The sequence below is a fragment of the Paenibacillus sp. Root52 genome, assembly GCF_001426865.1.
In the GTDB taxonomy this organism is placed as follows: Bacteria; Bacillota; Bacilli; order Paenibacillales; family Paenibacillaceae; genus Paenibacillus.
On the sequence record NZ_LMFO01000033.1, the window covers coordinates 57,672 to 115,342 of the forward strand.

53 protein-coding genes and 1 pseudogene (2 of these 54 cut by a window edge) are annotated in these 57,671 nt (G+C 45.3%); 36 read left to right on the plus strand and 18 right to left on the minus strand.

Features of this window, described 5'->3' with window-relative positions; translation table 11 throughout:
• The 3 genes from ASD24_RS27700 to ASD24_RS27710 all read left to right on the plus strand — a co-directional run.
• Positions 1 to 679 carry the 3' portion of an ABC transporter ATP-binding protein gene (locus ASD24_RS27700; RefSeq protein ID WP_056703038.1) on the plus strand. It extends 122 nt beyond the left edge of the window, so the window shows 679 of its 801 coding nt (coding positions 123-801); the start codon falls outside the window, past its left edge; the stop codon is at positions 677 to 679.
• The gene (locus tag ASD24_RS27705) at positions 676 to 1,449 is read left to right on the plus strand and encodes an ABC transporter ATP-binding protein (RefSeq protein ID WP_056703040.1); all 774 of its coding nucleotides are present in this window, start codon (positions 676 to 678) and stop codon (positions 1,447 to 1,449) included. Before ASD24_RS27700 ends, ASD24_RS27705 begins: the two co-directional genes overlap by 4 nt.
• Before the next feature lie 380 nt (positions 1,450 to 1,829).
• Positions 1,830 to 3,335 (plus strand): malate:quinone oxidoreductase, encoded by a 1,506-nt coding sequence (locus tag ASD24_RS27710; RefSeq protein WP_056703043.1) that lies wholly within the window; start codon positions 1,830 to 1,832, stop codon positions 3,333 to 3,335.
• Positions 3,336 to 3,520: 185 nt separating this feature from the next.
• Here the strand turns inward: ASD24_RS27710 and ASD24_RS27715 are convergent, their stop codons facing one another.
• Both ASD24_RS27715 and ASD24_RS27720 read right to left on the minus strand, forming a co-directional pair.
• Positions 3,521 to 6,643, minus strand: coding sequence for an ATP-binding protein (locus ASD24_RS27715; RefSeq protein WP_056703541.1), 3,123 nt, complete (start codon positions 6,641 to 6,643; stop codon positions 3,521 to 3,523).
• 115 nt (positions 6,644 to 6,758) lie between these two features.
• A complete protein-coding gene (locus ASD24_RS27720; protein WP_056703046.1) occupies positions 6,759 to 7,847 on the minus strand; it encodes a hypothetical protein in 1,089 nt (362 codons plus the stop codon).
• Positions 7,848 to 8,277: 430 nt separating this feature from the next.
• Between ASD24_RS27720 and ASD24_RS27725 the strand changes: the two genes are divergently transcribed.
• Positions 8,278 to 10,392, plus strand: a complete 2,115-nt coding sequence (locus tag ASD24_RS27725) for a TerD family protein (RefSeq protein WP_056703050.1) — start codon at positions 8,278 to 8,280, stop codon at positions 10,390 to 10,392.
• A 170-nt stretch (positions 10,393 to 10,562) separates the two neighbouring features.
• Here ASD24_RS27725 and ASD24_RS27730 read toward each other — a convergent pair whose 3' ends face one another.
• Entirely contained in the window at positions 10,563 to 11,180 is a 618-nt protein-coding gene (locus tag ASD24_RS27730; protein WP_056703054.1) for a hypothetical protein, read from the minus strand.
• A gap of 199 nt (positions 11,181 to 11,379) precedes the next feature.
• Here ASD24_RS27730 and ASD24_RS27735 point away from each other — a divergent pair.
• The 6 genes and pseudogenes from ASD24_RS27735 (at position 11,380) to ASD24_RS27760 (ending at position 15,443) form a co-directional block, all read left to right on the plus strand.
• Positions 11,380 to 12,254: pseudogene (locus ASD24_RS27735) on the plus strand (AraC family transcriptional regulator).
• 130 nt (positions 12,255 to 12,384) lie between these two features.
• Positions 12,385 to 13,050, plus strand: a complete 666-nt coding sequence (locus ASD24_RS27740; protein WP_235540931.1) for a hypothetical protein — start codon at positions 12,385 to 12,387, stop codon at positions 13,048 to 13,050.
• Between the two features lie 43 nt (positions 13,051 to 13,093).
• Entirely contained in the window at positions 13,094 to 13,399 is a 306-nt protein-coding gene (locus tag ASD24_RS27745) for a hypothetical protein (RefSeq protein ID WP_056703060.1), read from the plus strand.
• A 149-nt stretch (positions 13,400 to 13,548) separates the two neighbouring features.
• Complete coding sequence (locus tag ASD24_RS27750; RefSeq protein WP_156395575.1) at positions 13,549 to 13,809, plus strand: hypothetical protein; 261 nt, start codon at positions 13,549 to 13,551, stop codon at positions 13,807 to 13,809.
• A 15-nt stretch (positions 13,810 to 13,824) separates the two neighbouring features.
• Complete coding sequence (locus ASD24_RS27755) at positions 13,825 to 14,343, plus strand: SUKH-4 family immunity protein (protein WP_235540933.1); 519 nt, start codon at positions 13,825 to 13,827, stop codon at positions 14,341 to 14,343.
• A gap of 119 nt (positions 14,344 to 14,462) precedes the next feature.
• The gene (locus ASD24_RS27760; RefSeq protein ID WP_056703066.1) at positions 14,463 to 15,443 is read left to right on the plus strand and encodes an SMI1/KNR4 family protein; all 981 of its coding nucleotides are present in this window, start codon (positions 14,463 to 14,465) and stop codon (positions 15,441 to 15,443) included.
• Between the two features lie 231 nt (positions 15,444 to 15,674).
• On the opposite strand, the gene ASD24_RS27765 is transcribed toward ASD24_RS27760, so the two are convergent.
• The gene (locus ASD24_RS27765; protein ID WP_056703067.1) at positions 15,675 to 16,172 is read right to left on the minus strand and encodes a DinB family protein; all 498 of its coding nucleotides are present in this window, start codon (positions 16,170 to 16,172) and stop codon (positions 15,675 to 15,677) included.
• Between the two features lie 236 nt (positions 16,173 to 16,408).
• On the opposite strand from ASD24_RS27765, the gene ASD24_RS27770 reads away from it, so the two are divergent.
• The 7 genes from ASD24_RS27770 to ASD24_RS27800 all read left to right on the plus strand — a co-directional run bounded on the left by ASD24_RS27770 (position 16,409) and on the right by ASD24_RS27800 (position 23,629).
• The gene (locus tag ASD24_RS27770; RefSeq protein WP_056703547.1) at positions 16,409 to 17,110 is read left to right on the plus strand and encodes a dihydroorotate dehydrogenase electron transfer subunit; all 702 of its coding nucleotides are present in this window, start codon (positions 16,409 to 16,411) and stop codon (positions 17,108 to 17,110) included.
• On the plus strand, positions 17,091 to 18,023 hold the full coding sequence (locus ASD24_RS27775) for a dihydroorotate dehydrogenase (RefSeq protein ID WP_056703070.1): 933 nt from the start codon (positions 17,091 to 17,093) through the stop codon (positions 18,021 to 18,023). The genes ASD24_RS27770 and ASD24_RS27775 overlap by 20 nt, the downstream gene beginning before the upstream one ends.
• Positions 18,024 to 18,301: 278 nt before the next feature.
• The gene (locus tag ASD24_RS27780) at positions 18,302 to 19,456 is read left to right on the plus strand and encodes a response regulator (RefSeq protein ID WP_056703073.1); all 1,155 of its coding nucleotides are present in this window, start codon (positions 18,302 to 18,304) and stop codon (positions 19,454 to 19,456) included.
• Positions 19,457 to 19,694: 238 nt separating this feature from the next.
• A complete protein-coding gene (locus ASD24_RS27785; protein ID WP_056703076.1) occupies positions 19,695 to 21,008 on the plus strand; it encodes a sensor histidine kinase in 1,314 nt (437 codons plus the stop codon).
• Positions 20,983 to 21,879: a response regulator gene (locus tag ASD24_RS27790; RefSeq protein ID WP_056703079.1), complete on the plus strand. Its 897-nt coding sequence runs from the start codon at positions 20,983 to 20,985 to the stop codon at positions 21,877 to 21,879. Before ASD24_RS27785 ends, ASD24_RS27790 begins: the two co-directional genes overlap by 26 nt.
• Before the next feature lie 123 nt (positions 21,880 to 22,002).
• Positions 22,003 to 22,407, plus strand: a complete 405-nt coding sequence (locus ASD24_RS27795) for a hypothetical protein (protein ID WP_056703082.1) — start codon at positions 22,003 to 22,005, stop codon at positions 22,405 to 22,407.
• A 91-nt stretch (positions 22,408 to 22,498) separates the two neighbouring features.
• On the plus strand, positions 22,499 to 23,629 hold the full coding sequence (locus ASD24_RS27800; RefSeq protein WP_056703085.1) for an SGNH/GDSL hydrolase family protein: 1,131 nt from the start codon (positions 22,499 to 22,501) through the stop codon (positions 23,627 to 23,629).
• Positions 23,630 to 23,837: 208 nt separating this feature from the next.
• Here the strand turns inward: ASD24_RS27800 and ASD24_RS27805 are convergent, their stop codons facing one another.
• Complete coding sequence (locus ASD24_RS27805) at positions 23,838 to 24,377, minus strand: dihydrofolate reductase family protein (protein WP_056703088.1); 540 nt, start codon at positions 24,375 to 24,377, stop codon at positions 23,838 to 23,840.
• Between the two features lie 78 nt (positions 24,378 to 24,455).
• Between ASD24_RS27805 and ASD24_RS27810 the strand changes: the two genes are divergently transcribed.
• Positions 24,456 to 25,361 (plus strand): helix-turn-helix transcriptional regulator, encoded by a 906-nt coding sequence (locus ASD24_RS27810; RefSeq protein ID WP_056703090.1) that lies wholly within the window; start codon positions 24,456 to 24,458, stop codon positions 25,359 to 25,361.
• 28 nt (positions 25,362 to 25,389) lie between these two features.
• Here the strand turns inward: ASD24_RS27810 and ASD24_RS27815 are convergent, their stop codons facing one another.
• Together ASD24_RS27815 and ASD24_RS27820 are read right to left on the minus strand one after the other, a co-directional pair.
• Positions 25,390 to 25,779, minus strand: a complete 390-nt coding sequence (locus tag ASD24_RS27815; RefSeq protein WP_056703093.1) for a winged helix-turn-helix transcriptional regulator — start codon at positions 25,777 to 25,779, stop codon at positions 25,390 to 25,392.
• 200 nt (positions 25,780 to 25,979) lie between these two features.
• Entirely contained in the window at positions 25,980 to 28,037 is a 2,058-nt protein-coding gene (locus ASD24_RS27820; protein WP_056703095.1) for a CAP domain-containing protein, read from the minus strand.
• Positions 28,038 to 28,299: 262 nt separating this feature from the next.
• On the opposite strand from ASD24_RS27820, the gene ASD24_RS27825 reads away from it, so the two are divergent.
• Complete coding sequence (locus tag ASD24_RS27825) at positions 28,300 to 28,524, plus strand: hypothetical protein (RefSeq protein WP_056703098.1); 225 nt, start codon at positions 28,300 to 28,302, stop codon at positions 28,522 to 28,524.
• Positions 28,525 to 28,569: 45 nt separating this feature from the next.
• Here ASD24_RS27825 and ASD24_RS27830 read toward each other — a convergent pair whose 3' ends face one another.
• Positions 28,570 to 29,433: a GNAT family N-acetyltransferase gene (locus tag ASD24_RS27830; protein WP_056703101.1), complete on the minus strand. Its 864-nt coding sequence runs from the start codon at positions 29,431 to 29,433 to the stop codon at positions 28,570 to 28,572.
• Positions 29,434 to 29,692: 259 nt separating this feature from the next.
• Here ASD24_RS27830 and ASD24_RS27835 point away from each other — a divergent pair, with 259 nt between their 5' ends.
• On the plus strand, positions 29,693 to 30,301 hold the full coding sequence (locus tag ASD24_RS27835; protein WP_235540935.1) for a flavin reductase family protein: 609 nt from the start codon (positions 29,693 to 29,695) through the stop codon (positions 30,299 to 30,301).
• Positions 30,302 to 30,490: 189 nt separating this feature from the next.
• Here ASD24_RS27835 and ASD24_RS27840 read toward each other — a convergent pair whose 3' ends face one another.
• Both ASD24_RS27840 and ASD24_RS27845 read right to left on the minus strand, forming a co-directional pair.
• On the minus strand, positions 30,491 to 32,359 hold the full coding sequence (locus ASD24_RS27840; RefSeq protein ID WP_056703103.1) for an AbfB domain-containing protein: 1,869 nt from the start codon (positions 32,357 to 32,359) through the stop codon (positions 30,491 to 30,493).
• A 357-nt stretch (positions 32,360 to 32,716) separates the two neighbouring features.
• The gene (locus ASD24_RS27845) at positions 32,717 to 34,162 is read right to left on the minus strand and encodes a DEAD/DEAH box helicase (protein ID WP_056703106.1); all 1,446 of its coding nucleotides are present in this window, start codon (positions 34,160 to 34,162) and stop codon (positions 32,717 to 32,719) included.
• Positions 34,163 to 34,476: 314 nt separating this feature from the next.
• Between ASD24_RS27845 and ASD24_RS27850 the strand changes: the two genes are divergently transcribed.
• Positions 34,477 to 34,692, plus strand: a complete 216-nt coding sequence (locus ASD24_RS27850; protein ID WP_056703109.1) for a hypothetical protein — start codon at positions 34,477 to 34,479, stop codon at positions 34,690 to 34,692.
• Positions 34,693 to 35,122: 430 nt separating this feature from the next.
• Here the strand turns inward: ASD24_RS27850 and ASD24_RS27860 are convergent, their stop codons facing one another.
• Positions 35,123 to 37,423, minus strand: coding sequence for a 5'-nucleotidase C-terminal domain-containing protein (locus tag ASD24_RS27860; RefSeq protein WP_056703116.1), 2,301 nt, complete (start codon positions 37,421 to 37,423; stop codon positions 35,123 to 35,125).
• Between the two features lie 248 nt (positions 37,424 to 37,671).
• Between ASD24_RS27860 and ASD24_RS27865 the strand changes: the two genes are divergently transcribed.
• Complete coding sequence (locus tag ASD24_RS27865; protein ID WP_056703119.1) at positions 37,672 to 38,634, plus strand: endo-1,4-beta-xylanase; 963 nt, start codon at positions 37,672 to 37,674, stop codon at positions 38,632 to 38,634.
• A 167-nt stretch (positions 38,635 to 38,801) separates the two neighbouring features.
• Here the strand turns inward: ASD24_RS27865 and ASD24_RS27870 are convergent, their stop codons facing one another.
• Positions 38,802 to 40,133 (minus strand): glycoside hydrolase family 30 protein, encoded by a 1,332-nt coding sequence (locus ASD24_RS27870; protein ID WP_056703122.1) that lies wholly within the window; start codon positions 40,131 to 40,133, stop codon positions 38,802 to 38,804.
• Positions 40,134 to 40,257: 124 nt separating this feature from the next.
• Between ASD24_RS27870 and ASD24_RS27875 the strand changes: the two genes are divergently transcribed.
• Together ASD24_RS27875 and ASD24_RS31235 are read left to right on the plus strand one after the other, a co-directional pair.
• Positions 40,258 to 40,872 carry an AraC family ligand binding domain-containing protein gene (locus ASD24_RS27875; RefSeq protein WP_235540937.1) on the plus strand — a complete coding sequence of 205 codons (615 nt, stop codon included), beginning with the start codon at positions 40,258 to 40,260 and terminating at the stop codon, positions 40,870 to 40,872.
• Entirely contained in the window at positions 40,845 to 41,165 is a 321-nt protein-coding gene (locus ASD24_RS31235; RefSeq protein ID WP_235540939.1) for a helix-turn-helix transcriptional regulator, read from the plus strand. The genes ASD24_RS27875 and ASD24_RS31235 overlap by 28 nt, the downstream gene beginning before the upstream one ends.
• Positions 41,166 to 41,266: 101 nt before the next feature.
• Here ASD24_RS31235 and ASD24_RS27880 read toward each other — a convergent pair whose 3' ends face one another.
• Positions 41,267 to 42,787, minus strand: a complete 1,521-nt coding sequence (locus ASD24_RS27880) for a leucine-rich repeat domain-containing protein (protein ID WP_056703126.1) — start codon at positions 42,785 to 42,787, stop codon at positions 41,267 to 41,269.
• A 322-nt stretch (positions 42,788 to 43,109) separates the two neighbouring features.
• Here ASD24_RS27880 and ASD24_RS27885 point away from each other — a divergent pair, with 322 nt between their 5' ends.
• The 7 genes from ASD24_RS27885 to ASD24_RS27915 all read left to right on the plus strand — a co-directional run bounded on the left by ASD24_RS27885 (position 43,110) and on the right by ASD24_RS27915 (position 49,402).
• The gene (locus ASD24_RS27885) at positions 43,110 to 44,015 is read left to right on the plus strand and encodes a diacylglycerol/lipid kinase family protein (RefSeq protein WP_056703129.1); all 906 of its coding nucleotides are present in this window, start codon (positions 43,110 to 43,112) and stop codon (positions 44,013 to 44,015) included.
• 181 nt (positions 44,016 to 44,196) lie between these two features.
• Complete coding sequence (locus ASD24_RS27890; protein ID WP_056703130.1) at positions 44,197 to 45,114, plus strand: aldo/keto reductase; 918 nt, start codon at positions 44,197 to 44,199, stop codon at positions 45,112 to 45,114.
• 302 nt (positions 45,115 to 45,416) lie between these two features.
• Positions 45,417 to 46,799: a hypothetical protein gene (locus ASD24_RS27895; RefSeq protein ID WP_056703133.1), complete on the plus strand. Its 1,383-nt coding sequence runs from the start codon at positions 45,417 to 45,419 to the stop codon at positions 46,797 to 46,799.
• Between the two features lie 237 nt (positions 46,800 to 47,036).
• Positions 47,037 to 47,216: an aspartyl-phosphate phosphatase Spo0E family protein gene (locus tag ASD24_RS27900; RefSeq protein WP_056703135.1), complete on the plus strand. Its 180-nt coding sequence runs from the start codon at positions 47,037 to 47,039 to the stop codon at positions 47,214 to 47,216.
• 238 nt (positions 47,217 to 47,454) lie between these two features.
• Positions 47,455 to 47,835: a GntR family transcriptional regulator gene (locus ASD24_RS27905; protein ID WP_056703139.1), complete on the plus strand. Its 381-nt coding sequence runs from the start codon at positions 47,455 to 47,457 to the stop codon at positions 47,833 to 47,835.
• A complete protein-coding gene (locus ASD24_RS27910; protein WP_056703142.1) occupies positions 47,832 to 48,707 on the plus strand; it encodes an ATP-binding cassette domain-containing protein in 876 nt (291 codons plus the stop codon). Before ASD24_RS27905 ends, ASD24_RS27910 begins: the two co-directional genes overlap by 4 nt.
• Positions 48,704 to 49,402 carry a hypothetical protein gene (locus tag ASD24_RS27915; protein WP_056703145.1) on the plus strand — a complete coding sequence of 233 codons (699 nt, stop codon included), beginning with the start codon at positions 48,704 to 48,706 and terminating at the stop codon, positions 49,400 to 49,402. The genes ASD24_RS27910 and ASD24_RS27915 overlap by 4 nt, the downstream gene beginning before the upstream one ends.
• Positions 49,403 to 49,564: 162 nt before the next feature.
• Here ASD24_RS27915 and ASD24_RS27920 read toward each other — a convergent pair whose 3' ends face one another.
• From ASD24_RS27920 to ASD24_RS27930, 3 genes are all read right to left on the minus strand, one after another.
• On the minus strand, positions 49,565 to 50,080 hold the full coding sequence (locus ASD24_RS27920) for a hypothetical protein (RefSeq protein ID WP_056703149.1): 516 nt from the start codon (positions 50,078 to 50,080) through the stop codon (positions 49,565 to 49,567).
• A gap of 114 nt (positions 50,081 to 50,194) precedes the next feature.
• A complete protein-coding gene (locus ASD24_RS27925; protein WP_200956212.1) occupies positions 50,195 to 50,980 on the minus strand; it encodes an isocitrate lyase/PEP mutase family protein in 786 nt (261 codons plus the stop codon).
• 40 nt (positions 50,981 to 51,020) lie between these two features.
• The gene (locus tag ASD24_RS27930; protein WP_056703152.1) at positions 51,021 to 52,073 is read right to left on the minus strand and encodes a bifunctional transcriptional activator/DNA repair enzyme AdaA; all 1,053 of its coding nucleotides are present in this window, start codon (positions 52,071 to 52,073) and stop codon (positions 51,021 to 51,023) included.
• A gap of 452 nt (positions 52,074 to 52,525) precedes the next feature.
• Here ASD24_RS27930 and ASD24_RS27935 point away from each other — a divergent pair, with 452 nt between their 5' ends.
• On the plus strand, positions 52,526 to 52,906 hold the full coding sequence (locus ASD24_RS27935; protein ID WP_056703155.1) for a LysM peptidoglycan-binding domain-containing protein: 381 nt from the start codon (positions 52,526 to 52,528) through the stop codon (positions 52,904 to 52,906).
• A gap of 243 nt (positions 52,907 to 53,149) precedes the next feature.
• On the plus strand, positions 53,150 to 53,728 hold the full coding sequence (locus ASD24_RS27940) for a hypothetical protein (protein WP_056703158.1): 579 nt from the start codon (positions 53,150 to 53,152) through the stop codon (positions 53,726 to 53,728).
• A gap of 169 nt (positions 53,729 to 53,897) precedes the next feature.
• Here the strand turns inward: ASD24_RS27940 and ASD24_RS27945 are convergent, their stop codons facing one another.
• The gene (locus tag ASD24_RS27945) at positions 53,898 to 54,815 is read right to left on the minus strand and encodes a phosphatidate cytidylyltransferase (RefSeq protein WP_056703162.1); all 918 of its coding nucleotides are present in this window, start codon (positions 54,813 to 54,815) and stop codon (positions 53,898 to 53,900) included.
• Between the two features lie 96 nt (positions 54,816 to 54,911).
• On the opposite strand from ASD24_RS27945, the gene ASD24_RS27950 reads away from it, so the two are divergent.
• The gene (locus tag ASD24_RS27950; RefSeq protein ID WP_056703164.1) at positions 54,912 to 55,475 is read left to right on the plus strand and encodes a hypothetical protein; all 564 of its coding nucleotides are present in this window, start codon (positions 54,912 to 54,914) and stop codon (positions 55,473 to 55,475) included.
• A gap of 58 nt (positions 55,476 to 55,533) precedes the next feature.
• On the opposite strand, the gene ASD24_RS27955 is transcribed toward ASD24_RS27950, so the two are convergent.
• A complete protein-coding gene (locus ASD24_RS27955; RefSeq protein ID WP_056703167.1) occupies positions 55,534 to 55,995 on the minus strand; it encodes a VOC family protein in 462 nt (153 codons plus the stop codon).
• Between the two features lie 164 nt (positions 55,996 to 56,159).
• Between ASD24_RS27955 and ASD24_RS27960 the strand changes: the two genes are divergently transcribed.
• Positions 56,160 to 56,594, plus strand: coding sequence for an Lrp/AsnC family transcriptional regulator (locus ASD24_RS27960; RefSeq protein WP_056703172.1), 435 nt, complete (start codon positions 56,160 to 56,162; stop codon positions 56,592 to 56,594).
• Positions 56,595 to 56,759: 165 nt separating this feature from the next.
• Positions 56,760 to 57,671 carry the 5' portion of a GntP family permease gene (locus ASD24_RS27965; RefSeq protein WP_056703175.1) on the plus strand. The gene runs 384 nt beyond the window's last position, so the window shows 912 of its 1,296 coding nt (coding positions 1-912); the start codon lies at positions 56,760 to 56,762; the stop codon falls past the right edge of the window.

The window sequence follows — 57,671 nt, forward strand, 5'->3', positions numbered from 1 at the left end:
AAGCCTGCTCTCGCAGGCCATTGGTCAGCTCCTGCCGCCCAACCTTCACGCATCAGGGCGTATTCTGTTCGAAGGCAGCAATCTGCTTGAACAGAAGCCGAAGCAGATGCGCGCCCTGCGGGGAAGCCGCATCTCTTACATTTTCCAGGATTATCAGGGGGCATTTACGCCCTTTCGCAGCATTGGTGGGCACTTCGATGAATACCAGAAGGTGCATGGGGAGAAGTCTTCTGCTGTCCGCAAGAAACGTGCGGAAGAGGCACTGCAATCGGTGGGTCTGGATGCAAAGTTGCTTCGCCGTTACCCATTCCAACTGAGCGGTGGTCAGCTTCAGCGAGCATCCATAGCAACATCGCTGATGTTATCCCCTCGGCTGCTGATCGCAGACGAAGCAACAACAGCGCTGGACAGCGTGTCTGGACATCGCGTGCTGGAGTTGCTTGCACGCAAACAGGAAGAGACAGGCTGTGCCATTCTGTTCATCACGCATGATTGGCGTCACGTTCGCCGTTATGCGAATCGCTTGGCGGTCATGAAGGAAGGACAGATCGTTGAGTCAGGTGGTAAGCATCGTATTCTTGATCATCCCCAGCATGAATATACACGTAAGCTGATTGAGGCGGCTCCCGTCCTGAGTCGCTCGTTGAAGTCAGGCTTGAAGGAGGCTGGAGTGGAATGAGTAACGATCCCGTACTTCGTGTGGAAGACCTCAGCCGCACATATGCTGGCGCAGAACGTCCAGCAATCCAGAACGTTTCCTTTTCAATACAAGCGGGTGAATGCCTGGGTCTTGTTGGTGAGAGTGGATGTGGTAAAAGCACACTTGCCCGCTGTCTACTCCGGATAGAAGACGCAGATCATGGCAAGATTCTGCTTGGTGGGCAGGACATTGCTCGGCTAGCTGGACGCCGCTTGCGCCCCTATCGTCGCAATATTCAGATCGTATTCCAGAATCCATCTGCAGCTCTAAATCCGAAGCTCAGAATTGCAGATTCATTAATAGATCCTTATGAGCAGCTGGGTCATAATACCAAGCTGTCCCATTTCACTTATACATCCAAAGAAGCTTATATCCGCCGCTTGCTTGAGGCTGTTGAGCTTCCGGGAGAGCTGGCAGAACGCTATCCGCATGAACTGAGTGGAGGTCAGCGTCAGCGTGTAACGATTGCACGATCCATCAGCATTGAGCCTGACGTCGTTGTACTGGATGAGCCGACAGCGAGTCTAGATGTCATCTCGCAAGGTGCCATTCTCCAATTGCTGACCGATCTGCGCACCTCACTGGGGTTATCTTATCTGTTCATCTCACATGATCTGGCTGCTGTACACCGAATGAGTCAGCAGGTGATGGTCATGCAGGATGGTCAGATCGTGGATCGGTTCGACGCAGATGCGTTGTTCGCCGAGGAACGCCATCCGTATACGAAAGAACTAATTTCGATCTTCTGAATAGAATAGATAGTCTAATGGGAATGAGCTGTATGGTTGGATGAGCCGCTTTATGAAGTTTATAAAGTGGCTTTTTACGCATTCTTTTTCAATCAATGGGTCTGCGAACATCCCTGATTAGGGATAATGAATAGCGATGAACAAATAAATCTTTCAGCCCTATAACCGGGCTAACCATTGCACGCAAACTAGCGTATACTGAGGGAATAGCAAATATCTTGAAATTGCATATTTAAATTGCTCTATATTATTGATACACTAGATCAAGGTTATATTCATACAACAGAAGGTGCGATCCCGTTCAAAAATGGGCTTGCTGCAATGCCAAATCGATAACGCTTACATCCTTTTGGCAAATATAGGATATAAGGACGGTAAACATGAGCCAGGGACAAACGAGTACAGATGTTATCTTGATTGGTGCCGGAATTATGAGTGCAACTTTGGGAACTTTGCTGAAAGAATTGGCACCAGACTGGAATATCAAAGTTTTTGAGAAGCTTGCCAGTGCAGGGGAAGAGAGCTCTAACGAATGGAATAATGCCGGAACTGGGCATTCTGCGCTCTGCGAACTTAACTATACCGTAGAACGACCAGACAAATCCGTGGATATAAGCAAAGCTATCAAGGTGAATGAACAATTTCAAATCTCAAGGCAATTTTGGTCCTATCTCGTCAACAGCAATCTGATTCGTAATCCGCGGGACTTCATTATGCCGCTGCCTCATCTAAGTTACGTACATGGGGAGAACAATGTCCAATTTTTGAAACGACGCTTTGATGCGTTATCGAACCACCCTTTATTTGAAGGCATGGAGTTTTCGGATAATAAAGAAACATTGGCGGAATGGATTCCGCTGATGATGAAGAATCGAACTAGCAATGATCCGATTGCAGCGACCAAGATTGACTCTGGCACGGATGTTAACTTTGGTGCTTTAACGCGTATGCTGATCGATCATTTGAAAAATCAAAATGTAGATATCCGCTATCAACACAGCGTGAAAAATATGAAACGTACAAGTAACGGAGCATGGGAAGTTACTGTGAAAAATGTAAGAAGTGGTGCAACCGAGCGTCATACCGCCAAATTCGTATTTATTGGTGCCGGTGGCGGTAGCTTGCATTTGTTACAAAAAACCGGTATTCCAGAAGGTAAACACATCGGTGGGTTCCCGGTGAGTGGTCTCTTCATGGTCTGCAAAAATCCGGAGATCGTGAATCAGCATCATGCCAAAGTGTATGGCAAGGCTTCGGTCGGAGCTCCGCCTATGTCGGTTCCGCATCTGGATACCCGATATATCGACAACGAGAAGTCGCTGTTATTTGGGCCATTTGCCGGGTTCTCGCCGAAGTTCCTGAAGACCGGTTCGAATGCTGACTTGATCACATCCGTGAAGACGCATAACCTCTTAACGATGCTCGCAGCAGGTGTCAAAGAAATCTCATTAACCAAGTACTTAATCCAACAGCTCATGTTATCTAAGGAGCAGCGCATGGAGGAATTACGAGATTTTGTCCCAGGTGCCAAAAGCGAGGATTGGGATATGGTCTGGGCTGGACAGCGTGTGCAAGTTATTAAAGACACCGTTCAAGGTGGCAAAGGAACACTTCAATTCGGTACAGAGGTGGTTACAGCTGCGGACGGCTCGATTGCGGCATTGCTTGGTGCTTCGCCGGGAGCCTCTACCGCTGTTCACGTTATGTTAGAGATTCTTGCCAAATGCTTCCCGCAACATATAACGGATTGGGAGCCGAAGATCAAAGAGATGATTCCTTCTTATGGTGTGTCACTCGTGGAGAACATAGATCTGCTACAGGAGATCCATTCGGCCACTTCGAAGGCATTGGGTCTATCCGATGAGAAGTTAGCTCTTCTCGTATAGAAATGAAGCACGAACGATTATATTTAGGCTGACAGACATCCTCAAAACGTAATACAGTGTTCTGTCGCCCAAGCCAAATAGCTAAGCCGGTATATAAACCGTGCTTAGCTATTTGGCGTTGAGATCGTTATGTTAACAAATGCTATCTCCGCTATTGCACTCTGCTCTTAATGACGCTCTGTAATTTAACTCAGACGATCATCAAGACGCTTAGGAATGGAGAAGGAAACGGTTGTCCCCTGCCCAGGTGAGCTGACGATGCTCAGACCTTGTCCATACATCTGAGTTAACCGACGATGTGTATTGGTCAAGCCAATACCCCCAGTTCGCCCTGAGCCCTGCTTAGGCCATGCCAACGCTCGCTCGATCTGCTCAGGCTGCATTCCCACGCCATCATCCAAAATCTCAATGAGCGTAGCAGTAGCTTCGTGACTGATCCGGATGTGAACTGTTCCGCCAACGACTTTACTTAACACACCATGTCGAACTGCATTCTCAATAAGTGGCTGAATGGTTAATGGCGGCAGGAATAGGTTCAAGTCATCGGGAATATCCCAGACCACGCTCAGCCGCTCTTCGAAGCGTTCCTTCTCAATATAGAGATAGGCACGGGAAAGGTCTAACTCGTGTGAGATCTCAACCATTTTCTCTGAATTTACGAAATGGAAGCTCGTCTGCAAATATTCAATAAAGGCATCCCCTAACTTCTGCATTCGCTCTGTATCAATCTCACTCAGAACCATAATGGAATTCAGCGTATTGAATAGAAAATGAGGCTGAATCTGCGCTTGTAAGTAAGCAGCCTCCATACGGAGCCTTTCATCAATCGATTGCTTGAGTACAATTAATGATCTAATCCGGTGCTTCATCTCAACCGCATCTACAGGCTTGGCAATATAGTCGGTAGCTCCTGCCAGAAATCCAGTGTAGATATCCGCAGGCTCGTTACGTGCCGTAAGAAGTAGAATAGGTAACTCCGACACGGATAGACGCTCTCGCACTTTCTGCGTTAGTTCGTACCCAGACATCTGAGGCATCATCACATCCGTAATGAGAAGATCCCATGTTTTCGTATCCAGTAGTTGCAGCGCTTCATTCGCTGACGCTACTAATTGGATGTGGTAAGGTTCATCGGCAAGCATTGCACGGAGAACACGCAGATTGACGGGATCGTCATCAACCGCAAGAATGCTAGCCATAGGTTGGTCAGAATACGGCGAGCTTCGATGAGTGTTTTCTGGCACAGGTGGAGCCACGAGTATCGGCTCTACCATCAATGCATTTTCGCTCGTGATCGGTTCCTCGATGTGATCTGGCTGAGCTGGTTGTGAGGAATGATCCTCTGGTGGGAACAAAATAAAGAATGTGGTTCCTTGCCCCAGAATGGATTGCACACTTAACTCGCCACCATGCAGCTCAACGAGCTGTTTGCATATGCTCAGACCTAGACCAATTCCACCGCTCACCCGAGCTTCAGGCGTACCTTGTTCATAGGCATCGAATATTCGCTTTTGCGTCTCAGGACTCATGCCAATCCCCGAATCGGTGACCTGAATAAGTACCTGTCCCCTAACTTCACTAGCTGAGACGGTTATTGTACCTTCTTCCGTAAATTTCAGGGCATTGTGAATCAGGTTGTATAGAATCTGAATCAGTCTTCGTTCATCTGCCATCAACCGTGGCAAGGTATCTGGCACGTCCATAACCAATTGAATGGGCCTGCCCTCAGCCATAAATTTGAACATATCGACGACACCCGTCACGACAGATGCAAGCCCAAGGGGCTTTTTATGCAGCGTAATCCGGTTTTCCTTCAGTCGAATGACATCCAGCAGATCATCCACCAGCTGCGACATCCGGCGACCAATCGTAATGACCAGATTTAGATTTTCGACATGGTCACTAGAGGGTGAACGTTGATCAGTAACGGCGATGCTCTCTGCAATGTTAATAATCCCGTGTAGTGGTGTTCGCAGCTCATGTGCAGTATTAGCAAGAAATTGATCCTTCTGCCGATCTTCTTCTTTCAGTTGTTCATAGAGACTTTCGATCTTGGAAGAGTTGCGGAAGTATTTCTTGAACCAATACGCAGAGAACCCAAATATCGCTGCCAGCACATCTATAGGATAATATACATTTGTAACCTCGCTTATCGAGTTTACGAGCCCCCACAGCACGCTAGATAGGCTACATGTGGCGGCGAAGAGCAGAAAGGTCGCGTCACTGCGCTTTTGAGCGGCCATTTTGACAAATAGATAGACAGACCAAGCGATTGGAAATAGATACAGCGCATTGGAGAAGCCTAGCTCAACCGGATAATAGATGAGGTGAACCGGAGCTACGAAGATGAATGCACAATAGCTCCCAAGCAAGCCAGCATATATACGGAACATGGTTTCAGCCCGGGAGCTGTTCGAGAAGCTACGAGCCATCATTAACAAGAAAAATGCAAATAAAGGATAGGAAAGAGCCTTCGCTTTGACCATCCAGGTGAAATTGAGCGGTAGCCAGCTTAACAATAGTCCATCATGATCAGAGACCACCGTCATTGCGGCAGATAGAGTCAGCAGGGAGAAAATAAGCAGCCCTCGCTGTTTACGATTGAAGAAAAACATTAAACCTGCATACAGGCTATGCAATAACAGAGCGGCAAAGGTGATTTTTTGCAAATCAATGGAGAGCCCATGCTCACTTGTTATAGCATCTTGTGTGCCAAAATAGACCGAGCGTATAATGCCCCCGTTAAACGGATCATCATAGTTGGCCGTGCGCACAATAATTTCAAGCTCCTCAGCACCATCGAGGTTATAAGTAACGGTGAAGGTTGTCCTTTCTGGTTGATAGTCTTGGGCTTGGGCGGCAGGATGTCCGTATTCAGCGACCACCGTGCCGTTAAACTCGACGATGGAGGAGGCCTGAATTTTCTGCGCCCAGAGAGCGACTTCCTTAATCGAAGGGTCGAGAAGAATACGTAGCCGATAGGTTCCATACCCATAGGATTCTGAATGAGACATCGCACTACGCCAATCACTCGGAACGTTAATCATCGGAGCAGATTGGTCTAATGGTGGCAACGTATGCTGTGCAAAGAATGCACTAGGATGAAACTCCCATTCGCCGTCCAACGACAGAATGGGAGCTTCGGCAAAGTTCCAACCGCGAAGATCCAACACCCCACGCTCAGGATGCGGTTGTTCTGGCATGGCGAAGGACTCGGCCCATAACCAGCGGAATCCGAGCAGAACGGACAGGAATAGAATCGACATGACGACATATCGAGGGATGAGTTTACGAATGAACGGTTTCATAGCTGAGATAAGTTCGACATGATCCTGCAAAATCCTGCATGGGATACATAGGTCGCCTTATTTTGAGACACAGATTGTAGAGACACAGATTATGAAGATATAACTTCTAAGCGAGCTATGATAAATAGATACTTCTCGCTTCCTCACCAAAGTGTGCAATAACATCCGGGTAGGCGCTAATGTCAATCTGCTTCAATCGCATGATTCTCTGGATGAAGATGGTATCCGTAAACATTTTATTAATGATGATTCCGCACCAGGTCGGTGTGCTGCTGAAGTAATCTACCAGTGTGTGAATCTCATCAAACTTGAAGTACAGAATGTAACATACATAGTTCTGGAGCAGTGTGGTGAAGCAATGATCGCGGTATAGCGTAGAATGATCTTCAACCAGGAAATCTCTCATGATCTCAAATAGCGCCGATGGATTGTCTTCGTATAACTGCAGCATCAAATCCACGTTGTTAATCAGCTCTACCACCGCTTCCAATCCTTCCTCCGAAGGCATGAGCAGTGGGGATGACTTGCCCTCAAGTATGCGTAACAGCTCCAGTGTGAGGTGTTTGCTCGCTTGGATGTCGTCAGGATTGATGATGAGGTCATCTCTATATTGATCGCAATGTTCACTGTAGTGATCATGAAATGCTGAGAAATAATGCTCTAATGAGATATTCGATTTGGTATGGACTAAGCGCTGCTCACGGAATGAACAGGCATAGAGTGTGTCTTCATTCACGGGATGGGCGTACAGATAGAAAAAGAAGAAAAAGTCGCGTAACTGGTGTTGCTGTTCTTCACTAATTCGAGACGCCGCACTACAGTGGGACATTTGAAAGAAGCTATAACTTTTCATCCTATCATTCATGGCGTTGTAGGCATTCGTCGGGCGGATCGTCAGCGTGCTATTGATCGTGAATAGTAAATAATACAGGATTAGTTCATCATAGACATCCATCTGGTGGAACCTCTCGGCGAGCGCAGGCTGCCAGTCTGGACTTGCAACATAGTGGGCGTCTCGCGGCTGTAGATCGTACATCCAATTCGTAAAAGATTCCTCCGGTTCACCGACAAATGATAATTCAGCGCAATTATCCTCATCGAAACGGTATTGGAAGGCTCCCCACGGAGCAGGCTGTATTTCCTGTTTGAATTTGATCTTAAAATATTCATAAATGAATGACTGAATTCGTGGCTGTATCTCCATTGATCATATCCTCGGTTCCTGTATGGATTTTACTGTCTTCCTAACAACATCTTCTGGTAAACTCTGTGCATTCTGTTCGCTATTAGGAACGATAGCATTCTGATTGATATTGTTCAAGCAGTGCCGCCTTGCCATTCCAAGATTATCTCAAGTTCATCGCGTCTGATATCAAGTCGTAATACTTTTGCCCTGTTGGGATTTCATGGAATCTGAGATGATGGGTTCACCAAAGGTTCGGGTTACGAACTTCCGACCTTCGGCCTTCAGGCTATTGCGATCCTTCCTTCTACCATCATATTGAGATAATAGGGTCGCAGCTCTCCTGAAGGATTTTATGTCAGAGAGGAGGCGTCCAGGCTATCACATTCCTTCCTTCTACCCCTAACCTTTCATGTTATTTAGGGATGTGGCTTTCCTGGACTCTTTAATCATGAACAATACAATCTATTTGCGCAGAGCAAACAAACTTATCATTGAGCCGAGCGAATGCGAAGGGCAGAGACAGCTATCCAAAACGATTCTGGCGACAGCCCTCAAAAATGTGGAAGCCCTTGGATATACCTTCTCCAATGAGTTGATTCAAGCGGTGAAGCAGTTGTCCAAGGAGCAATTTGAAGCATTATATACAAAGCTTATCCGTGATTTAAAAGTCATGGTGGGTGCCCATGTGGCGTACAAACCAATGTATCCAGGGTTCCCCCTTCAAGTGATGGAGGAGAATGAGGCAGATTTATATCTGAACGCCATCATCCACTATCTGACTCATGTAACCGCAGAGCATCTGGATCAACCATCGGTGGAGAGATCACCCTTCATGGAGCAAACGAAGCTGAACGTGATTGGTCTTGGCACCAAGCAAGCGTTCCAGACGCTAATCTGCCAGATGATCGAAGCCAAGGGTTCCATTTCGCAGACAGACAAGGAAGATATCGATGCAGTACTAGAACATGCAGATGCATGTGAGGTGGATGCCATCCTGCCTGCTGAGATCCCGTTCAAAGAAAATGTAGGCTTCGTGGTTGCTTCATTATTGCAGCATGAACAGGCAAGTATGGAGCGAATCGGTCTGTACTTCAAAACGGCAAGTGATGTCCTCCGTCTGGCGGTTGCCTGGTCGGATGGGGATGTCAGCCTGGCGCTGGCTTCGCCATTCCGTAAATTCAAGCGGCGTGAGAGACGTCTACTGCTCAGCCTGCTAGAGCAATGTGGCTCGATAACAGAGGATATGCTGCGGTACAAGGATCGCTGGATTCGCCTTGGTGAAATTCTACATCCTTCGGAATATAAGCATCGGTATCCGCGATGCCAAGAGGCTTTTGATATTTTGCGTAATAATAAACCGTATTCAACCTTTAACGGCAGCGTAGAGCTTGCTTTTCAATACCGGAATGTGTGGAGTCTCATCGACTTGTTGTCACAACGTCCGGGTGAATTCGCGAGAAGATTGGATCACTTGCTGCGGATAACCGAGGATGAGGTGTATGTCGTGCTGGCATTCAGCGAGGTTGTAGGGCAAGTGTCCACGCCGGTGCTGTTGCAGGTGAAGCAACACTTCGCACAGCGTAATGAACCGCAGGATCTGCGTGTCTTCTTCCCTAAAGGCAATGTGCCGAAAGCAGTCGCGATCCCGGATGAACTGCCTTATATCGATGAAGCGATCTGCCGTGATGTTGTGCAAGTATGCGAACAGGAACTGGTAACGCGGTTTGCTACCCTTCCTCCACTGGGGAAGACGTATGTTGATCCAAGATTGCACCATTATCTGGTGCCCTTCTCCCAGAGATCGGCAAGTAAGGCGTTGCATACGATTGTACGTGGGAGCCGTGTGCCGATGGACGAGGGAGATACGATTCGTTTCTTCAACTGGTGGAAAGAAGGAGTCGTAAATGGTCAATCGACAGGTCGTGTGGATATTGATCTATCCGCCGTCATGTATGACGAGAACTGGAACTATGTGGAACATATTTCCTACACGAACCTTCGGTCATCCAAGTATAAAGCCGTCCATAGCGGGGATATTGTGGCAGCACCACAAGGTGCATGTGAGTTTATTGATCTGCACATCCCGTCGATTGTGAACTATGGTGGACGATATGTGGTCGCTACGATGCTATCCTTTACCAGTCATCCCTACTGCGATCTGCCGGAATGTTTTGTTGGTTGGATGATGCGGAAGAAGCCTGGCTCAGGTGAAGTCTTTGAACCGACTACCGTATCTAACAAAATTGATGTCACCGCAGATACGCAAATTGCGATTCCTGTCATTCTAGATCTGGTAGAGCGTACCGTGATCTGGACAGATCTGGCCCTGACCCGACATCCAGAGCTGAATAACAACGTGGAAGGCAACCGGAAAGGCATGGTGCTGATGGGCAAAGCCCTTACGACGCTGCGCAAACCAGCTCTGCACGACCTGTTCCTGCTCCATGCGAAAGCCCGCGGTGAGCTGGTGGATACGATGGATCAGGCAGATACGATCTACTCGGTTGAGCAGGGGGTTACCCCTTATGATATTGAGCAGATTATGGCGGAGTATCTGGCCTGATGTCTGAATATGTACTTCAATGCATAGAGAAATGAATAGGAGCTAGGGAAGAGCAGCCCAGGGCTGCTCTTTTTTGTGGATCAGATATAGATTGAACGGGTACATTTTACGGCTATATTGCAGAGTGGAAGATAAGTTGATGAACTAACCCGTGAAGTATGTTTAGCGAATCAACGAATTAGTTCAATGATATTAGCTATATTTTCGTTTAAGGATGACATGGTCGTCTTATAGTCTTCTTTAATAATGAAATTCTCAGGATAACTAGTGATATTGTATAAGGTTGTACTTTCGGAAGAGCCAGAAGCGATCTGATTGGTGATCTCTTCTAGTAGTGTATGAACCTCATTCCAATGGTCAGGGAAATCTGCATTGTTCTCTTTAACATCAAAATAGTCCCTTAACTCGTAGATCATCAGGTACAGATTCTGATTTGTCTCGATAATGCGCTGTACTTCGTTCGTATTCTCACCATGGTCCATTTTCTGTATGATCGACTCTAGATACGTATAATGGTCTGCGCTCATGCCAGATATAAATCCATCGGATAAGAATTTAGCTTCATTTCGTGTATGTGCATTGTTTAGGTTCACCAAAAACCTATATATATTCTGAACACCACTGGAGTAATCCGTGTATAAGTTCGCTTTACTTTCATAGATCGGTGGGAGGGTGTCATCCTTTGGCTCCATGTTGTTTTGATTAAATACATAGAATTGAATTACGTTAGAAATAAGTACTGCAGCAACAATGATGAAGATGTACTTTATTGCATTATTTTTTCTCAATGGTCGTTCTCCTTACATAAATATTTACATGCTTAAAAATACAACGCATCCAACGATTAAAAGTTATGATGTTTCTACAGAATGTATCGTACTCCATTTACCAACCACATCAGATCGAGCCTACAGAACGGTGCAAGTAAAGTCGGATGTGAACAGAGGGGTTTTGCTATGCTTCCAATAACGAGGGAGGGATGATGATATGGATTCGCTAACGCGCTTAAATGAAGCTCTGAATTACGTTGAAGAGAACCTGCTGTACACTGTCGATATGAAAGAGGTTGCCCGGATCGCCTGTTGCTCGGAATATCATTTTACACGGATGTTCTCGTTTCTTAGCGGTGTCACATTCTCAGAATACATTCGACGTCGGCGACTGACGTTAGCGGCGATGGAGCTAGGTCGAAACGATAGCAAGATTATTGATCTTGCACTAAAGTACGGTTACACTTCGCCAGATTCATTCACTCGAGCTTTTCAAAGCATGCATGGTGTTACGCCTTCCGAAGTGCGTGATCACAGTCCATCACTCAAAGCCTTCCCGCGGATGACATTTCAGTTAAGCATTCAAGGAGGAAGCGAAATGAACTACCGTATTGAGGAAAAAGAAGCGTTTCGAATTGTGGGCATTAGTGAACGGGTGCCAATCATATTCCATGGTGTGAATCCGCACATTGCTGCGATGGTTCAGCGTCTTACGCCGGAGCTCATTGATACCATTAAAGGGTTATCGAACGTCCAGCCCCATGGATTAATTAGCGCTTCGATTCATTTCAGTGAGGATCGGATGCAGGAGCAAGGAGAACTGGATCACTATATCGGTGCAGCGACAACACAAGAAGCACCAGAGAAGGTCTGGCACAACTGGAGGTAGCTGCTTCGACTTGGGCAATATTTACCGCTATTGGTCCATTTCCAAGCACACTTCAGGAGGTTTGGGGACGGATCTATGCAGAGTGGTTCCCATCATCCAATTATGAGCTGAGTGAAGGGCCAGAAATACTCTGGAATGAGCATAAGGATGTCACTGATCCGCAGTATAAGAGTGAGATTTGGATACCTGTGCAGAAGAGATGAGATCGCTTGTTGCCCACGTGTATATGAGCAGGAGAAGAGGTTCCATGTGTAGAATGGGTGTGAGATTCGTTTATATGTTGGCTGACTGACGTTGATCGTGCAAAATCATTCTAGGGCGTGTCTGAAAACTGTGAAAGACGCAGATGTTGAGACACGTCCTACACAGGGGGCACCTGAATCGATGAAGAATAGTGGTCTCTATAAACTGAAGTTTCTAGTGACACCAGAAGAAATGAGAAGTACATTGGAACTCTTTCAACAGAAGGAATGTCAATTTACTCTTTCGAATTATGCTGCGACCTCGCATGATCTAGATCAAGTGTGCGAAGCTTATGCAACCTATTTTCAGTATTTCACAGCACAAGAGAAGCCTAACCAACACCCTCATTGGGTGTATTCTGTTGTCTGTAATTTAGATGAACGAACCTCTGGGTTTTTTATGAAAAACGAAGGATATAGCTTCCCAGTTCAAGAACAGTGGGCAGAGGACGAATTCCCGTATATTTTGCTCTCGTTGCCAAAAGGCTTCCAAATTAATCTCCAGGACGAACAGGGAAATTATTATATCTATGAAGATATTCGGGAGCACCTGCCGTTTACATATGCGTTATTTGCAGAGACTTCACAATCGGTCAAAAAAATGACCAAGCCACTTCGATTTAAGGTATACGCGGGGGCATCGTTAGATGCGTTACAGGAGCAGAAGCCACCAGTACGGATAAGCCCAAGTGCAGCCCAAGAGATGAGCACCTCCTGGTTATGTGAGAAATATGGAATATCCTTGAGCGTGAAGTGAGATAACGTGATGTGGAGCATATCGAAGGAAGGATGAGATTCTAATGAAGCGGGTAAGGCTTCTTGTAATGCTGTTATTGTCCGCTGTTATGATGAGCTCCTGCGGCAAAACTACGATGACGACCAGTGCAATCATCTCAGTGGTTGCTAAAGACTCATCTGACTCTGACTATTGGATTGACGTTCAGAATATAGACGACCCCGACCAAGAAACGACCAAAGTGCATATAAGCGACGAGAATACATGGAATCTCATCGAGATCAATCAATACTACACGGTTACTTACACGCGGGACAAGGGCTCGGCTGAGGGGGATTTGTCAACTATTAAGAAGTCGGAGTCGGAATAATTCAATGACATAGGTTCATGTGCCAAGATCAGAAATGGGGGTATTAAATGGAAGCCCTGAATCTTCAACTAGATGAAGCATGCATCTCATCGTTACATATATCGCAAGAACAACTAGAAATAGTAATTCAACGATGGGATCAGACCAGAATGAGCATAATGATTGCTCACTACACCAGGTTATACGAATATAACTCATTGGGCAGAGAGATCAATACCGTTAATGTACTTCGTGAATCAGAGCTGCTTGAGATTGAAAAAAAAGAATTGAAGGAAATGGATCATGATCCAGAAGAATACGTGAATCTAGTCCACCTCCAGTTCATCGGTTTTAGCGATCTTCCTCTATTAGATGTTATTGTCGACCCAACAAGAGTTAAGGTAGATCAGATAATGCAGACGAGAATTTAAAATGGGGGTCATAGGATGTTCAATATGGATTTCGACATTCGACAGATCCGAGATTACTATGACACACAGCTACAAGAATATGATTACAAGCAATTATTGAGTTTAGGTGTGAGCCGTCATAATGCCGATTTTATGATCGAGGTGGGTATACCCGCAAAATTCGATATTTTTGTATTCTATGATTTAGTCCATTTTCAGAAATGCACCATTGATGGTGAGTCTTTTATCCAGATAGGCCATTATAGTTTTAGTGAGTATGGGCTATACCTTAAAGAAGGTAGTAATGGACTGTACGCAAGCTCTTCCTTCCACGAGCCTCATGTATATAAGCTGAACCAAGATATGAAGACATTCTTCTTATTTCATCTCGTTAGGAACGAAGTAGCGATGCAAATGAGGCAGGAAGGCAAATATACTACATATAACTATGCTGATGAGTTACATGAGATATTTAAAGAACTTGATCCAATCGCAATGAACGATGTTGAAGGGTATTGGTCGCATCTAATCGAGGATTACAAAACTGGACTATGAGTCCTTTTGTGCTCCTATGAACATCTAACTCTACAATCAGGCTTAACTGGAGACGAGCATCTGGAAAGTGGTATAATTTTCAACAAGTTGTTTAACGTGAATGAACGGGGAGGATAACCATGAGAGACGATCTGTTGGTTCAGCTAGAAGAGTGGCATGAAGAGGATAAATATCAGAGCATCGTAGATGCAGTTCAAGCAATTCCTGCGGAAGAAAGAAATTACGAGTTGGTTAACCATTTGGGGAGAGCGCTGAATAATCTGGAGCGTTATGAAGAGGCAGTTGAACAATTCCTGACGGTTGCCGAAGAGGGCAAAGATGATGCACTGTGGCATTATCGGATTGGTCTAGCCTACTACTATCTAGAGCAATATGATCGTGCAGAGGAAGCTTTTGAGAGATCGGATGAGCTGGAACCTGGGGATGAGGATACCCTAGAATTTCTGGAGTGGATTCGAAACAATGACAGTGATGAATCCGATGAGGAGACAGAAGTTGAAGAAGATTCTGAACCTGACCATGAGTCTGAACTTGATTCGGAGTCTGTAGAAGAGATTACAACCTCTGCGCCTACAGTGATAACAGTTCAGCTTAATGAAAACTTCGATCCGACCCACTTCTGGAATGATAGTGAGCAGGCTTTGGAGCAATATGTATCTAATCCGCCAAGTGAGGGTCTCATCGCTTCCGTTGAAGAGGAACTGGTCTTCAGACTACCAGATTCTTATGTTCAGATGATGAAGAACCATAATGGAGGCGTGCCGAACAATCGGTATTTCCCTATTGGTGCAACAGATTCAGGTGTGGAAGAGTACATCGAGTTGAAGGGGATCTTGGGAATTGGCCGTGAGAAATCGAATTCACTGTGCGGATCTGCGGGAAGCTGGGCTTTGATCGAGCAAGGTGGTTATCCGGAATTTGGAGTGGTGCTTAGTGAGTGTGCCTCTCAGTCTGGAGTGGTCATGCTGGATTATCGTTCAGCTGGAAATGACGCGGAACCGGAGGTCGTTCACGTGGACAAGGACAACCAGTACAGGGTGACGACGCTTGCGCCAAACTTCGAGACATTTGTTCAGGGGCTTGTGCATCGAGAGGGGTAGAAAGAACCTGAGGGGAAGATCGGATGGTAGCGCAAGGGTTGGTTTCCTTATTATTGGGACAAGTTCTGTCTGAATGATGAATTAAGTAGCATTGTGGAAAAGATTATCGGGGAAAGCCCCTATAGATTCATGGGCACAGCGCAGTATAAATAAAGAGCTTAAACAAGCCGTAGTAGGAGCGAGTGCTCCCTCTACGGCTTATTGTTGTCTATCTAGGCTCGACTCTGCGGTTTAAGCTGGGTAACCGCCTCCAGGTGGCGGCCATGCCCCGTAGAAACGACGTAACAGTACAATCTCTCCTAGATGATAGGAGTTGTGAGATGCAATGTTGCGCAGCAGTCCAGCGATCGTCTCACCTGGGAAATACGGCAATGTGTTATCCAGTTGAGCTGTCTTCGCAATAGTTACCGCCTGATCAATACCAGCTAGAAAAGCCTGAATATCTGCTGTCCACGTCGCTTCATCCTGCGGTTCTGTCTCTTCAGGCCAGCTCTCCATAACATTGGCAGGAAGTTGTGGCTTCTTTCCCTCGATATGTGTCAACATGAATTGTTGCCAGTAGTGCATGTGTTTAACGAGCTGATAGATTGTGTACGGCATATGTTCATGAACGCGCCCGGCGAGCTCCACGCTGATGTCGGGTAGAGCGCGAGCAATGGGTAGATGCCCACGTTCCCCAACGAGTGATTTTACCAAAGCTTGTCCAAACGATTGATTTGCATCCGACATGCGGAGTCATCTCCTCTAATTCTCTAATTAAGTTTGTGATCTTAAGAATAGTATACAATTAAATTTTGCAAAACAAAAATAGTGCATCACAGCTCCGCCCCCAGTGGTTCAGAGTGATCGACGTTATGATGATCCAGGTGCAGAACTTAATCTATGATTCACAATGTGAAATCTGTCACGTACTGTTTGAACCTTTTGCGATATAGTGAGTGGTTAATGGAGGGGTTATATTGGCTATGGCTATGATCATTTCGAATGAAGCACTTGCTCCGCAGATCTATGTGATGAAAGTACAGGGAACTTACAAGGGGAAGATGGGACAGTTCTACATGCTCCGCAGCGGAATGAGTTACCCACTGTTACCTAGGCCGATAAGCATTTATGACATCGGGGAACATGACATTTCCTTTTTGTACCGTGTTGTTGGAGAAGGGACACGGCAGTTATCGAAGCTATTGCCTGGTCAGGAGATTAAGCTGGAGGGGCCGTTCGGGAATGGTTTCCCACAGGTCGAGGGGAGCTTGGCTCTCATTGGAGGTGGCATGGGTACCGCTCCATTACTGCTGGCTGCGAAGCATTACCCTCATGCACATGTGTATCTAGGATTTGCGGAGCAATCCTTCGGCGTTGAAGCCTTTCAGGCTGTGGCAGCTTCTGTGCAAGTGAAGGTTGGCGGGAGTATTGTGGAGCTGGTTAATCCAGCGCATTACAAGTATATGTTCTCCTGTGGCCCGACTCCCATGCTTCAGGCTCTTGCGCTGCAAACAGTAGGGACATCTTCTCGTTTATACATTTCCACGGAACGGCATATGGCTTGTGGCATTGGTGCGTGCTTAGGTTGTACAATTCGCACCCGTACAGGTAATCGTAGGGTCTGTAAGGAAGGACCTGTATTCCCCGTTGAGGAGGTGGAGTTCGATGATCTCCATGGCATGTAATATTGCAGGTGTGTCTATGAAAAATCCGATCATTATGGCTTCAGGCACGTATGGATTTGGACGTGAATATCAGGAATATGTTGCGCCTGCCCTATTGGGTGGCATCGTTGGTAAGGGGTTAACCTTGCATCCGAAGGACGGTAATCAGGGTGTGCGAATCAATGAAACGGCGTCTGGCTTGCTCAATAGTGTAGGTCTGGAGAATCCGGGGGTTGTTGCCTTTCTAAAAGATGAACTGGATGAGATGACTCGCTGGGATACGGCAGTAATTGCCAATATAGGCGGTGCCAATCTGGAGGAATATGTGCAGGCTGTGGCCTTGATTACGGAAAATGCACAGAAACGGCGTACGATGAATCGCAGGGGAGTGGATATGCTGGAGCTGAACATCTCTTGTCCCAATGTGAAGCAGGGAGGGATGCAATTCGGCGTTCAGACGGAAATGGCGCGGGAAGTGGTGCGACAGGTGCGTAACGTAACAACACTCCCGCTGGTCGTTAAGCTATCTCCTAATGCAGAGAATATTACAGAGATGGCGATCATGTGTGAGAAGGAGGGGGCAGACGGCGTATCCCTAATTAACACCTTTTCAGCGATGAAAATTGATATCCGTCGTCGCCGTAGTGTATTTGAGAATACGTACGCAGGTCTCTCTGGGCCTGCGATCAAGCCGATTGCGCTACGAATGGTGCATCAAGTGGCTCAGGCGGTATCTATCCCAGTGATCGGCATCGGCGGAATTAGCTCTGTCGAGGATATTATTGAGTTCACGATGGCAGGTGCGGCAGCCATTCAGATTGGAACCTATAATTTCGTTCAGTTGCGGGCAGGAGCGGAATTGGTAGAAGGTCTTGAACAGTGGATGCAGCGGGAAAAGGTGAATTCGTTGGATGAGATCCGAGGAATCATATAAAGGACGAAGGGCTTCTATCCTCATTTATATAGTGTAAACTTAAAGCTGTTGTTGGTAGGCATACCGAGGACAGCTTGTTTGGCGTGACTTCATAAGGATTCCATAGTCAGATCATTTGATTGATATTGTTGCAGATTTACAGACCCTGACCTATAGTAATTAGTAACAATTGTAATCGTTAAAAAATAAAATAGCGGATTGAATATGAGGAAGAGAACTGTAAATTTCTGTGTTATAATAATGTATCTCAAGACTTCGGAATCAAGGAGGAAGCTCCTGTGAAGGTCATATTAGTTGACGATGAACGTTTAGCATTGATCGGCCTTAAGAAAATACTAGAGAAAGAAGTCAGTGGGGTTGAAGTTCTGGCTACCTACTCTGATCCAACAGAGGTAATGACGGGAGTCATGATACAACGCCCTGATGTGGTGTTTCTGGATATTCACATGCCGGAGATTAATGGTCTAGAGCTGGGCAGGAAGATCCAACAGGCAGCACCTGATATCGAGATTATTTTTGTGACCAGTCATGATCAATATGCTGTGCATGCATTCGATTTACAGGCCTTAGACTATGTGATGAAGCCGATCAAGAAGGATCGTTTCCAGCAGACGTTAAGCCGGGTAAGGGAAAGATTGAATTTGAAACGGGAGCAAAAGGGCAGGGATACGAATACACCTCTCATTTGTTGTTTTAATCAGATACAATTCAAGTTGCCTGGTCAGGAGGCGCAAACGGCCAAGTGGCGTACAAGTAAAGCCCAAGAGCTCTTCGCCTATCTGCTTCATCACCGCAATCAGATTATCCATCGCAGTACCTTGCTTGAGCTGTTATGGCCAGAGCTGGAAGAGGACAAGACCGTGCATCAGCTCTACACCGCGATGTACCATGTACGCCAAACCCTCAAAGCCTATCATATGGATATGGTCACGATCCAGAGTGGACATCTGGAAGCAGGCTACCGTCTGGAATTAGGTGAAGTTCAGTTAGATAGTGAGCGGTGGGAACAGGAAGTGAAGCAGTGGAAGAGTGTGGATTCAAGTACAGTGGATGCTTATGAGCATGTGCTAGGGTTATACAAAGGCACGTATCTTGGGAACTATGAGTACATGTGGGCAGAGCCCGAACGGGAAAGACTACGGTATCTGTGGTTATTCCATATGAGACAACTCATCCATTATTATCAGCAACAAGAGCTGCATGAGAAGGTCATTGAGAATACACGCCGGATTCAGCAGTTGCTGCCTGATGAGGAAGAGAGTTATTTTATCCTTATGAAGTTATATGATGAGTTAGATAATGATTATGGTGTAGAAGAGCAATATCGCCTGCTAACGACTAGAATGGAACAGGATTTAGAGATTCCGGTCAGTCAGAACATCAGGGAATGGTACCAAGATTGGAAGCAGGGTTTAACGAAAATTAGAAAATAATACATGGGCTCCTTGCTTGCGCATCTGCCAATATTGAATATCGTACCAGCACAGATCGCTGTGTTGTTATATAACCAAGACCGAATACATTGTTTTCGGTCTTTTTTTGATGGTTGGAAGGTGGGTTCCCTTATTTTAATTATTTCTAATGAACGTCCCATATGTTAGTATATTTAACATTAGAAGCGCGGAGTGTAACAATAAGCGCTAATCGTTGTAATAGTAGGTGGAGAGATTGATGCGTAACTGGGTCAGAAATGAAAACGTGCAAATGACGGCCATCGCCTTGGCTACAGCTATTGGTGCACAGTTCAAGATTAATCCTTTTCGGGAAGACTATTTTCGCATCGGTCTAGGTGTCAGCATTTTTTTGTTTTTGCTGATGATAATGCCCCACTTATCTTATGTGAAGACAGGAATCCTGACAGGTTTTGCTAATCTGATCTTTCAATCTGTAGATCTGCTGAGCCATGTCAGTACGATGCCGATCTTAGAAAGTATGCGTGATAATGTAGGTGCAGGCATGTACTACGTTGTATTCGCTTATGGCTTAAGTAAGATTAAACATAGATTTCATGAGTTCCAGCCACTGGTTCTAGGTGGAATGATTACGATCATGGACTTCTCTTCCAATCTGACGGAGCTTCTGCTGCGCGGGATATTTAACGGTACGAACATTCTTTATATGAAGGAATGGTTGTATTTGTTGATTGTTGGAGCTCTGCGAAGCTACTTCGTTATTGGGTTATATAACAGCTTCGCGGTAAGGCAGATGCGGCTTCTTCATGCTGAACAGGAGAAGCGGATGGAACAGATGATGAGTGTGAACTCAGGGTTATACGGTGAAGTCTTTTATCTAAAGAAGTCGATGAATACTATCGAAGGCATTACGGCGGATAGTTATGAGCTGTATCGGGATCTGCGAGAAAATGAGATGAATGAATATAGTCAACGGACGCTGGGCATCGCACAGCAGATCCATGAGGTGAAGAAGGATTCTCAGCGTATTTTGGCAGGTCTGCTCAAGGTGTATGATAGTGAAAAGGCAGTTCATCTTCAATTATCCGAAATGCTGCACTTCGCTGCCAAGGGCAATCGGAAATATGCGGAGATGTTGAATAAACAGATTACGATTGAGATGCAACAGCAATTCGATTGTGAATCTCCATATTGTATTCCTCTACTCACCGTGATGAACAACCTGGTTGCGAATGCAGTAGAGGCGATTGAGACGCAAGGAACCATTCAGATTCATGTGTACGAACAGGAGATGGATGTGGTTTTTGAGGTTACGGACTCAGGCAAAGGAATTCCAGAATCGAAGCGGCAGATTATTTTTGAACCGGGGTATACGACCAAATACAATGAGGTAGGGATTGCTGCAACAGGCATCGGTCTATCTCATGTGCGTGATATTGTTCAATCCTTGGAAGGTACGATTACAGTAGATGTGCCTGAAGGTGCTAAGGGCTCTAGATTTGTCGTGTGCATTCCAAAAGTGAGTTTGGTAAAGGAGGCCGGGGTCGATGACGCTTTCTATTCTGATCGTTGATGATGATATCGTAAGTAGAAGTATGTTACAGGATATTATTGAAGAATGTGGAGCAGGTGAACTGGTAGGTACGGCAGAGGGGGGTATCGAAGGGGAGCAGATGATCATAAATCTGAGACCCGATGTAGTGCTTATTGATCTGCTAATGCCTGATCAGGATGGCATTGAGACCGTTGCCAGGCTCAAGGCACTTGGCTTCGCAGGTAAGTTTATTATGATCTCACAGGTAGATAACAAAGAAATGGTAGGTGCAGCTTACCAGCAAGGGATTGAATTCTTCATCCATAAGCCCATTAATCGTGTGGAAGTCGAGCATGTGCTCAAAAGGGTGAATGAGCAGTGGAAATATGAGCGTTATGTGCTTGAAATCCAGCAGTCCCTCACCAAATTCAACATTGTGGAGACACCCCCTATTGCGAAAGGACGCACTGTTCGTGATATATCGAGAGTCATACTGATGGATCTAGGTATTCTGGGTGAGAGTGGCAGCAAGGATGTTATCGCATTGATGGAATATGTCATTGAACAGAAACAGGCTGTAGAGTGGCCCTCACTCAAGGAAATGTACGAAGCTGTTGCACAGACGTATAAGCCGACAGCCAAAGAGGTGGAGAAAGAAAGCAAGGCTATGGAACAGCGCATCCGGCGAACGGTTAATGCGGCGTTGACGAATATGGCTTCGATCGGCCTGACCGATTATAGCAATCACAAGTTTGAGCACTATGCACCGCTCTACTTTGACTTTCAGGATGTTCGGATGAAGATGCGGGCGATGGAAGAGGATCAGCCTGGTGATAAAGGTAAGGTCAACATTAAGAAGTTCCTGCATGTGTTCTACATGGAGACGGTTGAGAAATTAAATGGCGGCTGAACCTGCTAATTAGCGGGTCGGTCTTTTTTTGTGTTGGCTCATTTAGCTGTAGTAACAAACTTGGTATAGTTGTCTGGGTGTTTTTGGTATGATGAGCATATTGGAGCTTGAAGGAGGCTGCTTATGGCCAGAGTCACACAGATGAACAAAGACATATTCACGGTTAACCTAGAAAGTGCCATCAAGGAAATCCAAGATAACGAAGAATTGCACTATGAAGAAGTTGCATTTATTGTTGAAGCTGTTGAGGAACCTGGCAAACCACTTGACGGAGCGGATGACATGATGCGATTGTGGATACTGGCGAAGAAAAATGTAGAGGGCAGACAATTTTCACTTCAAAATGCTGTGGATCTGCTTGCATGGAAGGCGCCTTTTGTACCGATCTGGATTGATGTATCGTTTGTGAAGATGGACGAAGCCAAAGCAATTTTCAAACTCAAATCCAGCCTGAGGTTAAGGAAACCAACGCTACTACGGAATGCAGACACAGGGCATGCCCCGTTCAGAGCTGTACTTAACGTGTAACACCTTTTGCATATAGAATAATAATAGATCTACATAAGAGATGGGAAAACCTGCTGTAGCGCAGAACAAAGTCCAAGAGAAGGGTTGTGTGATGATGGAAAATAATAAGTTACAGCATTATGCATTAACCGATGTTGCTCAGTTGAAGGTTCATGGGAGAACGACGGAGAGCAGGTCGCCGCTGACGTTGTTTTGGACAGGTAGCGCGGTGGAACTGAACGTGAGCGGGACAGAGTTATGGATAGAGGTCGATTCCAAATATGATGTGTATGAGCCATGGATTAGTGTGCTAATTAACGACGTAGTGGTAAGTCGCCAGATGTTGGTGCACGGAAGGTACTGGGTGTGTATTTTCAGAGGAATGAACGAAAGCGTTACCAAAAATGTGCGAATCGTAAAAGACACCCAAGCCATGAGTGGGGATCCGGGATGTGCATTACAGATTCATGCGTTGAAATCAGATGGTGCATTCCAGCTGGTGGAGGATAGACCTTATAAAGTGGAATTCATCGGAGATAGCATTACATCAGGCGAAGGTGCAATCGGGGCTCAGGCTGAGGAAGATTGGATTCCGATGTGGTTCAGCGCGATTCAAAATTATACGGCGATGACGGCGGAAGCTCTTCACGCAGATTATCGCGTCATCTCGCAGAGCGGCTGGGGCGTTATGACGAGCTGGGATAACAATCCCAACGCCAACATTCCACAGTACTATGATCAGGTGTGTGGTCTAGTAACGGGGGAGATGAACGAAGCACTGGGGGCGCATAACCCGCATGACTTCAATGCATGGCAGCCGGATGCTGTGGTCGTGAATTTGGGCAGCAATGATGGCGGTGCCTTCCAGACACCAGAGTGGATAGATCCGAACACAGGGGTCACGTATAAACAACGATTGAATGCCGATGGGACGTACCATGAAGAAGACGTGGCTAAGTTCGAGCAAGCAGCATACCAATTTTTAATTCAGTTGCGGAAAAATAACACCAAGGCACACATCGTCTGGGCGTACGGCATGCTTGGATTTCCGATGATGCCTGCTATATACCGCGCGGTGGATACCTACATGAAAGAAACCGGTGACCGAAATGTGTCGGTCATTCAACTGCCCAATACAACGAGTGAGACGGTAGGTGCCAGAACTCATCCGGGGATGTTATCCCATAAGCGGGCAGCCGAAACCTTAACAGAGCATCTGAAAGGCATACTGCACCATTCCTAGAATACAGAACGAATCATGGCAAAGGAAAAGAGTTAGACACGAGGCCAGAGTTCTCTCTTAACAATATGAAACGAATGCAAACAAGCCCACAACCTTACGCAGTGGGCTAATTTGCATTGCATTGGTTATGGAATTTTGTATCCATAGTAGATCGTAGTCATTAGTGATTTAGCGCAGTAATCCGCGACTTTGAACGCCTAAGGAGGCATTAAGCCTGTAATTGTTCTGCCTCATAGCGAATCGCAATAATCTGCCCGAGCGTCTTCGTCTCGATGGTCTTCCACCGACTCGGCACCGTGTCTTTGGGGAATAGCGGAATGCCTTCACCCAGAATTTTCGGAATAATCGCGACTTCGATCTCATCCAATAGATGCTGCTCCAGCACCGATTGAACTAGCTTCCCACCGCCAACAATCCATATATGCCCTGGTGTAGACGCCTTAAGTCGAGCGATTAATTGTTCCACCGGCTCATCTGTAAATTCAACATGTGGAGCAGGCGCCTGCTTGGAACGGGACATGACATATGTTGGGCGATCAGCATACATAAAATCCTCAGCTAGTGTGAGCACCGCCTCATAGGTGTCACGTCCCATGACAACGGAACCGATGTCTTGATAAAATGCTGCGTATCCATTGTCACCTCCATCTCCCTCCACATCCATCAGCCAATCCACAGAACCATCTGGTCTTGCGATGTATCCATCCAGACTCATTGCAACATACAAGATAACCTTAGTATCTGACATATGTATCGCTCCCTTCTTCTTAACGTTATGATACACTTTAACTATGACAAAAGTTGACGTAATTAAAGGTGGAAAATGATGAATAATCGCAAGCTTGCCATCATGAGGCTAATGGATTCTAGGCGGAAATTTACGGCTCGCGAGCTGGCTGAGCGGTTCCAAGTGTCTATTCGTACCATTCAACGTGACTTGGATGCGTTGCAGTCGATGGGCTTTCCTCTATATACCGAAGTTGGTGTAAATGGAGGATACCAGGTTCTACCGAATAGGTTACTGCCACCCCTCCAGCTCAATCAGAACGAGGCATTAGGTTTATTTCTAATGCTTGAATATTTGGAGAAAGTACCAGACTTCCCTTATGGATCGGTGCGAGAACATCTGGCAGAGCAGTACTTTTCGAGTCTGCCGCAGGATGTACAGGATCTCGTGATGCGAATGAGAAAACATATTACCTTTCTTCAGCCACATTCATCGATGCACGCTCAGCCAATGACAACTACAATGTTGGACGCAGCGGTGGAGAAGAGAGGTGTTACCTTCCAGTATTCTTCCCGTAATGGACAGAAAACAGTAAGGGTCTTTCCAATCGGTATTTATTATGATCGTGGGTACTGGTACATGCCTGCACGCCATAAGGAGAGAGTGTTGCTATATCGTGTGGATCGCATGAGTGATCTTAAGATTACGGATGAAACGGATGAATCTATCCCGAACCTGCATGATTGGCTGCGTGCGGAGGATGAACGTGAACGTGTAGAGGTCGTGCTACATTTTACTGATGCAGGGGTAAGGCAAGCTACCTCGGATGTCGTATTTAAGTCTGTGGAGGATAAGGAATGGAAGGGTGCAATTCCCGTAGATGAGCTGCCATATACAGCGCGTGGGCTACTGGCCTATGGGCCGGAAGTAAAGGTCTTGGCTCCAGTAGAATTGAAACAAATGGTGCGTAGTATGCTGGAGAAAAGTCTGGAGCAGTACCTGTAAAGAAGAAGAGACGTACAGAAAAAGGGGACTACAGGTAGTCCCCGACTGTGATGGTGTGTGGCTTATCTCCCTTATTACCTTGTGATTCTTCGACGTTGTGCACACCCCATTTGCAGATTTCCTCAAGGATGGGCATCAAGCTCTGACCTCTGCTCGTTAAGGAGTACTCTACCTTTGGTGGAGACTGGTCGTACTCTACTCTTTGAATAATACCGTTACTTTCAAGATCGCTTAATTGAGCGGTTAACACTTTGTATGTAATGCCAGAGACACGACGCTTGAGCTCTCCATACCTGGTGATGCCGTGGAATGCGAGTTGGTACATAATTTTCATCTTCCACTTCCCACCAATGATAGACAAGGTATAGTCAAACGGGGTTAGAACAACGTCTTTCTTGCTTGTTGTAGATTCGTCCATATTGGTCAGACTCCTTTGAGAAGATATATGGAATTTGTAAACCGAAATTCATTCTTATGAACAGGGAGAACAGCATCGTATTCGTTAGTAAAAAACAACAATAATTCAGGCTCACTCCACTTTCATTAAACGAAGTGAGGTGAGCCTGAGGTCGCTCCAGACGCGAAGATGCAGATGGTTCAGGAATTATGAATCATGAACTAGAATTGACCCATATTCATTTTTCCCTTAATTACAGTCAGGCCATAGGTGATTGAAGGAGCATACATATATAGATTTAACTGTTGCGGTGAGTAAGGTCCAACCTCTGTATGGAAGTTTCCATTTTGATCAAACTGAACGGTTACTTCCTCAATATGTTTGGAGATGGGTCCTTCTTGCACTTTAATGTTAATGCTCTGTCCTTTTAACTTAAGGAATTTGCCTTCTAGAACCAAGCTCCCATCACTACGATATTCAGCGAAGAAGCTCTGATCGGTATATGTGGCTGGTTTGATGTACACTTCTTTTTTTGGCATTTTGGGAAGGCTTAATGGATCTGTTGGGATCGTGGGTCTTCCCTCCAATACACTTATTCCGTTGTACAGATACTTAAGAATCTGGAGTGCTTCTGCCCGAGTCACTGTGTCGGAACCTTCGTAACCAGAGTAAGACAATTCCGTTTTCCCACGTACGTAGTCGTTTGCAAGTACATACTGAATTGCATTAGATCCGGCAAAATGTTTGCCATCTGCGGCAGACACAATCTCCGCAATTTGCAGGCGTGTAATAGCCTTGTTCCTGGAGGCGGCCTTGTTGATCCCTGCAAGCGGGTAGTTTCGATCCTTCGCAATCTGATACGCTGCATCCACTAATGTCTTCTTAGGAGCTTGATAAGATTGAATATCGATACGGTAAGCTTTTAGGAGCATCATCCAGAACTCTGCTTCTGTTACGGTCGTATTCGGCTGGAGCAATCCATTGCTTGCTGGGCTTACAATACCTAACTTCAATCCCCACTCTAAAGCCTCCTGTAAAGGATGGCCTGTGATATCAGACGGTAGCTTGGTTAACGAACTGTTATAATTCCTCGTTTTCCATTTTGGATACACTTTAACTTGTACTTGTGTTGATTTACCTTCTAATGTGGCCTTCACTGTGTAATTACCAGGCTGTATTGCGTTTATGATTCCAGCTGTAGACACCTTAAGGCCTTTGGCATTGCTGCTTATGTAACTTAATCCTTCTGTTGCCTCATCAAAAGCATTATCATCATAATGGCTTGTCCACCTCAACTGGAGCTGTTCACCCTGATTAAGAGTAACTTCTTCGGTAAAAGGTGTGATTGAAGTTAAGTTCGTTCCTTTTCCGGTCGTAAAAGACCACGTCTTGTTCTTGGAACCTGTTGCTTCACCTGTGGAGTATGTGAGTGAAACGGTATATGTCTGATTGCCTTTTAACACCGACTTTGGATAGATAAACAATGTTTTGCCATGTAACTGTTCATGATATGGAAGTTCGTTTCCTCGGCTATCTTTGACGATAACCTGGTGACTGATCATTTCGAGCTGAGCGGCTGCGGAAATAATATAACCCGAGAACGTTACGCCGAACTGCTTGAGCGGATTCGGGATTTCATTGCCATAAAATCCTACCGGTACATTGGTCTGTTGATCGTAAGGATATACAGCCATCGTTCCCTCTTCTTTGGTCATCCAAGGGCCTGCGAAATCTGCGACAGCCGTTCCATCGACCAGACCGAACCCAACTTCAACAAGGGTAGGATCAAGAACGATTTCCCGATGATATGCAGTATCTAGGAATCCTTGTAGAGCGGCTGAACTGCTCTTCTGCTTGAAATGCATAGCTTCGGAGTAAGCATACCCCTTTGGAGCGACATAGCCAGCTGCTTCAATTCGATTTTTCATGTTTTTACCTGTGAAACCTGGCATGCCTTCCATTTGCATATGAGAGCTTAGATCAGGATGCTTGCTTTTGTTGGCATTGTAATATGAAGCATGAGACTTGGCAGCACGTGTGATAATTGGATTCAACTTGAGTGGAGGAACGCCGACCTTAGCACGCACCGCATTGAGGAAATTTAACGCATCCAGTTGATCCTGGGTGTACCCGGCACTGTCAGCGCTGGCACGGGGCACAACATGGGTGCTAAGTGCTCCTGCTAGTAGGCTAAAGAGAGCCAGAACTGTCGTGACGTAAGCAATTTTGGTGATGAAGCGCCTACGCTTGGTTAAAGATGATTTTCTGTGAATAAACAAGATGTGACCTCCTTCAATTAGATTATGATAAAATTCGACATAATATTTGTAAATCCTGCCATATGCACTACAAGATGCATTTGTCTGCTGTGTTATATGAGCTTTTGGTTACTACGCAAGCTAGATGAGTATAAATGAATTATTTTGATGAATTGTTTTCGCGCTTTTCCTCATTTTCTCAGTACGATCATAAAGTTATTGATTATTGTTAACAAATGTAAATTACTATAAGTGATACAGCATATTGTTAAAGGAGATGAGAATGGTGAATTTGAATAAGATGACAACGATCATTACCTTCATTTTGCTCATCATGATAGCCGTTTTTCGGAACAACGTTGCAGCTCTCATCTTCAGTGTGGTCATGATTGCGGTGATGGGGTACACCGCGTTCCGCGTGAGAACCAAATGGAATATAGGCACTGCCGTATGTCTAAGTGTGATCCTTGTGATCTGGAATGTGTACCTTGGCTTGGAAAATCTATAACAAAGAGACCCGCCTCCTTAACGAAGGCCGATCTCTCTAAACCACTTATACTAACTTGCCTCTATAATAGTGATAATCGGTATTCACTTCAAAACCAACACTTCGATACAGATTCAAAGCGCGCTCATTCTCCGTAACAACAGACAGTCGAATGTCCGTATACTCTTGCTTCTTCAAGAGATCGGACAGAATGGTAAGCACAGCACGTCCCAGCTTTCGACCCTGATAAGCAGGCAGAATGCAGAAGTTATGAATAAACGCAGTTGTGGCATTAATGGAATTGACCCGTACCAGCCCAACAGGCTGTTCATCCTGACAAGCAATATAGGTTACTCGGCTAGGTTCATTCGTTTGCATAAAATATTCACGAGTCCAGCTCTCTGAATCGCCGAAGGCTTGGGAGGAGCAGGTGATCATAAAATCCCAATCTTGAGCTTCTGCTACACGCAAAGTAACTTCGGGCAGTCCATCCATTGGAGAGATTTTACTCACAAGCTGCATGACGTACTCCGCACGATCATACACTGCTCCGAGTGATTCAGCCGTGTGGATTCCTGGAGATAAGCCCTGAGGAATACGGTAACTGAGCTGATGTATACCCTGTGGTGTCATGTCGAGAATGGCTTGCTTCAGTAAGCTAGAGAACACACCTTGGCGACGATGCTCTGGATGTACGATGGCATTTATACTTCCGGTCTCAGCGTCAGAAGCATACCAACTAAGGAGTCCAACCAATTCGCTGTCGCGATAACAGAGGAGCGCATGGTCTCCGTCTTTTTTGCTGATATGATCAAGATCTGCCTTAAGATGTACAGAATCCAGTTGTTTACATTGTTGTTCGAGCGAGATAATCGCATCAATTTGTTCCTTGGAATGATAGATCATCGGAATGACTTGATAGGTTGACATGCATTCACACCTTTTTATTGAAAGATACGCACAGAAACGCGGGTTAGAGTTCGCTATGCTCCAAAATAGATTTTAATTGAAGTTAGAATCATCTAGATCTATCTAAGATGAATCTATGGTTGGATAGAGGTACGCACTTTAAAGTGCGTACTTTTTTTATAATAGACAAGTGTATATTCTTATACCAACTATATTTGTCCCGTCCGTCTTTGTAAACCGAAGGATCTGCTGAGGGAAAGGGAAGAAAGGGTGAGTGTAATTGGGAAAGGATCATCCACATGAATTTGCAGCAGGTGATATCACGGTTGATGAAATGTATAATTTAATGATTGGTTCAGTGGTGCCCCGGCCGATTGCTTGGGTTTCTACGAGAAGTGCGGAGGGGGTGCTTAATCTGGCGCCGTTCAGTTTTTTTACCATTGCCTCGCGTAATCCACCAACGTTGCTCTTATCGATTGGTCCTGGTGTAGATGAGAGGCAAGGCACGGTTAAGGACACGCTAGTCAACATTCGAGAGACGGGGGAGTACGTTATCAACGTCGTTCCTGCCTCGCTTGCAGCTTCAATGCAGCGCTCGTCCGCTCATGTAGCATCGGAGGATAATGAGTTCGAACTTGCAGGGGTTACACCCCAGCCAGGGATATGCGTGCGTGTGCCTTCTGTGCAGGAGTCTCCCATTGCCTTTGAGCTTACGCTGGATCGAATCATCCCGGTTGGCACAGATCATGTGATTCTTGGAAAAGTCGAGCATGTTCGGGTCGATGCAGAGGCATATGCCGGTAATTATAAAATAGCCTTAGAGAACTGGCAGCCATTAGCCAGTCTGGCTGGCGATTACGCCATGATTACACCAGCGTTCACGTTATGAGAACGAGTTGTAGAATCACATCTCATAGCGGGTGAAGCGCAGAGAAAAAAAGGCTCCTTTTCAGGCGGTGTGCCTGATTAGAAACCTTTTTCCGGCAAAGTGTAGATGGTTGCTCCTTGTATCTCATGTGAGCATAATGATCTTTGTATGCTACGGATGTATCTCTAAATACGATATACCGCTAAACGGCTAGAAGTTAGTACGGGTAAACGTGGCATCACTCTTCACAGTGGAACTGCTGGATGCATTGATGGCATCGAGTTGCAGTACATAATCATAGTGCCGGATATAATAGCCGGGCTGACTGTAGGATTGCAGTGACACTTCACTGCTGTCCGCCCAGCCGGGGCTACTTAGAAACGTCGCATCTCCCTTATAGACTGCGGTATTCGTATAAGCTTCAAGCACAATTTTGTTGCTGGCATTACGCTTTAAGAAGAAGCCAGGGAAGTTGACGGACTCCAGCGAGATTCCTGTGGAGCTAGCAAGGCCAGGTACAACACGGAACTGGGAGTCCAGTACCGGTGAGACGTTGGCATCCACACGAGCTGTATAATTCGCATGACGGATATATCGATCCGGATAGTTGTGTGAACTGAACCGGCTGTACCCGGTGGTTTCAGGGGTAGCAGGTCCCAACATTTTGACCTCGTGTAAGGTTGGCGTATACCAGTTGCCAGGATTGTTCCATAAGACGGCATTCACCATATTAATTCGTACATAACGAGCAGTGAAATGCACCGCATCAGTCGTGAAACCATAGGTCAGGTTGTTGGTGCGATCTAGTGAAGCATAATTAATACCATCGTTACTGATCTCGATTTTATATTTGTAATACCCTTCAGAGCCTTTATACATAAACCAAGACGTGTCGATCTCCGTGATGGTCTTCGGAGCGCCGAAATCCACCTGCCACCACGCCGGCCAACTGTTGGATGAAGCTACCCATGAAGTCTGGTAGTTACCGTCATTGACGTTGGATGCAGATGAACCGGAGGCTGTCGAGATGGCAGTAGCCGTTTTGCCTTGAGCATGATTGACCAGAGCGGGTGGGGTTACTGTGCCTGTAGCTGCATCAATGTTCCATGTGGTGTACCACTCCAGCGATGCCGTTCCGTTCGAATCATTCAAGGTTAGCGGCAGCCAGATATGCTTGTGTTCTCCGAGGTTCATTGGATTCCAGCGGTCTCCCATATAGATATACGATGTTGTACTGCTGCCTGTGATCGTAGCGATATCATGGATCTGCGAGCCGAAGGCCGATGGATTGCCATATGGTGTAAGGGAAGTCCATGGCCCTGTCATAGACGTCGCAGTGGCGTACGCTCCTTGATTCGGATACCAGCCCGCGGCTTGGGAGGTGAAGAGGTAATAGCGGTTTCCTTTTTTCACAACGGCAGGTGCCTCGCGATAGGTATTCTCGAATAGCCAGCCTTCGAAGGATTGAATTCCGGTGTAGCTTGCATTCATTTTGAAAATGGCCACCGTATCATTAGCTCCGCCATTCTTACGGGAAGCAGTAACCAGATAACCTGTGCCATCCGTATCTACGAATACGGTCATGTCACGGGATTCATAATCGAGTGGACGGAAGCTGCCCTCATACGAAAATTTGCCATTCGGTGTATTGCTTGTCGCTACCGCTACACGCCCAAGGTTGTAATCCGTCCCGTTCTCATAATGTGCCCATAGCACATATTGGGAGGTGGCGGCGTTATAGATGACTTTGGGACGTTCGATTTTGCTGGATGCCAGTTCCGTTGCAGAATCCTTCGTCAGGATCGCATTGCTAAATGTCCAATTCTTCAGATCCGTGGAGGTGTAGACGTTAACACTGTCGAATCTGCCGCCTACTGCATGTTCACCATACAGATAATACGTCGAGCCTACCTGCAGAATGTTGCCGCTGTTGGCATGGATGGGATTGCCCGCCGTATCCAGCCAGTCGGTTCCGTTGGTTATCGTGACACTTGCTGCGCTTGTTCGTTCTGGATGAAGACCAAACAGGGTGAACGTGAGTGCTAAGACTAGACACCAGACAGCTTGCCTTTTACCCATTACATACACCTCCCGATAGAATGAAGATCAATATAGCGCTTTCAATTATATTCTAGTTGGGCTACACTCGATGACAAGTGAACAATACATCCATTGATGAACAAAGCGACATTTTATCTTGAACAAGCAGGAAGAGCGGGCATGGACTGAAGATGATGTCCAATGGCAAAGATAGCGGCATTGTACTACAATAATGCAAACTAAACTCGATTTAACGGAGACGGGTACATATAACACTGCATCACCAGCTATATAACGCAACACGATATCACCATTACATGATAATAGGGATAGCAGGCTTGGTAACAAGCTCGCTATCCCTACGTCATTGTGTATTTATTTTAGACAGAGAATGAATTACTTATTGCCCTTACGAACCTTGAGCTGCATCTTTTTGATCGTTGTATTTTGCATCATTTCAAGCACAATTGGCCCTTTGCCGTTCAGAATTTCCACATCTGTTACGTTATCCTGAATGGTAATGATGCCAATATCGTCTGCGCCCACGCCTTCAAGCTTGGCGATGGTTCCAACGAAGTCAACAGCACGAAGTTTCTTCTTCTTGCCCCCATTGAAGTTCAGCTTCATAATCTGCTGATTCAATTGTTCGCGCTTGTCCTTTTTGCGCTCAGGTACAATCTTAAGCCGCTTCTCGAACTCTTCTCTGCGGCGATCTACAGCATCTTCAGAAGGAGTTTTAATCACCGGGATCTCGAATCCGATGTAGGATTCAATCTCAGCAAGACGTCTGCCATCCTTCGGCGTGATGAAGGTAAAGGCTTTACCCGTCTGACCTGCACGCCCAGTACGGCCTGTACGGTGAACATAGCTTTCCTTTTCGAGCGGAATATCGTAGTTGATTACATGTGTGATATTGGTAATGTCGATACCCCGAGCAGCTACATCCGTCGCAACTAAATAACGGAATTGTCCACGTCGGAAGGCATTCATGACTTCAATCCGCTCGTCCTGCTCCATGCCGCCATGGATGCGATCTGCTGGATAGTCGAGGTCAGCCATCACGCGGAACAGCTTGTCTACATTCTCCTGCGTGCGGCAGAATACGATACAGCTATCCGGATTTTCCACAATGAACAAGTCTTGCAGTAGCGCAGTTTTGTTCACTTCAGAAGTATGAATAACCGCATGTTCAATCGTGGCTGTTGTCAGTCCGCTTGCCTTGATCTCAATCTCCACCGGGTTGTTCATGTATTTACGGGATAGATTGGCTACATCTTCTGGGAAGGTCGCGGAGAAGAGCATTGTTACACGCTCCTGAGGCAATGCCTGAATAATAGCACCCACCGTCTCAATGAAGCCCATATTCAGCATCTCATCGGCTTCATCAATGACCAGATAAGCGATTCGATCCAGTGGCAGTGTTCCGCGTTCGATATGATCCAACACCCGACCAGGCGTACCTACAGCGACATGAGTTCTTTGTTTTAACTCAGCCTTCTGGACATGAAAAGGCGATTGTCCGTATAGTGCGGTTGCCTTGATGCGTTTGAAACGGCCGATATTGGTGATGTCTTCGGTAACCTGCAATGCCAGCTCGCGGGTAGGGGTAAGAATCAACGCTTGCGGTTTATTCTCGTTCCAATCTACCTGTTCACAGAGCGGGATGCCGTATGCAGCCGTTTTACCACTACCTGTCTGTGATTTAACGACCAGATCTTTATTCTCTAGGGCGACTGGAATGACTTTGGACTGAACCTCAGTTGCTGTCTCATAGCCCAGACTGTCCAGTGCTCGTACAATTTCTTCTCCAAGCTGAAACTCACTAAATTGTTGCTTGCTCATTATTAACCTCTTTTGCATTAGTTTTGAATACTACATATTAGCATTACACCGTACTATTTGCGTATACCTTCTTATTATACTCGATATGTTGGAGCGTTAACGGAATATTTGATGTAATTCAGATGTAATCGTTAAAAATTAAACGAAAGGAGATCCCCTGCTCAAGCAGAGGATCTCCTTTGATTTATTAGATACTGTCTCTAGTGGAGTGTGACCAATACTATTAAATCCACTCCTCCCTAGCAACTCTGCACAGGAAAGATAGAGTTATAGAGAATACTATGAAACTATAAAACAGAAGGAGGATGATTTTAATGGGATACAACAACGGGAATTCGTACAACAACTATGCTATCGTATCAATTATTAAACAACTGGGATTGGGTGCTAATATTAGAGTTCACTTTCAAGGGCAAACGCATACCGGAAAATATGCCGGACTGAACAATGGAGTGCTTATTCTTAATAGATCGAATAATGAGACTGCTTATTTCCCAGTCAATCAAATTACAGCAATAGACGTTATCTAAAGAAGACAAGACAAGAAGAACGCATGAAAGAGAAGCAAAAAGAAGAAGCGGAAACTAGATTTTCCGCTTCTTTTTTCTTGGGAATATGACCTGCACAGCAGAAATCATGCGGGGATGGATATAGACAAGCGAATCACTCTTATTGATCACGACTGAATCAAAGGCAAAGCCAGCATAGATTCCCTCAATAGACTTGGAATTTAGATATATTCGTACATGAGCTCCTAATTTGCATCTTTGCAATATATACACACTAAACATCGTAGTAGTCCTCCCATCGTCTTTATCGATAGGATATGCTAAAAAGATAGGTTTGCGTGGATGCTTGCTGAGATTTTAGCTTTCTAGCACATTGAGTCTTGTGGGAGGATAGAGCGTTCCTCGTTGCCTATTCAGCATGAATATATAATAGATTGCGCAGTTTTTTTGATTACTTCAACATACTTACATATTTACCGTATACATAGACAACGCGACCATCCAATTTCACTTTCAGCCAGCCATACTTCTCTGTGCTAATTACCTCAAGAATGGTTCCTTTAGGTACAGCCGTGACGATCTTGGCTTGGGATGAAGCACCAGCGCGAACATTCAGGTAAGCTGCGGTTACTTTGGCTTGTTTAACCTTGTTGTCTTTTACCGTATCAGGCTTCGTTGAGCCTGGTGTAGTAGCAGGTTTGCCTGGTTTAGCTGGTTCTGGTGTTGGCTTCGGTTTAGCTGGTGTGACAGGCTTCTCCGGTGCAGGTGTAGGTGTACCCTCACCGTTTCCAGCCGCTGCTTTACGAGCTGCGTTCAACTTCTGATAGAACTCACCTTTGGTTGATATGCCCGAGAATTGTGCTGTATCTACGTTTGCTTTGGCAGATAGGGCATCAATCTCTTCTTGCGTCACAGCATCCAGAATGTTAATGGAGGCAATGTTGGTGTATTTTCCATCTTCTGTGTTAGGCACAGACATTACGCCCTCATTGATAAGCTCTACAACATCTGCACGGGCTGGTGCAGTGAGGTCAACGCCAGTGATTGTCCAGTTGTGCTGAATCTTCGGTTCATAAACACCGTTCATGACATCTTTCAGGTAGGCAATAGACAGGTTGCGAATGGTACCTTGAATCTCGCCGAATGCCGAAGCATCCTTGGAGGACCAGAGTTGCTTGAACGTACGGCCTTCCAGTGCGCCGCCCTTCGCAATTAACGCTTCCATCCGGTAAGCATTCATACCGAGTTTAAGCGTATCTTGTTCTTTTACTGCTTCACCATTGCTGTATTTGAGGTTCGTAATTCGGCTACCGTATGGCTTGGTGAGATCAATCTCATAGGTTACGCCGCCGAAGAAATCATTCGTACTGTACTTGGAAGCACGGCGCTTCGGATCAAAGCTAATCGTTACATCTCCTGGGCGTGTCGAGTTAAAGTATCCTACAGACCACTCCATGTAATCCTTCAGGTCACGTCCCGTGACTTCATATACAGTGACTTCACCGAAGGTATATTGATAGTTGAAGGCGATGTCTTTTTTCTTGATCGGGCCAATATCTAGCTTGGCTTTGTCGTTATCAATCTGGTGTGCAACCACATCGGCATCGCTGTAATGGATCATGACTTCGGTGAAGAAGTCGGATAAAGGGGTCTCCTGAACCTGCACAGCAGGAATGCCTTTGATCTCATCGGCAGGTACCAGGTTAGTTCCTTTTAATTCAGCAACCTCGATGTTAGCATCTGCACGAGCGAACTCGTGGAACGGGTGCAATGTCTCTTCAAGCCCTGCATCAGATACCTCGTAGGTACCATCTGCTGCTTTTACAGCGAGAGCCTGAGCTTCTTTACTTTTCAAGACAACGTTGTCGCCGTCTTTCTCAAAGGTTAGGTCGATTCGTGAGATGTGTGATCCGTATTTGTTCGGTTCGGAGATCAATACGCCGTTTACCGTTTGCGATTCAATTAGAGTATGCATGTGTCCAGCAAAAATAGCCGCCAGCTCAGGGTTCGCATTTGCGATGTCGGTTACTCCGGTTCCCGGATTGCCGTTCTCGTTGTCGAGACCCATATGCATAAGTCCAACCATGACATCTACTTTGCCTTTAAGCTCAGCAATGGCTTTTTTGGTCTCTTCGACAGGATCTTTAACAATAATGCCATCTAAGTGATCGGTGCCTTTCTCAAACTCAGTAATCATCGGTGTGTTCATTCCAATGACACCGACTTTAATGCCATCTTTCTCAATAATCGTATAAGCAGGCATGTAGCGGTCGCCGTTTTCTTTGAAAATGTTACCTACGAGAGGTTGTCCGTTGAATTGGGAAGAAATCTTCTCCAACACATCCAGACCAAAGTTAAACTCATGGTTACCCATGACCCATGCGTCATATTTCATCTCGTTCATTGCGACCATCATGGGAGATTGCGGTTGATCATTGAATAGCTCAGCAGAGTTATCCTGAATCATATCTCCTGCATCTAGCAGAATCGTGTTAGGATTCTCAGCACGAACTTTTTTAACGATGGTATAGAGCTGTGTCATGCTTCCCGTTGGGTTTGGACCGTCGAGAGCGTAGTCCCATGGCATAAAACGCCCATGAATATCGGATGTGCCGAGCAACGTAATTTTAGTTTCTTTTGCTGATTCGGCTGCTTCAGCCGGGGCTGAAGTGAATGGAGCGAACAAAATGGAGGTACATAAGAGGAATGATAAAGACCATCCGGCGAAACCTTTCGTTGAAAATTTGCGCATGTTGTAATCTCCCTTGTTATCTAGTGTATGTAAAGATATGTGTCATTTTATACTAGATAAACATTAAGGGAATGTAAACCCGTATGTAACAATTATGTTCGATTGGGATAGGGTGAGCCTGATCACCGATAAGGGGAAAAGATATACTTTTCAAAGTAAATAGTATATTTTGAAGGTATTTTAAACCAAATTTATCCAGTAAGATGATTTTGTAAGCGCTTAACAATAAATAACCAAGGAGGAAAAACATGTTTAAATCCAAGTGGTTCAAGACAGTGGGCACGCTCGCATTAGTAGGTGTATTGGCTACGTCCGTAGCGGTCGGCAGTGTGAGTGCTGGTTTGGCAAAAGGAAGTAAATTTCTTGGAAATATCATTGCAAGCAGCATTCCCTCCAACTTCAGTCCTTACTGGAATCAGGTGACACCCGAGAACTCCACCAAATGGGGTGCTGTAGAGGGAACCCGCAATTCAATGAACTGGTCTCAGGCAGATATGGCTTATAACTATGCGAATAATAATGGCTTCCCATTCAAATTCCATACCCTTGTCTGGGGAAGTCAGGAGCCAGGTTGGGTTAGTGGACTCTCGGCTGCGGATCAGAAAGCGGAAGTACTCCAATGGATCAAGGCGGCAGGTCAGCGCTATTCCAAAGCTGCTTTTGTTGACGTGGTGAATGAACCGCTGCATGCGAAGCCTTCGTACCGCAACGCGATTGGTGGGGATGGAGCTACCGGGTGGGATTGGGTGATCTGGTCTTTCGAGCAGGCGAGACAAGCATTCCCTAATTCCAAGTTACTTATCAACGAATATGGCATCATTAATGATCCGAACAAAGCAGACCAATATATCCAGATTATCAACCTTCTGAAAAACAGAGGACTGATCGATGGCATCGGTATTCAAGGACATTATTTCAATATGGATACGGTATCGACTAGTACGATGACAACTGTTCTGAACAAGCTGGCGGCAACAGGGTTGCCAATCTATGTGTCTGAGCTGGATATGACGGGTGACGACAACACGCAATTGCAACGCTATCAGCAGAAATTCCCGATCCTCTGGAAGCATTCAGGCGTGAAGGGCATTACACTGTGGGGATATAATCAAGGACAGACGTGGGTGAACGGATCTCACTTGGTGAATAGCAACGGTACGGAACGCCCGGCCTTGCAGTGGCTGAGAAACTACCTAGCGAATAACTCTTAAGCCATCGAAAGGTTACCAATGAAGATGAAGGAGCCTTATCTTGATATTACAAGATGAAGGAGCCTTATCTTGATATTACAAGATGAAGGCTCCAATTCATTTATCCATTTATCTTATCTATATATGAGAAAGTTCAGCGCTTGGTGTGTCAATGATTAACGGTGTTGTTACTCAATAACAATGCTATTGAAGGAGTCGGCTTCCAGCTCAAATGTTAGTGTCTGTTTTTCATAGGCAAGATGAAGCTCACGCTTATCCTTGAAGGGATTGTTAATGACAATCACTAGATGACCATCCTCATTGCGGAAAGCGACTGCTTTACCAGCCCAAGCTCCTGAAAGTCCTAGTCTCCGGGCACCTGGCGCTACTTGGTGAGCAAAATGCTTCATGACATAATACTCCGGATTGCGAGTGAGTTCCTTCTGCTCCGGATTAACTGTAATCATGGAGTTCTGCTCCCATCCCCACGTGCTGCGGCCTTTCGGCTCAAGTACCATATTCCAATAGATGTACGCGTTCACCCCATTGCTGAAATAATGCTGGTATAGATTGAATACATATTTGGCATAGTTCCAGGAGTTGTTCCCGTCACCACATTCATTTTCGGTCTGCATATAACGAAGCTCGGGATAGCTTGCCACGGTACGTTGAATCGCATTTTTACCTGCCCATTGGTAGCCGACACCCTTAATATAGGCGTACGCTTTAGGGTCGCTGAGAACAAGCCCCGCATATTCATCAAAATCATTCGTTTTTTTCTTCATCAATTCTTCCCATGGATCGGGTGCGTTGATCGTTCCCAACCAGATTTCCGTGTCCAAGCCGTGTTTGTCAAAAGCAGGGCCAAGATAATCGGCGATAAATTCACGGAGCTGCTCGCCTGTCCACATGCAGGAAGGGAACTTCTGATCAGCAATGACTTCGTTTTGAACATGAACCTGATGAATCGTAATACCCGCCTCGTGGTAAGCCTGTACGAATTTCACAAAATACAGAGCATAAGCTTCTAGAATTTCCTTCTCCCAGCGCAGTGTGCCATAGTTATACGCTTTGGGTGTCTTCATCCAAGTTGGTGGACTCCATGGAGAGGCGAAGAGTTGTAAGTTCGGATTATACGTGAGGGCTTCCTTAATGTACGGAATGAGATATTTGAAGTCGCGTTCAATTGAAAAATGCTCCATCGCCACGTCCCCATCGACCTCGTTGTGGCTATACCATTGCTCTGCATAATCACTTGCCCCAATCGGGAGTCGGCAGATGTTGAATTTATGTTCACCTTCAGGGTGAAAGAGGGAATGAAATACTTCACGACGCTGTTCATCATTCAAGTGGGAAAGGGCCATATAGCCCAGTTCATTGAAACATCCACCGAATCCTTCAACAAGCTGGTGCTCAGCACCACTCAGTGTTAAGTTATCGCTTTCTTTTGACGGCATAAAAAAGATTTCTTTCCATGCGGTATCAGGTGTTGTAGAGTACCCTTGTATGGTTAGTGACATCTAATGTTCCTCCTCGCCTAAACCTCGGTTATGGTGTACAGTACAGTCAGTATAACAAGTCTTCTATGAAATGAAGATACACTGATCCGTGTAAAATTTGCCCTAATCCAAGGTGGTGTAATCCATGATTATCCCAGAACAATATCGTTCCTATTTATCTCGAGAGAGTCGCTGGCTACCCGCTACCGATTGGAATGTGAAGCTATTTGGTGCGCATATGCAGCAGGTGAAGCAAGGCTGGCGTGTACCGACAGAATCTCATCTGGCCTTTGAGTTGATTCTTATTCTGGAAGGAATACAGACGACGAGTATGGAGAATATTCATTACGAACTGCATCAAGGGGATATTCTGCTTATTCCACCAGGCTGTAGGCATACGAATGAATGTAATCAGGAGCAAGGTTTAACCTACTTTATCGCTCATTTTAATGTGGACGAGGTGTTGTTTCGGCAGGAGATGAGTCAACATGTGCAATGGTTATTTCCGAATGGCAGTGAAGATAATCAGCGCATCAAGGATATTATGCTGAAGTGGGTAGGGCTACTTAACCGCAATGAAGAATATACGACGCCCGATCTGTTTCGTATGCAGGCAGGTTTGCTAGAGATTCTGGCGGTTTTAGCAGAACGTAGCTCTTCACGTGCCAAGGAGGCTGTCTCTCCAACAGTAGCTCACTATGCGAAGCTGATTGCCGAGGCGATTAAGAGCCAGTGGATCACATTCGAGATGGTGGATTAGGAGACAAGCCGATTCGAATCGAAGAAATTGCATCCTCACTTCAGATCAGTACAGGGTATGCACTGGAGACATTTCAGAAAGTGTATGGTATCTCTCCGCGCAAGTATTTATCCGAACTCAAGCTTCATGAGGCCAAGCAGCTTATTCATCAGCCCGACCTGAGTCTGACTCGGATTGCTACGATGCTTGGATATTCTTCTCTTGCCCATTTCAGTCGGCAATTCAGACGTTGGACAGGCATGAGTCCGAGTGAATACAGACAGACCGTTGGAGGTATTCATTTTTTTGAATAATTGAAAAAAGGCTTTCCCGGTATGGTTCCAACTAACAGTTAAGGAACGATACGATGGGAAGGCCTTTTTAGCATAAGACACAATTATATATATGAGTTCGTTTAAGGCTGAGACTGTTCTCTGACCAATGGTTGCTTATTCTCGAAGATCAGGATCGTTTTGCTGCTGGCAATGTAGCCGACAGTTGTATCCAGTTGCTCAGAGATAAATCGCACAGGGACGAAGGCTTTTCCGTTTCGCATTAACAGAGGTGCATCATTCATCATCAGTTGATCATTCACTCGCACCTGCTTATTATCAGCGTTCCAATGAATGGTCTGATCATTCTGTGTAATGGTAACCTCATGTGCAGCGGCATTCCAGTCCACATGGGCATTTAACTGCTCTGAGATAAAGCGTAAAGGAACGTAAGTCCGACCTTCATCAATGAAAGGTGCTGCATCCAGGGCATATGCCTGATCCCCCACATAAGCTGTCGTAGAACCTTCAACTAAGCGTTGAAAACTGCCTTGAGGGGTTCGTTTCTGCTCCCGTACATTCATCTGGTTCAACAAGCGCATCGTGTTACTGCCGCTGGTTACATCCAAGTAGTTATTCTGTACCGTTAGCCCCCCAGATTCACTCTCGTTAACCGAGGTCTGCACATTCGTAGCAAAGGATACCGAAGCGTTGATATCCGTGATGGTGTTCGTCGTAGCTGCCCGAGTAAAAGAGAGCCCCGCAATTGGGCTTAGATCCCACACCCGATTATTGGCTAGTTGGAGCGCCTTGAGATGCGTCAATGACGCTAGTGGTTCTAGGTCATAAATTTGGTTCGATTCAGCGTTCAGCTCGGTTAGATGGTGCATATCCGCAATAGCATGTAGATGCTGGATCTGGTTGCCGCTAATATCGAGCGTCCGTATTCCTGTCATATGTTCAATGGGCGTCAGATCTGAAATTTCATTTCCCGATACATTGAGTTTACGGAGGGTGTTAGGCAGATCAGCGAGAGCGTCCAGATGCTGAATTCGATTGTTCGCTACATTTAACTGCTGCAGCTTGGTGGAATGTGCAAGTGGAGAGATGTCTGCAATCTTATTGTTAGCCAGCTCAACCCAAGTTAGATCAGACAGATCCGTCAGCGGTGTAATATCTGTAAGCTGGTTTCCACTAGCAAAGAACGTATGTAGCCGGGTGAATTCATCAATAACATCAATAGAAGAAATTGAATTGTTGCTAATCAAGAGTCGTCCGAGATCCTTCAGATCTGCAAGTGCATCAATAGATGTAATGTAATTGTTCCGTACATCAATCTCTCGAAGCTGGGTCAGATGCGTTAGCGGTGTCAGCGTCTCAATCTCGTTACCGTATAGTCGCAGATGCGTCAGGTTAGACGCCTGTTCAAGCCCTGCTAGACTTTGAATGCCTGCATTGCTCAGATCTACGACAGTGAGTTGCTGCAGATCGGTTACGGTCAGGGGAGCATCCAGCGGTTTGTTCAAAATAAGTTTCAAACCATCTTCCAGTGCAGGGTCTTCAATAAGTCTGTTGCCTGATTCGCCGGTTGGGTACGCCAAAGCCTGGCCGGCTGAGCCAATACTTAGAATAAATAGTAGAACTAGTAGAGTCACTCTTCTCATTAATACGGTTCCCTCCGATTCTATGAATTGATGATGCGCCATTCGTTTGTATAACTTCTATGTAGTTCAAGCTTTATCGTCATGATATAGAGAGATCAGGATGCACACATCCCTAGTTATTAACCCATCGTATGAAAAAAGGAACACCTTATTCAGGATAAGCCAATAACTCTAGTTCTATTTTATATGAATGTACCTTACACTGCACACTTCTTAGCCACTTTGCTCAAAAAAATTTAATTGTCCGCTTCCATCGTAATTCAATGCCCGTTAAGAAGGGGTAAAGATAGGTAAATACCCATTTGGAGGAGAAGGTGCGAGTATGCGTCAAGCCATGATTATCAGTAATCCATCGTCCGGTAAAGAACAGGCTCAGCAGTATGTATCCCAGGTCAAAAGAATTTTGGTATCACAGCAGTATGAGGTTGTCATCAACGAAACGGCTCAAGAAGGAGATGCGACCAACTTCTGTCTAGATGCATGTAAAAACAGATGTGATCTCGTTATTTCAATTGGAGGGGATGGAACGCTGCATGAGACGATTAACGGCATGATGGATCAGGATCACCGTCCTACGCTTGGCGTCGTACCCTTGGGTACGGTCAATGATTTTGCACGAGCACTTCATATCCCCCTTGATCCGGAAGAAGCTATTCGCGGGCTGAGTTCAAATCAAGTGCGTACGGTGGATGTCGGGAATATGAATGGACGTCTGTTTGCCAATGTTGTAGCAGCAGGTTCACTAGCCGAAGCGTTGTCCTCTGTTTCATCCGAAGAAAAATCAAAGTTGGGTTCATTTGCCTACCTGAAGGAAGGCCTGAAGGACTTGGTGAATACCCCTGCGAAACGGCTCACCATTGAACATGACGGTCAGATCTGGGAGGGCGACTCTCCCTTATTCCTCGCTGCGCTAACCAATTCCGTCGGTGGATTCGAGAAGCTGTCTCCAGATGCGGTGGTGGATGATGGGGTTATTCATTGTTTTGTGATCCGGAATATGAGTATGCTTAACACACTGACTTTGGGCACATCCTTACTGTTCGGTAGCTTGAAAGACCATAAAGATGTGGAGTATTTTACTGCAAAAGAAGTATGTGTGACATCTGATGAGCCAATTGGAACCAACGTAGATGGAGAGGAAGGGCCGTCACTACCCATCCAGATTCAAGTTCTTCCTCAGTATATGAAGGTGATTGTCCCAGAAGAAGTACAGGCCGATGAAGATTAGGGAATAACCGCGCTGTGCGTCATGGTTAGTCACAAACGGTCATTTTTCCATAGAAGAATTCTAAAAACCCATTGAAACCGATTGCAGATGTATGTCACAATCATAGACGGAAGACAAGTACCATCAACGATGATTGTAGCAATACAATTAAACAAATATCCGAATATGGAGGGGAATCATCTTGAGAACAATTAAACTTGGCAGTAGCTCGCTGGAGGTACCGGTTGTAGCGGTTGGCTGCATGCGTATTAATACATTAGAGGGTAAAGAAGCGGAGCATTTTGTTCGTTCTGCAATGGAGATTGGAGCGAATTTCTTCGATCACGCCGACATTTATGGAACAGGAAAATGTGAGGAGATCTTTGCAGAGGCTGTGCAGATGAGCCCTCAAGTTCGGGAAAACATCATCCTGCAATCCAAATGCGGGATTCGCAAGGGTATGTTTGATTTCTCCAAAGAGCACATTTTGAATTCAGTCGATGGCATTTTGCAGCGTCTGAACACGGACTATTTGGATGTACTGTTGTTGCACCGTCCGGATGCACTTGTTGAGCCGGAAGAGGTGGCAGAAGCCTTTGACCTGTTGGAGCGCGAAGGTAAAGTTCGTCACTTCGGCGTATCTAACCAGAATCCGAACCAGATTGAACTGCTTAGAAAATATGTTAAACAGCCACTGGTCGCTAATCAGCTCCAGATGAGCATTACGAATACAACGATGATTGACAGTGGAATCAATGTGAACATGGAGAACGAAGCTGCAATTAACCGTGATGGCAGTATCTTGGATTATTGCCGCTTGCATGATATCACGATTCAGCCATGGTCTCCTTTCCAATACGGATTCTTCGAAGGTGTTTTCTTGGGTAGCGACAAGTTCCCTGAGCTGAATGCGAAGATCGACGAGATTGCAGCGAAATATGATGTGAGCAACACAACCATTGCAATTGCTTGGTTGCTGCGTCATCCGGCACAGATGCAGCCCGTGACAGGTACGATGAACCTTGAACGTTTGCAAGACTGTGTTAAAGCGTCGGATGTACATCTTACTCGTCAGGAGTGGTACGACATCTATCGTGCTGCTGGAAATGTATTGCCATAAGTCTAGCAACATTGGCGTAGAGTTCTCTTAGAAACGGTCATGAAAACACGGGTGGATCTTCGCTCGTGTTTTTATGCTGTTCAGGTTATCAGGCTGACGCTTTTATAGCATAAAATCGAAGGAATATTATGGTGATATAAAAGGATTAAATTGTAATTAATACAAATTAGTTCAAATTATTTTGTTGACCCCTACTTAATAAATACATATAATTATTTTAAAAATATCTTTTATATGGAATTTATTTCATCAACGTGATGAAGTGGATTCATTCGTTTTTTATTTTGGAGGGTGGTGTTCGTTTGGAGTCCACAACCACGATACGCGATCATTTGGAGAGTTATCTTAAGCGTGAGCAGAGGTCTATTAGCTTCTTTTCAGACACGTCAGGCATTAATTCAGGTACGCTGAGTAACATTCTTAATAAAAATCGCCCGATTGCTATGCAGCAATTGGATCGAATTACAGCGGCTATGGGATTAGAAGAAGGTCATTTCTATGAACTATACATAGATGAGTGTTTTGTGCATGCGACTCCTGACTGGCGGAGACTAGGGCCATTCCTCCATCGTTGTGCCGATTTGAATAAGTTGAATTGTATTGAAGAAGTTATCCGCTTAATGATGGATAATCTATCTTATATTCCCTTGTTATTTGAAGTGGCAGAAGAATTCTACCGTGATGGCAAATACGAACCCGCGATCCTTTTATACGAAACGATTGCTGAGAGTGAGAAAATGCAGCACTCGGAGCGGTTAGCCTTATGCCAATACCGATTGTTCAAGCTCGGCCTGTGCAAGGATCAGCAACGGAATCTGATCATCGCAGCACAGTTTGAATACTATGTAGATCGCCTGGATGAACGATATCAGTTGGATGCCTTGAATGAGCTTATTAATGCATTTGGTGCACTACATCGTTGGAATAAGGTGCAAGAGCTCTCTGAAAAGTTAAGGGTGAAAGCAACAATTCATTATGAATTGAATGGTAGGAAGAAGCCGGAAGAAACCAAACGACCCATCATATTTTATATCTTATATTCATATCTAGCAGCAGGTAGTGCCTGTTATCAGCTCAAAGATTATGATCATGCACTTGAGTATGTGTCACTCTACGCGGTTAACGATTGGGTGAAAGAGTGTAACGAGGAAGAGGCGCTAGTCATCACTCAGTTTCAGGAATGGGCTGTGGGGAATCGTTACATCTACCGCTTGATGGCAGGGCAGTTTGAAGTGTTGCCTGATTATTTGAACTATATATCAACGAGAGAGAATGAGATATTTCCAGCATTATGTGATATCGTTACAGCAGCCAATCGATATAACGGAAATATCGATTTGGTGTTGGAACAGTACGAATCTTATTTCACATATCAGGAACAGAGCAACCGAATTGGGAAGGTCAGCAAACAAGTCACTGATGATCGATATGTACGTCTTTTAGCTGATTTGGGTGCATATTATCTGAAGAAAGATGAGTTTCATAAGGGTATTGAATTTGTCGTAAATAGTCTGAAATTTTCACTTGAAATTTGTAGTGGTAGAGGTATGCTTAGAGGTGTCGGGCTGTTTGAGCAATACAGGGATTTTGCGACAGATACCGCTAAACAGCAGTACAAAATTATAATTAGTGAGGTGCAGAAACTCAATGAAGAGAACGTTGGCTTTGCTGATAGCCACATGTAGCATTTGGGTAAGTATCGTAATTCCTGCTCCTGAGCCTGTCTCTGGAAACGAAGCTCCAAGCCCTTCAATAGCGAGACCTGCTGATCATGGATTTGGTACTTAGAACATAACAAAATTAGAAGACGCCTCTGAAGCCTATTCAGGGGCTTTTTAGTTTGGAAAAATAAGTAATGTCATATGACTATAGTCCTACCGATTGACATAATCAGCTAAAATATGACAAAAGGAGGGGGCACTATGGAACATACTGCGTTAATCGTCCAGATTGAATCGGCTAGGGAACTGCTGTACACCATTGAGATGAAATATGGGAATCTGCTGCACCCGGAAGTTATTCAGCAGTCCGTAGTGTTAGACGGTCTTATTAATCAATTCAATCAAGCCAAGCAGAAGGCATCCTTGAGATCATGCCAATGATTTAACTTAGCTAGCTTAGCAACGGGTTAAGCTAGGGCTTAGACTCTGGAGTTAATCTAAGTGATGCAGTTTTAATTTTGAGAAAATAAAGATGAGTATGCATTTGACTATTTACTTTGCTGCCTTCGTGCACTATAGTTAGTTACATGAGTAACTAACCGACTAACTAACTGAATGACAAACCAACTAACACAACAGACACAGACTATTATCATTAAATAACGAAAGTTGGATCTGCATGAAATCGACTTTGGATGAATCACAGCCTATTTTTCATCAGATTGCGATGATGATTATGGATGATATTGTAGAAGGCCGACTAAGGGTGGAAGAGCAGGTTCCGTCCACCAATGAGCTTTCACGGTTTTACAATATCAATCCAGCCACAGCGCGTAAGGGACTGCAATCGCTAGTGGACAAAGGCATTATTTACAAACAGCGGGGAGTAGGCATGTTCGTAGCGAAGGGAGCACGAGATATGTTGCTAATGGAACGAAAGGAACATTTTTACGAAGAGTATATTAGACCACTGCTGGAGGAAGCGCGAAGAATTCATATGAATGAAGATATGATTATTGACTTGATTAAGGGCAAGCAAGATAAGGAGGATGAGTCATGATCCAATTAGAACAGGTTAGCTACAGCTATCAACAGACCGCCGTACTAAAGAATCTGAATTTACATGAAACGGAGCCTGTCATCAGCGGGTTATGGGGAAGGAATGGTGCTGGTAAAACGACACTAATGAGTTTGATTGCGGGTCATAATCGTCCTGCAAGCGGCACAATCCGTGTAATGGGACAGAATCCATACAACAACCTGAAGGTGCAGGATCAGTTATGTTATATCCAAGAAGCGCATTCACTCGGCAAAAGTTGGACTGTTCGGGATCTGGTTCGATTCGGACAGTACTTTCACTCTAGTTGGGATCAGGATTTGGCGGAACGGCTTATTGAGATGTTTGAACTACCTACAAAAAAGAAAATTGCCACCTTTTCCAAAGGTATGAATTCTGCGGCACAGATGATATTGGGACTCGCTAGTAAAGCCGATGTTACCATACTGGATGAACCGACGAATGGATTGGATGCGGAGAAACGTAAGTATTTTTACCGCGCATTATTGGACAGCTATGAAGACCACCCGCGATTAATTCTCGTGTCCAGCCATCATATTGAAGAGATTCAGCCATTGTGTGAGTCACTTATTGTTCTTCATGATGGGGAGATCCTCATACACCAACAGATGGAGGAGATACGCGAACAGGGAATTCTGCTAACAGGGTCAATTCAAGATGTTAATGAAGTGGTACAACATGCTAAGGTGCTAGAATCTTCTGAACTTGGCTCAACGTTAAAAGTGATGATCGATGCCCCATACTCTGCCGAGTGGAAGGAACTTGCTCGTGATCATCGCCTTTCCATTGAGAAAGCTACACTACAAGATTATCTCATAAACATTACACGGAAGTCAGAGAGGGTGAGAGGATGAATGCGATTCGCGGAACACATCGACTGATTCTGGAAGATATGCGTTGGTTTCTTAAATTGTTTACCTTGATAACCTTGTTGCTGGTTCTAGCCTATGTCGCAGTAGGGCTTATATTTGATGTGAGTTTCCCAGCAGCGGCCTTTGGCCCTATGTATGGGGGGATATGCGGATTTGCTGTTTCAGGGATGGTTGCTATATTTCCTGTTGCCATCGGGCTAGGCAGCACAAGAACTCAGTTTATGAAGTCGTTCTACCTGAACTCAGCGGGGATGGTTATTGGAGGCATTACCGTCCTGAACGTGATTTATGTTCTGATGCATTTACTCCATGCGAGCGGAATACTGGGTGTGACATTGTATCAGCCAGGTCAGTTGTATACGAGTGCGTACGAATGGTACTCCTATTATTGGATCGATCTCATGGTTGGATTACTAATACTGGGTCTTTCTGCATTCGTTACGGTTAGTTGGATACGTTTAGGCTTCCGAAACTTTTTCATCCTATTCTTCACCATTGCGCTTGGACTCACGTTATTCATTACGCTGTCTGATCTAAGTGGACTGATTCGCTGGATTACGGAAACGAACAGTGTCCTGCTATTCACTCTCTTAGGTGCAATCGGTGGTTGTCTGCTACTATCCACTTACCCTATGATGAAACATGCGCCCCTTGTACGAAAAGGTAGCAAAGACTAACGATAAGCCGGTGAAAGGCCTGAAGGGAAAGACGTTTCCCTCGTAACGAACCCAAAAGTGGGCAAATAGTGAGTTAAACACGTAGTAACGCATAGTGATAAGAAAAACACGAGGGATCATATGCTCCCTCGTGTTTGTTTATGCACGTTTGTTTTATTTAATTTAAGCCTGAGCTTGCGGTTTGAATCCTTCCTCATGAAGATATTCACCAGCTTCACTGCGTGATTCAAAAGCCATCTCTAGATCATGACCGGTAAACACACACCACATGTCATTATCATATTTTAACGTGAGTGTTTGTCCTTCTTCATTGATCCAGACTCCGCCGCCAGACGAGAGTGTAAGTGGGACAGATGCTTGTGGGATGGGTGCTTTCTCAACCACTTCAACTGCTTCTGGATTATAAGACATCGCTTGGATTGTTGCATCCAGCAATGTGCGCAGATCCGCTTCGGAGTAATCACGAATATTGACGAACCCTTTGGCATCCGTCTCGTAGTTTGGCAGCAGCCCTGCATAGATATAACCATTACCGTTCGGGTGAATATGAAGTGCTACAACCTTCTTCTCATAGGCGCTGTCCTCGTAGTGGAAATTCACACGCCCCAGAGAAACATTTTTGCGCTGCAGTTGAGGATACGATTCTAGAATTTCAAGCTTTTGTTCAACGTTAAGCATATGTGCCTCCTGTTACTTGTTAGGTAGAGGGATTATACCACAGGTGAAGGTTGTAAACATCTTCTGCTCATGAGGAGAATGCGGCATTACGAACAATCCTCTTCATTATGATCCTTATGACCCCATTATAATACGTTGCCCGAGCGCTTCCAGGTGTTCCATCACTTGCAGATAAGGATACGGCCCATAGCTGATTCTTGCTACACCTAGTGCAGCCAGTTGTCTGGGTGAAGGCTCGGGGGAAGTGACCATCACGTTGACGGGAAGCGGCGACTGGTCACACAGTTCTTGAATCCATTGTGGGTGTTGTAAACCTGGAACGAATAGACCGCTAGCCCCTGCTTCTTCGTAAGCCTTGGATCGTGCGATGGCTTCGTTAAGTAACGCTTCATTATGCTGCTCAGGAGCTTGTTGCAGAAATAAATCTGTGCGTGCATTGATAAAAAGAGGAATGTCTGCTTGCTCTGCAGCTTCTCGAGCGGCAGATAACCTCAAACACTGCTCTGTGACCGTGTACAGACCTTCGCCAGCGGGAAGTTGATCCTCGATATTGATGCCTACCGCACCATGATCAATGATTTGCGATACATTTTGCTTCACTTCTGACGCAGAGCTGCCATACCCTCCCTCTATATCGATGGTTACGGGCAAACCTACGCTTTTTGTAATGCGTGCGAGGTTAGCAAGTACCAGCTGGAACGGCAGAGCTTCTCCATCCTGTTCACCGTGGGCTGCGGCAACAGACCAGCTTCCGGTAGCAATAGCTGCGGCTCCTGTAGATTGAATGGTCCGTGCACTTCCAGCATCCCACACATTCACCAGTACAAGTGGTTTCCCCTTCACGTGGTATTGATGAAATTGCTCAGCTTTATCTCTCATCGTGTGTTTGTTGGCGTTCATCTTGGTTCACTCCTTTATATAATAAATGTGCTGCTGAATTTTACTGTAACGACCTCTGTTTCTCGTGTTGGAGCAGCCAGTTTTTGCGAGTGATTCCCCCGCCGTATCCACCAAGTTCACCACTTGTATTAATAACTCGATGACATGGAATGACGATCGCCAGTTGATTCGCTCCATTGGCTTGAGCTACAGCGCGACAAGCTGTCGGTTTACCCAGAGCGATTGCAATCTCTTGATACGAGCGTGTTTCCCCTGCTGGAATCAAAGATAATTGCTCCCATACCTTCTTTTGAAATGGTGTTCCTAAATAGAACAACGGTGTGTCGAACGTTGTCAGTGTTCCGTCGAAATATTGTTCAAGTTCTTGCTCAATGGATTGAATGGGCGGAGTCATGCCAGGTACAATCGCTGACTTGGTTCGTATCCGTAGGCGTTCTACCTCGCGTTCAAGCCCTCGACGATCAATAAATTCAAGCAAATATAGTTGCTTCTCATCAGCTACAGCCATCATGGGGCCAAGACGGGTGTCAATCCAGGACGCTTTGAGCACTTGGCCATCATTTACATGTGTTGGGGCAGCACCCATAATGCGTGAGAACGCATCACGGAAGCCACTACTGGATTCATACCCTGTAGATAACTGGCTATCAATAACGGTGTGACCTGAACGGATATTTTTAAGTGCAAGCCCCATACGGCGAGCACGAGCATACTCCACAAAAGTCATGCCAAAGCGTTTTTTGAATTGACGCCTAGCCGTTGATTCATCAATAGACAGGTCTTTGAAATCCTGCTCTTTCCATCGTTTCTCCGGATTATTCTCAACAGCCTCAACTAGAAGACGTACAACGTCTGATACGTGATTGGGATGGGATAGCGGACGACAGCGCTGGCAAGGTCGGAATGAAGCGAGTAAGGCCTGCTGAGCGGTCTCATAGAACTCGCAGTTTTCGAATTTTGGTTTTCGAGCTGGACAAGTTGGGCGGCAGAATACACCTGTTGTTTTGACTCCAACATAGAACAGTCCTTCATACTCTGAGTCTTTGGCAAGAAGGGCTTGATAATATTGTTCTTTCAGATCATCAGCAATCATGGGCACACATCCTTACGTTCTGAGAATGGATCATTGAACTACATGCTTCTAGTATAAAAAAATCTCACCTACATTATCGCCGAAAATCAGGCATGGATTTTTTATTTTTTTTAGCTATTTCCGTCGAAATAATGCGTAAATGATAGATTTATGCATATTTATATAGAAATCTGCCGATGTTGTTCAGAATTTGTTTAGAATGGAGTGGTATAATGTACCTACCTACAGGGATTAGTATAGGTCTATGATACCTACTTACAAATATAGGTGAGAGGGAGTACTGACCCTTGAACAAGTGCAAAATAATAAACGGATTACGCATTTGTAGCGTGATGACTGAAGACATCGGAGATAGACAAATTGCGCGATTGTTGTTTGAAGGTCCAGGGGGGATCATCATGCGCTCGTTACATATAGGAATATAGGAGCCAGGTTCGGAGGTTGACGAATTGATGAGACACTCAACGTATCAGAGCATTTATAAACCGGTGAGTTCAGCATCGGTCCAGTGGAGTACGGGCGAGCTTAGAAAAAAAATGCTTCAACTTAAGGCGCGACCGTTGTTATTGAAAATTTCCATCATCTCTCTTATTGTGATTATTGGTTGTAGTACGATGTTGACTGCATTTGCAGGCGGAGAGGAAGACCTGCTTTCGGGGAGAAAGGTCATTGTTTCCCAGGGGGACACGCTATGGAATCTTTCCGTAGCGTATAAGCCGCAACAAATGGATACGCGGGTATTTGTAGAAGTTTTGAAAAAAATAAATAAGCTTTCTTCTAACTCCATTCAGGCGGGGCAGGTCTTAATTTTGCCTCAATATGATGATAAGTAAAACAGTATGGCGTTATGAATAGCCCATGTGAGTAGCCGCCTCAATGGTCTGCTACGCCGAAGATAACGCAAACTAAAACGAGCCTAAATATCTTAAATGATATTTAGGTTTTTTTATGTCCACGAATAGGGATTACATAATATGGAGCTTCATGAGGAAGGATAACGTGTATTAGTTATTGAGGTGGTTCAATAAATGAATACATTTTTTGAACACGTACTTATCGACGACAGGAGGGATTCAATGATGAAGATAACATGGATGAGATCGACACGTTGGATATTTGCGTTAATATGCATTATGGTGCTAACGAGTGCATGTGGTGCTCGTAATAATAATGAATCCGTACAGGAGCATGCTTATCCGCAGTCGAAGGAGCCTATAGCCGAAGCAGGGCCTGATTCTATTCCTAATGCGGATGCGAAGCAGGACAATGGATCGTATTCTGCGCAATCTGAATCCTCAGCAGATGGTGGAGATGGAATTGTGATCGACATCGATCAATCGGACAAGCTTACGGAAGCAAAGAGCTTTCGTTACTCGGTGAAGGATGTGCCAGAAGGCTACACGTTATCTGAACTGCGGTGGACATCCAATCAGATCACGATCATCAATTCAGTACAAGAAGCATCTGAGCATGAAGCAGACGAGAATCAAGCAGACGGTAAGAAAGAAGGTTTCTACCTCAAGGATAATGGTCAGCCCATGGAATTCAGATATACGGATGAAATGAAGGGCGAACGTGGTAAAGTAACGTTGGTATATACGAATGAGGCTGGACAAGAAATTCTAGCGGAACAGGAAGTTAAGCTGAAGAAATAGACAGTATTTCTTGTCCAGCCGGCTTGAAATGGTATGAGCGCGAATGAATGTAATACGCTAGAAATGCAGCACCTCCAAATTCATCAACCGATGTTCAGACGGTTTGATTAGCTTGGAGGTGTGATTTGTTTTGGATTCAATAGAGCCTTAAAACTAGAATCTGGGATTGCTACATAAAGTCGAAGAAATAGCGCACAACATGGAACATGACTGGTGATGTGTAGGTAAGGCTGTCGACCCTGCTTAAGTAGCTTTTTTTGAGTGCATCAAACTTGTTGTCGTCCCCAATCAGCAGATCTCGCTTCAATACAGATACGGTCAGACTGCCAAAGAAACCTGCGAGACTGATCAGCACCCCGATGAACAGGGCGAATCCTGCATCAAACGGCGTAAGGTACGGATGGATGAAGTAGGAGGCTGCTGTTGTAATTACAAAGGAACAAGCAAATCCTTCCCATGTCAAAAATGGATTAGCCGTAGGCACCACTTTTCGCTTGCCCAGATAGAGAGAGACCACATAATGAATGACATCATTAAGCTGAGTCAGCACAACTAAGAATAACACCAGCTTCGAACCATACTCAGGTGTAGCAAAAGGGAAGTAAGCAAGGTGACTGAGTCCGAATACCATGAGCATAAGTCCCCACTGTGTGGAACTCACGCTGCGTAGGAAGCCAACCGTCCCTTTGTTAATTAAGCGTGGGAGAGGCAGCACTAAGAAAACATATAGCGGAATGAAAATGATGAACATCCCATACCATCCAATATAGATCCAGTAGAACTGAGCGGGTACCGCTAGATATGCCCATAGGAACAACCTGCGATCTGCTTTGCGTGTACTGCGGATCATTGAGAAGTATTCCTTGAGTGCGAAGAATGCAAGCACCATAAGGGAGAGCAGGGAAACGATAGGGTTAAATAGTGTAGCGAGGCAGAAGATAACGAGCATGCCCCACCAGGTTTTGATTTTGTTGCCGATGCCCGAATAGTCTTTGTCCGGCTGTAGCTTTGCAATGATTTTGTACACGATATGTATGACAAGTAGTGCAGTGAATATTAAGGTTAATGTGAATAGTGAACTGCTCAACGAAGGATCACCTGCTTATCCAAAATAAGATTCCATAAAAGGGTACCTATGTTATTATGAAGGAATAGTGACCACTTGATAAGGGGAAATTTTGTTATGACCGATCAACGCTCCATCTATATCCTGCTCACGAATACAGGAACCTTGTTTACCAAAGTCATTCAGAGTTACACCAAAGCACCCTATAATCATGCCTCGATCTCGTTTAACCGGGAGTTATCCGAGTTATATAGCTTCGGTCGTAAACATCCAAGCAATCCGCTGAATGGTGGGTTTGTGAAGGAAGATATCCAGACAGGTACATACAGCAAGTATCCGAACACGACATGTGTGATTTACGAGCTTCAGGTGACAGAACGTGAAGTTGAAAAAATGAAACGTGTGCTACATATCTTCATTCGTAGCCGCCAGAAATATATGTACAACCTGCTTGGCGTCATTGGCATTACGCTGAAGGAGCCTGTCGAGTTTAGCAACTCCTACTTTTGTTCACAGTTTGTAGCAGAAATATTACAGCGATCCGGAATCAAGCTGTGGAACAAGCTGCCTGCCTTGGTGACCCCAGATGATTTTCGCCAAAGTGAACGACTAGCACTTGTATATGAGGGGAAGTTGAGTGAGTATAGACCGGGAAACAACGATCAGGACGTGGGAGAATAATATGAGATCAAACAGCCTGCTGCCATGGATTTCTGGCTAACAGGCTGTTCGTGTAACATTAAATAGTTGGTGAGGCGGAACGATTGAAATCAACCTCTTCGAGGAATTCAATGACTTCACCGTTGGGGCTATGAATAACTGCATTTCGAACTTGAAGTGGAGGTTCACCAAGTGTAATCCAATCGGGTTGGATATAAGGCTTTGCACCATAGGCAAGGGCTTGCTCGTATATTGCGTCCACATTGTCTACGTATAAAGCGAAATGCAGCATAGCTCCATATCTCACGTCTTCAGGGGACGTTGCTGGCTCGCCTTCGGCTGCAATTATGGCTCCCGGGTCAAATAGTTCAATGCATGTGCGTTGATCTGGTGAAACTAACATACAAGCCTCGGTAATGCGGAAGGCGGGTAGACTCCAGGAGTGGCCAACTCTGAATCCCAGTACATCCGTATAAAACGAGAGTGTATCCTTATAATTACGTGCCTGAATTGCTATGTGAGCAAGTCCATTTACGCCCATACTCTATTGCTCCCTTTATCAAATTGTATTCTTAAAGTATAAAGGGAGTCGCACATTGGAACCATGCAGTATCAAAGGATATACGGAAGTATAGCTTACATTTTATAAACTCTTTTATCCAAATAAACTTATTAAATAAGCCTAATTCTTGGGAGGGTCTTCAAGTGGGTTATGTTACAGATGAGATTGACCAACAGATTATGCGCTTGCTTCAGCACCATGCACGGATGTCCATTGTACAGATTAGCAAAGAGGTTAACATGTCCCAACCTTCAGTCAAGGAAAGAATCCTCAAACTGGAGGAGAACGGAATTATATCTGAATATTCGACGATCTATGATCTGGCACAACTAAACCGTGGAACAACGACATTTATTTTACTCAAAACAGAGCAATGTGAGGAATTCGTCCACTTCTGTGAGCAGGCCGTTGAGGTCACTGATTTATATCGGATTAGTGGTGAGTACAACTATCTGATCAAGGTGCAGACGGCAACGATTGAAGAACTTGCTGAGTTTCAGGAATCCCTTGTAAAGCTTGGGCCATCCAAATCCCATATTAGTATGAAAAATATTATGGAACACCGTGTGCTGCTCTAAGGAAGTAGCGAACATATTCGTAGGTTGTAGATGACAGGGTACTGAGTCCTGTCATCCTCCATTGTGCAAATGAACAATGAATTTCGTCTGTTCATCAATATATCTTTGCTACTCCAGCATCTATAATGAAAGCGTGTTCAACAAGTGCATGGGGGGCAATGGACAATGGAACCTTTAACAATTAGCTGGATCGGCGCACTGGCAGGGCTTGCTATAGCGATCATACTGATTCTGAAGAAACTGAATCCAGTCTATTCTTTATTTTTGGGAGCAATTGTAGGCGCTTTAATTGGTGGAGCGAATCTAGAGGAGACCGTAAATATACTCGTAAATGGTACACAAAGTGTCATGGGCACCGTCCTACGTGTACTAGCTGCAGGGGTGCTTGCAGGAGTCATGATGGAGTCAGGCGCAGCCGAGACCATTGCGCAGGCTATCGTACGTAAGTTTGGCGGTAGTAAGGCTATTCTCGCCTTGGCTCTGGCAACGATGATCATTACCGCGGTTGGCGTATTTATCCCTGTCGCTGTCCTAATCGTAGCGCCAATTGCACTATCTGTAGGTAACAAAATGGGCATCTCCAAGCTTGCGCTGCTGCTAGCTTTATCCGGCGGTGGTAAAGCGGGAAATATCATCTCTCCGAACCCGAATACAATTGCGGCGGCACGAGGGTTCGAGCTGGATCTTAGCAACGTGATGTTGGCTGGTGTGATTCCAGCCATCTGCGGAATAATTGTAACCGTTATCGTAGCTTCGATGCTCAAAGGCAAAGGGGTAATGGTTTCTGACCAGGAAGCAGAGCAAGGAGAGGTGGATACTTCTCAATATCCACCGCTGAAGAAAGCGATTGTGGCACCGTTGGTAGCGATTATTTTGCTCATGATCAATCCGATCGGTTCAATTACAGGTATTGCTGCACTGTCTACGTTCAAAGTCGACGCAATGTATATTCTCCCGATTGCGGGAATCATCGGTATGCTGGCTATGGGACAGAGCAAAAACATTGTGAAGTATACAACTTCGGGACTTAACAAAATGACGGCTACAGTACTCATTCTGGTGGGTGCCGGGGGGATT

What these genes read in the sequence shown, in the direction of transcription:
- ASD24_RS27800 (WP_056703085.1), top strand. Translation starts at nt 22,499, where the DNA reads ATGATGGAAAATAATAAGTTACAGCATTATGCATTAACCGATGTTGCT.
- ASD24_RS27910 (WP_056703142.1), top strand. Translation starts at nt 47,832, where the DNA reads ATGATCCAATTAGAACAGGTTAGCTACAGCTATCAACAGACCGCCGTA.
- ASD24_RS27710 (WP_056703043.1), top strand. Translation starts at nt 1,830, where the DNA reads ATGAGCCAGGGACAAACGAGTACAGATGTTATCTTGATTGGTGCCGGA.
- ASD24_RS27810 (WP_056703090.1), top strand. Translation starts at nt 24,456, where the DNA reads ATGAATAATCGCAAGCTTGCCATCATGAGGCTAATGGATTCTAGGCGG.
- ASD24_RS27850 (WP_056703109.1), top strand. Translation starts at nt 34,477, where the DNA reads ATGGGATACAACAACGGGAATTCGTACAACAACTATGCTATCGTATCA.
- ASD24_RS27860 (WP_056703116.1), bottom strand. Translation starts at nt 37,423, where the DNA reads ATGCGCAAATTTTCAACGAAAGGTTTCGCCGGATGGTCTTTATCATTC.
- ASD24_RS27915 (WP_056703145.1), top strand. Translation starts at nt 48,704, where the DNA reads ATGAATGCGATTCGCGGAACACATCGACTGATTCTGGAAGATATGCGT.
- ASD24_RS27955 (WP_056703167.1), bottom strand. Translation starts at nt 55,995, where the DNA reads ATGGGCGTAAATGGACTTGCTCACATAGCAATTCAGGCACGTAATTAT.
- ASD24_RS27935 (WP_056703155.1), top strand. Translation starts at nt 52,526, where the DNA reads ATGAGACACTCAACGTATCAGAGCATTTATAAACCGGTGAGTTCAGCA.
- ASD24_RS27825 (WP_056703098.1), top strand. Translation starts at nt 28,300, where the DNA reads ATGGTGAATTTGAATAAGATGACAACGATCATTACCTTCATTTTGCTC.
- ASD24_RS27920 (WP_056703149.1), bottom strand. Translation starts at nt 50,080, where the DNA reads ATGCTTAACGTTGAACAAAAGCTTGAAATTCTAGAATCGTATCCTCAA.
- ASD24_RS27930 (WP_056703152.1), bottom strand. Translation starts at nt 52,073, where the DNA reads ATGATTGCTGATGATCTGAAAGAACAATATTATCAAGCCCTTCTTGCC.
- ASD24_RS27950 (WP_056703164.1), top strand. Translation starts at nt 54,912, where the DNA reads ATGACCGATCAACGCTCCATCTATATCCTGCTCACGAATACAGGAACC.
- ASD24_RS27755 (WP_235540933.1), top strand. Translation starts at nt 13,825, where the DNA reads ATGTTCAATATGGATTTCGACATTCGACAGATCCGAGATTACTATGAC.
- ASD24_RS27770 (WP_056703547.1), top strand. Translation starts at nt 16,409, where the DNA reads ATGGCTATGATCATTTCGAATGAAGCACTTGCTCCGCAGATCTATGTG.
- ASD24_RS27760 (WP_056703066.1), top strand. Translation starts at nt 14,463, where the DNA reads ATGAGAGACGATCTGTTGGTTCAGCTAGAAGAGTGGCATGAAGAGGAT.
- ASD24_RS27870 (WP_056703122.1), bottom strand. Translation starts at nt 40,133, where the DNA reads ATGTCACTAACCATACAAGGGTACTCTACAACACCTGATACCGCATGG.
- ASD24_RS27790 (WP_056703079.1), top strand. Translation starts at nt 20,983, where the DNA reads ATGACGCTTTCTATTCTGATCGTTGATGATGATATCGTAAGTAGAAGT.
- ASD24_RS27830 (WP_056703101.1), bottom strand. Translation starts at nt 29,433, where the DNA reads ATGTCAACCTATCAAGTCATTCCGATGATCTATCATTCCAAGGAACAA.
- ASD24_RS27885 (WP_056703129.1), top strand. Translation starts at nt 43,110, where the DNA reads ATGCGTCAAGCCATGATTATCAGTAATCCATCGTCCGGTAAAGAACAG.
- ASD24_RS27745 (WP_056703060.1), top strand. Translation starts at nt 13,094, where the DNA reads ATGAAGCGGGTAAGGCTTCTTGTAATGCTGTTATTGTCCGCTGTTATG.
- ASD24_RS27845 (WP_056703106.1), bottom strand. Translation starts at nt 34,162, where the DNA reads ATGAGCAAGCAACAATTTAGTGAGTTTCAGCTTGGAGAAGAAATTGTA.
- ASD24_RS27705 (WP_056703040.1), top strand. Translation starts at nt 676, where the DNA reads ATGAGTAACGATCCCGTACTTCGTGTGGAAGACCTCAGCCGCACATAT.
- ASD24_RS27900 (WP_056703135.1), top strand. Translation starts at nt 47,037, where the DNA reads ATGGAACATACTGCGTTAATCGTCCAGATTGAATCGGCTAGGGAACTG.
- ASD24_RS27785 (WP_056703076.1), top strand. Translation starts at nt 19,695, where the DNA reads ATGCGTAACTGGGTCAGAAATGAAAACGTGCAAATGACGGCCATCGCC.
- ASD24_RS27750 (WP_156395575.1), top strand. Translation starts at nt 13,549, where the DNA reads ATGAGCATAATGATTGCTCACTACACCAGGTTATACGAATATAACTCA.
- ASD24_RS27775 (WP_056703070.1), top strand. Translation starts at nt 17,091, where the DNA reads ATGATCTCCATGGCATGTAATATTGCAGGTGTGTCTATGAAAAATCCG.
- ASD24_RS27865 (WP_056703119.1), top strand. Translation starts at nt 37,672, where the DNA reads ATGTTTAAATCCAAGTGGTTCAAGACAGTGGGCACGCTCGCATTAGTA.
- ASD24_RS27840 (WP_056703103.1), bottom strand. Translation starts at nt 32,359, where the DNA reads ATGGGTAAAAGGCAAGCTGTCTGGTGTCTAGTCTTAGCACTCACGTTC.
- ASD24_RS27905 (WP_056703139.1), top strand. Translation starts at nt 47,455, where the DNA reads ATGAAATCGACTTTGGATGAATCACAGCCTATTTTTCATCAGATTGCG.
- ASD24_RS27720 (WP_056703046.1), bottom strand. Translation starts at nt 7,847, where the DNA reads ATGGAGATACAGCCACGAATTCAGTCATTCATTTATGAATATTTTAAG.
- ASD24_RS27765 (WP_056703067.1), bottom strand. Translation starts at nt 16,172, where the DNA reads ATGTCGGATGCAAATCAATCGTTTGGACAAGCTTTGGTAAAATCACTC.
- ASD24_RS27715 (WP_056703541.1), bottom strand. Translation starts at nt 6,643, where the DNA reads ATGAAACCGTTCATTCGTAAACTCATCCCTCGATATGTCGTCATGTCG.
- ASD24_RS27925 (WP_200956212.1), bottom strand. Translation starts at nt 50,980, where the DNA reads ATGAACGCCAACAAACACACGATGAGAGATAAAGCTGAGCAATTTCAT.
- ASD24_RS27880 (WP_056703126.1), bottom strand. Translation starts at nt 42,787, where the DNA reads ATGAGAAGAGTGACTCTACTAGTTCTACTATTTATTCTAAGTATTGGC.
- ASD24_RS27940 (WP_056703158.1), top strand. Translation starts at nt 53,150, where the DNA reads ATGATGAAGATAACATGGATGAGATCGACACGTTGGATATTTGCGTTA.
- ASD24_RS27875 (WP_235540937.1), top strand. Translation starts at nt 40,258, where the DNA reads ATGATTATCCCAGAACAATATCGTTCCTATTTATCTCGAGAGAGTCGC.
- ASD24_RS27805 (WP_056703088.1), bottom strand. Translation starts at nt 24,377, where the DNA reads ATGTCAGATACTAAGGTTATCTTGTATGTTGCAATGAGTCTGGATGGA.
- ASD24_RS27795 (WP_056703082.1), top strand. Translation starts at nt 22,003, where the DNA reads ATGGCCAGAGTCACACAGATGAACAAAGACATATTCACGGTTAACCTA.
- ASD24_RS27815 (WP_056703093.1), bottom strand. Translation starts at nt 25,779, where the DNA reads ATGGACGAATCTACAACAAGCAAGAAAGACGTTGTTCTAACCCCGTTT.
- ASD24_RS27725 (WP_056703050.1), top strand. Translation starts at nt 8,278, where the DNA reads ATGAACAATACAATCTATTTGCGCAGAGCAAACAAACTTATCATTGAG.